The following is a 57671-nucleotide window of genomic DNA, read 5'->3' on the forward strand; positions in this document are numbered from 1 at the left end:
GCGGCGCACCGACCAGCACCGCCAATTGGTACAGCGCCATGTCACGTTGTTGACGTAGCGGCGGCATGGCGGCCTGAAAAGTTTGCAAGGTGTTGCGTTGCTGGGCGACTTCCAGCGTAGACACCGCCCCCTGACTGGCCTGGTACTCGACCAGGTCCAGCACTTGCTTCGCATCTTCGGCAATCGACTCGGCCAGCTTCAAACGGTCTTGCAGCGATAGCACCTGGAAATACGTGATGGCGATGTTGGCGCCCAACGTCATGCGCAACGTCTGCGCATCGAACACGCGGGCGTTGGCCAATACGTTGGATGAGTCTGCTGCCGCGCGGTTCTTGCCCCAGAAATCAACTTCATAGCTGGCGGCAGCGAAGGCATTGGCGGTCTTGGGCGTCGAGGTATGGTTCTCGCGCTGGTAATCCCCCCCCAGTGACAACAGTGGATACTGCGTGGCGCCCGTGACTTGAGCGATGGACCGCGCTTCTTCAATGCGGCTTAGCGCAGCCTTGAGGGTGTAATTCTGGTTAAACCCGCGAGCGATAAACTCGTTAAGTTCTGCGCTGTGAAACTCTTCCCACCAGGGGCCACCGCTGGCGGGTTTGATGGACGCGCCCTGCGCAGCATCCCAGGCAGGCGCCAGAGCTATTTCGGGTCGCTGATAGGCAGGCACCAAAGAACATCCGCCCACGGCCAGCCATAGGGCGACCGCCAGTGAGCGTGACGCGTACCGGGTCAAAAAATACCGCGAAATGAACGACGCTGTGTGTGCCGCAGCCATGTGCTGACGATCTCCGAAACCTGATGGAATACTCCACGAAGGGCTCGAAGATTAAGTAGCCGCGACTGTCAGCACGCTCCTCTGTGCTTAAACAATTTTTTAAGAAGCGTCTATTCCGCTGTCCTGAGCCTTCTCGGTGTCGAAAGGCCCGGGCTCTTCGTCGTTTTCCAGAAGGTAACCAGCACCCGGCACGGTGCGAATGACCGAACAGGGAAACCCCTCGTCGAGTTTGCGACGCAGGCGATAGATGTGCTTATCGATGACGTTGTCGTTAGGATCGAACGCATAATCCCAGGCGCTCTCCAGCAGCATGTCGCGGGTTACCACCTGTCCGCAGTGACGCATGAGTTTTTCAAGAATCAGCGACTCTCGCTGCTGCAGGACAATAGTCTTGCCCTGACGAACGACCGTGCGCGAGGTGCGGTTCAAGCGCAGCGGGCCGGCTTGCAAGGTCATGGTGTCACGGGGATGCGGGGCCGCCGAGCGCAGCAGCGCGTCTAGCCGCGCCAGGACTTCAACGAACGCGTAGGGTTTTGCCAGGTAGTCGTCACAACCGGCCTTCAGGCCTTCAACCCGATGCTGCGTCGAGGCCAGGGCACTGAGCATCAGGATGGGTGTACGCAGCCCGCGCTCACGCAGTTGCGTCACCAGTGCAATGCCATCCATCCCCGGCAAGCGGCGGTCAACGATCAGCGCGTCGTAGGCGCCCTCGATCGCCATCGACAGTCCATCACGGCCATCTTCGGTCGTATCGGCAATGTGCCCGCTTTCACTCAGACCGCGTACCAGATAGGCCGCCGCTCGCTGATCGTCTTCAACTACCAATATCCGCAAAACCGCCTCCGGGGTGGCCAGCTAAACTTTTTTTCATGTTGGCGCGACCTTTATGTTCACTACGCGTTGGCACACTATGCAACTGCTACGGGGTTCACACCAGTTCTCCGACTTCCATCAATTCCAGGGAGCACTTCGCGTCCATGCCCCATGTACTCGTGATTGAGGACGACGTCACCACTGCCAGCGAAATCGAAGCCGCCCTGCAGGATCATGGCTTTGTTGTGACCTGCGTCGACAACGGTCGAGAAGGATTGCTACAGGCCTTCAGTGACAACTTCGACCTGATCGTTCTGGATCGCATGCTGCCCGGATCGGTGGACGGCCTGGGCGTGCTCACCGCCCTGCGCGCCGCCAACATTGCCACCCCTGTGCTGATTCTCAGCGCGTTGAGCGCGCTCGATGAACGCGTCCGTGGCTTGCGTGCCGGCGGCGACGATTACTTGACCAAACCCTTCGAGTTCGTCGAGTTGACCGCTCGACTGGACGCTTTGAGCCGTCGTCACAGCGTCCCGGCCGGCACTGACCGTGAAAGCCGACTGAAAGTCGGCAAACTGGAAGTCGATCTGCTCAAACGTAGCGTGCGTCGCGGCGAACGCATCATCGAGTTGCTGCCCCGCGAATATGCGTTGCTCGAACATCTCATGCGCAATGCCGATCAGGTGGTGACTCGCACCATGCTGTTCGAAGCCGTGTGGAATTACAGCTTCGACGAACGCACCAACGTGATTGAAGTTCACATCGGCCGGCTGCGTCGCAAGATTGACGGCGAAGACGAAGAACCCATGATCCATACCGTCCGTGGGGCAGGCTATGTTCTCCGTTCACCTGAGTGAAATTCCCCGCACCATCAGCTTTCGCACCGGCTTGATGTTCTTGGCGCTGTTTAGTTGCTCCTTCCTGGCGCTATTTGGCTACATCTACTGGCAAACCGCGGTCTACTTGACGTCCGAAGCAGACGCGGCATTGCATCGCCAGGTGGACAACCGCAGCCGGCAAACGCCGGTGTTGCTGGAGGAAGAGATCCGCAGGCACAAGATCCAGGACGTCGAAGCACGCTTGCCTCACACCCTGTTCGATGAACAGGGCAAATTCATTGCCGGTGCAATACGTACACTGCCGCCCTTCCAGGCCTTCGACAAGCCAGAGGAGTTTCGCTGGGAGACGCCCAACGGCAGTAATCGGCCGATACGTTTCATGGTTCATCGACTCGACAACAATAGAATCCTGCTCGTCGCTCAGGACATGCACGACATTCGCGAATTCGACGAACTGTTGGTCAATGCCATGATTTCCGGCGGCAGCCTGCTGCTGTTGGTGGGGCTGGTCGGTGCAGTCCTCCTCGGCCACTCGGCGCGGCGTCGGCTGGACACGCTCAGTACTTCGATCAAAGGCATTATCGAGGGCGATCTCAGCGGTCGTCTGCCGACACGCGGCAACCACGATGACATCGACCGGATCGCACACGTGGTCAACGGCATGCTGGACGAACTTGAGCGCCTGATGAGCGAAGTCAAAGGTGTCTGTGACGATATCGCCCATGACCTGCGCACCCCGTTGACTCGACTGATTGCAGGACTTGAGCGCGCACAGCGCAGAGGCCTGCGGGAAGACGAGTACGCCGAAACCATCGACGCGGCGATTTCCGAAGCGCGCGGCCTGATGCAGACCTTTCGGGCTCTGCTGCGAATTTCGGAAATCGAGGGCAGCGCCCGACGCAGCAGTTTCTCGGAAGTAGACCTCAATCAAATAGGTGCTGACGCAGCGGAGTTTTTCGAACCGCTTGCCGAGGAACGCGGTATCACCCTCAGTTTCACACCTGCCAATACGCCAGCACTGCGCTCCGGAGACGCACAGTTATTGTTCGACGCTGCCTGCAACCTGCTGGATAACGCCGTCAAATTCGCCCCGGACAACGGATGCATTCAAGTGGCCGTCATTGTGGCGCCCGAGGGCCCCGGTCTGCGAGTCAGCGATAACGGCCCAGGCATTGAACCGGCCGAGCGCGAGGCGGTATTTCGACGGCTGTACCGCTCAGAATCGAGCCGCCACACTCCAGGCAATGGTTTGGGTCTGAGCATGGTTGCTGCAGTGGCACGCCTGCATGATATGACGCTCACCGTGTACGACGCCGAACCGGGCTGTCGGATGGATCTGATGAGCGTTCGCACGGTCTGAGATCGCCAGGCTCGCGGCCAACTTGGCTTAATCAAGCCAAGTTGGTCAGCGGATGATTTCTTAACATTGATGGGCGTGCGCACGATCAATTCGAACGGGCGGCATCGTCAGGTGATGCTTTCTGATTGGTGGCAACGGCAGTTGCAGACCCAGACTGTTGGGACGTTGTCATAGCGGATGCTCGTGCAGCCTCCATCCTGGCCATGACGGTGTCGCCTCCGCCTTCTGCCATCGCGGCTACAGAGGCACTCATCAACATCACGATCAAAAAAGCCTTTAGGGTGTTCATGGAAAATCTCCAGTATTGAGTTCAGCCAACACACTGTGTGCTGGCTTGAACTCATCCTGAAGCCATCGGCCTTTCACCCTGTTCCCCGCAAAATGAATTTTTTGACAGGTGTATTCTCCCGACAGTCCGGCAGAAGACAACCTTCAATTGATATCAAAACCGCATGAATTTGATGAGTAATCAGCGTTTGTCGCGCTGATTATCACGTCTTACCCTGACGCACAGAACCATGAAGGCGAGTGTCTCACGAGCCGTTCATCTGGCCCTGAATCTGGAGTTGATCATGCCTCTTACTGCCGATGCCAATGGCGTCTATCCCATCGCCCCAACGCCCTTTTTCGATAACGGCGACATCGATAAATCCTCGATAGACCGGATGGTCGATTTCTACCTGGAGTGCGGCTCGACCGGCATGACGGTATTGGGCCAATTGGGCGAAGCGCCGAAACTGGAATACTCCGAATCGCTGGATATCGCCAGCCAGGTTATCCACCGTGCCCAGAAGCTTCCCGTTATTGTCGGTGTGTCTGCTCCAGGATTTGCTTCGATGCGCGCGCTGACGCACGAAGTGATGGATCGCGGCGCTGCCGGGGTAATGATCGCGCCGCCAAACACGCTGCGGACCGATGACCAAATCGTCAACTATTACCATCAGGCTGTGGATGCCATTGGCGGTGACGTCCCTTTCGTATTGCAGGACTATCCACTGACCTTCTCGGTGCAGATGTCACCGACCGTCATTCGACGCATTGTTACGGAGCTGCCTTCATGCGTAATGCTCAAACATGAAGATTGGCCGGGGCTCGAAAAAATTTCCACTCTGCGCAACTTCGAAGCGCAAGGCACCCTGCGCCACATATCCATCATGGTGGGTAATAACGGCTTGTTTTTAGAGTACGAACTTGCCCGCGGCGCCGACGGTGCAAATACCGGATATGCCTTCCCCGATATGCTTTGCGATGTGGTGCGAATGACTAAAGCGGGCCAGATTGAAGAAGCCCATGATTTGTTCGATGCCCACCTCCCGTTGCTACGTTATGAGCAACAGCCAGGAGTCGGCTTGGCCGTTCGCAAGTACGTGATGATGAAACGTGGAATCTTGACGTCCGCTGCACAACGCAAACCTGCAGCACCCATGTCGGAGAAAGCACGCGTTGAAGTCGACAATTTGCTCAAACGTCTTGCCCGTTACGATCGTCGAGCTGACGTCTGAACATTGCCTGAGCCTGGCTGGCTAGCTCGGTGTTGGCCCGGTTTGGGCAAACCGCTTGATCAATGAGCCATCGTCAGGTCTGAGATGAGGCAAGCACAACTTGGCGGTTTCGATCAGGGCATTTATTTGCCCTGTGCGAACGGAAGCCTTGCTCGACAGCAACCCGACACGACGATTGAAGCCATCGAGAGGGAGCAAGTACTTGTTGAGGGATAACCCCTCAGGCCAGGGCCCTGTCCAATCAGGCACCAATGAAACACCCAGGCCTTCGTTAACGAACAGGCTGATGGCGCTGAGTGACTCAAGTTCATAACGCTCAACCGGCTGGATGCCCGCCTGACGGAGGTAGCTGTCGGCGTGCTTGCCCCCCCATAGATTTCGGTCATATCGAATAAGAGGTTCAACCGCGAGCGTTTCGTGAGGATGGTTTACTTCCATCGAAGAGGGTGTCAGCAGGATCAAGGGTTCCTCTACCCAAGTATGCCACTGGCACGTTTTAGGGATCTCGAATTGCGGCTCAATCATGACAGCGGCATCAAGATCACCATCACACACGCTGCGATACAGAGCCCCGGAAAACGCGGGCTGGATGAATATTTTGGCTTGAGGGTTGGAGTGGGTAAATCGAGCCAGGATAGGGGGTAACAAACCGGTGACCGCACTGAATGTAGCCCCCAATCGCAGCTGCCCCGTCATGGAAGGACTGGTGGCGAGTTCCCGCAGATCGTTGATCTCTCTAAGGACCGTATTGGCACGACTGAAAACCCTGTAGCCGGCTTCCGTCGCCACCACAGTGCGCCCCGCCCGGTGCAGCAAGGGTGTGCCGAATTCACTTTCGAGTGCGCGGATCCTGAGACCTATGGCGGCAGCGGTCAGATTCAAATGGCGGGCAGCTTCAGCGATTGAGCCGTGCTCGATCACCGCAACAAAGCTTTCGAGAAACTGAGATTCCATGATGGCCTCCTATGAGCGGCGCGCGAATTGTCGATTATTGTAAGTTGGCGCTCGGAGTATCCGTCATAGCAGCCCCTATAACGTTGAATATGACTCAACGTTTCGTGCAGTAAAGCTAAACGGAAGCTCATGTAGGTCGGTGTACCATTAAAACACTCAACGATTACCTGGACCGTATCGGCCGTTTTGGTCATACCCACCGCCATGCTTGCGGCCCGGCAACCAACCGAAGCTAGCCGCTTTGATTAGGAAGCTCTAATGAAAATGCAAGACCTCGCGGGAAAAATTGCTGTGATTACAGGTGCTTCCAGCGGTATAGGAGCGGCCACGGTGAAACTGCTGGTGGATGAGGGCGTGCATGTGATCATGGTCGCTCGTCGAGCAGAACGTCTTGCGGCATTGGCTCAACGCTTCGGCGACAAGGTTACGGTCATGCAAGCCGACGTGACCGATCAGGCCGAGGTCAAGGCCCTGTTTGCTGCGATTGGCGAGCGATTCGGCGGCCTTGATTTGCTTTTCAACAACGCCGGCCTCGGCGTCAGCGCAAAATTCGAACAGAGCACCGCCGCTGACTGGAAAAGCATGATCGACGTGAACATCCATGGCGTACTCAATTGCACTCAAGCAGCCATACCCCTTCTGCGAGGGCGGGCTGGGGCAATGATCTGTTCGGTTTCAAGCGTAGGGGGTCGATACGGCGTCGAGAACTGGTCGGTCTACAGCGCGACCAAATACGCCGTGATTGGGTTCCACGATGCCTTGCGTAAAGAACTGGGCCCGGATCGGATTCGGGTCACGGTCATCGAACCGGGAGCGGTGTGGACCGAGTTCGGTGAGAACGTGAGTGAGGCGTTACAAAATCGCCGCGAACAGTTGGACGCATTGAAGTCAGAAGACGTTGCCCAGGCGCTGGTCTACGCCTTTGCACAGCCAGCTAATGTGCTAATCGAGGAAATTCTGATGCGTCCGGTTTTGCAGGTAGCTCCCTGAATTCAATAAAGGGAATGGGCTGACGAGGTCTGCTGGAAAACGTCGAGCATGCCCTTCGCGATGAGCATACGAATGTAGCGGTCAACTAATCCCGGACACGACGTTGATGCTGTTCACTCAAGCGCAACACTGAACCTGTGGCGAGGGCGCTTGCTCCCTCGCCACAGGTTTTTTCGTTCGTCTCGAGATTTTCTTAAGTGAACAGCATTGCGGACACGAACGGCACTACCACCCACCGAACTGCTTCCCCCCTACGGATACTTCCTGGACCAGCACCGAGTCTTTTTACGTAAAAAAACAGGCGAAATAACAGCCCATGGTTGTGCGCACCAAGCTTTTTCGCACCACAAACGGGATTCCTGAGCAGTTGTTCATAAAAGCTCAACAAGCATTGAAAAAGCATGGTTTGCGACACTTTTAACCCGATGCTGAAATGACCCTCGATTCGAATCGCGCTCGTCTGGTTACCCACCTTGACTATAGGAAGAACTTGCTATGACCGCTCCCATCGTCTCCGCGAGGTTAAGTCCCGAGCTCTCTAGAAAGATTGTTTGGCGGTTGGCTCCAATGCTGATGTTGATGTACGTCATCAATCAGCTGGACAGAGCAAACGTCGGTTATGCGTCGCTGACGATGAACCAGGAAATCGGCATTACCATGGCCCAATACGGCCTCGGCACGAGCCTGTTCTTTCTGGGTTACATCCTCTTCGAAGTGCCCAGCAACCTTTGCCTGCATCGCTTTGGCGCCCGCATGTGGATGATGCGGATCATGGTGACCTGGGGATTGATCAGCGCCGCGTCTTGCCTGATTCAGAATGCAACCTGGCTCTACATCGCACGTTTCGCTTTAGGCGCCGCAGAAGCAGGCTTTTTCCCCGGTGTCGTTTATTTCCTGACCCTGTGGTTACCCACCCGTGACCGTGTTTGGTTGATGTCACTGTTCGTCATGGCAATCCCGATTACCGGCATGCTGGGTGCACCGATATCTACCTGGGTGATGCAGGAAGTGTCGCTGTTCGGCATGAGCGGCTGGCGTAGCATGATTCTGCTCGAAGCACTGCCAGCGATCATCATGGGAATTGTGGTCTTTGTACTGTTGCCAGACAGTCCCGAGAAAAGCACCTGGTTGTCTCCCGCCGAAAAGGATGAAGTCAAGCAGGCGCTGGAGTTGGAGCGCAAAGGGGTTCCTGTGGCTGGAGGCTCAACCCTCGCCGAGGTTCTGCGTAATCCAAAAGTCTGGGCTCTTGGCCTGGTCTACTTTGGCATCAATGCAACGATCATCAGCCTCCTGTACTTCCTCCCGCAAGTCGTCAAAGGGTTTGAGGCGAGCTTCAACGTCAAATACAGCATCTTTGAGGTGGGCCAGATCACGGCCATCCCCTTTACGGCGTCGATCATCGCGATGGCGTTCTATGGCCGCTACGTACGCAAACGCCCGTTCAGTGTCGCGTTCGTATCTGCACCCATGATCATTAGCGCCTTGGCACTTGCCAGCGCCTTGTACATGAGTTCCCCCATCCAGACGATGGTTGCCTTTTCGATCGGCGCCACCGGTTGCTTCTGCAGCATCAGTACGTTCTGGCAATTGCCGTCTCGCCTCCTGTCTGACCGGGGCGCCGCTGCTGGCATTGCTTTGGTCACGAGTGTGGGTGTTGCATCAGGGATGTTCGTGGGCTGGTTCATCGGCGCGGTGAAAGACGCTACCGGTTCCTACAACCTCGCGATGCTGGTCGTTGCAGGATTCATGACGCTCAGTGCCATCCTCGTGCTGTGCCTGGAAGCGCAGCGCCGCGTGAACCTCTCCCCCCTGAAAAGCTGATTTTCAATTAGAAACGCGGCGCGTTGCGCCGAAACTGCCCTTAGGTACCAAAATGACCAACCAAGCAGACATGTACATTCCCAAACCACTCGGGGGCGCCCTGCCAATCCCCGAAGCTTTTGCAAGTCATCAGCAGGAGCGAGAACACCGTAAGCGAACGCTTGCAGCGGCCTTCAGAGTGTTCGGGAAGCTGGGGCTTGCCGAGGGCATTGCCGGGCATATCACCGTCAGGGATCCAGAGTTTCACGATCATCTCTGGGTGAACCCCTACGCGGTTCACTTTTCTAAAGTCCGTCCGGAACATTTGATCCGCATTACGGAAGCTGGCGAGGTCGTGGAAGGCGACGGGCCAATCAACGCTGCGGCGGTGGCCATTCACTGTGGCATTCACAGTACATGCCCATCCGTCGTTGCCGCAGTACATACGCATTCGGTCTATGGCCGGGCGTTCTCGGCACTGCGTCAACCCCTGCTACCGCTAAACCAGGAGTCATGTGCGTATTTCGAGAATCAGGTGCTTTTTCAGGGTGATGTGGTCGTGCTCTCTGGAGATGAAGGTACACGCATCGGCCGCGCGCTGGGCACCAGCAAGAGTGCGATCTTGCTGAACCATGGCCTGTTAACCGTTGGAAGCTCTGTTGAAGCGGCAGCCTACCGATTCATTGCTATGGAGCGCTGCTGTCAGATCCAGCTCCTCGCCCAAGCTGCCGGAACGGTGCACGCGCTACCGGACGAAGAGGCTCGCCAGGTGAAGTCGCAACTTGGATCTGACTATGTGGCCTGGCTCGGCTTTCGAGGATTGATGGATGTGCACCTGGAGGATTAGCGGCGCAAGCGGTTCTGTGCTGCGTCCTGCTGATATTCAGCCACGGTGTCCAGTAACCAGGCCTCAAATAGCAGGAAGGCTTTGTTAAGTGCAGTGTGATCCGGATAGGCGCAATAAATGAAATCAGGACTTGGAAGGGTAACCGGATGAGCTTGAATCAATCGTCCCTGCTGAAGTTCTCTCCAAATGAGCGAGCGTGGAAGCAAGGCGACACCGAGCGACTCGAGTGCGGCGTTAATGGCCATGACGTACATCTCGAATCGATGGTCGGGAACGGTAGTTTCCTCCGTGTGAGCAAGCCCTACGGTCAGGCACCAGTCATGCCACGCGTCGGGGATGTCTCGCAGGCTGATTCTGGGCAATTGGTCAATTTCATCGAGCGAGAGTTCACCCTTCCCTCCCATCAATCCTGGGGCACATACCAGCAGCAAGTCATCGTCATTGAGCAAGCAACGCCCTTGCATGCCCGGCCACAGCGAGCGCCCGAAATAAAGGGCGGCATCAAAGTTGGAGTTGTTGAAAAAGTAGGGCTGATCGCGCCCCATCAGATGCAAGCGGATGTAAGGGTACAGCCGGTAGAAACCGCTAAGTTTGGGTATCAACCATTGGGCGCTGAAGCTGACCCCAATCGCAATATCAAGACTGATCTCCCGGCTTTGGCGCACCAGCTCCACGGTATCGCGCCGCAGATGCTCAAGATGAATGCGAACCCGTGCCGCATACCGTGCACCCGGGTCGGTAAGTATTACGCGCTGGCGTTCTCGTCGGAAGAGCGTTACCCCGAACAAGGTTTCCAGTTCGTGGATGCTTCGGCTGATGGCGCCGCTGCTAAGCGACAGTTCGTCCGCCGCTTGCGCAAAACTCTGGTGCCGTGCCGCAGCCTCAAACGCCTGAAGTGCACCCAGGCTCGGAATTCCGTTACGCACGTCTGCCCCCTATTGATTCACGGTACTTGTCATCTATACAGCCCAGCCGAGAACGCCTTTGAGACACGTTTTGTCTGGGTCAATGCTAACTAATATCGACGACCTTGAGAGGAACAACATGCCTTCATTTCGCGACCTGCCAACTTCATCGCTTATAGCCGAAGCCTCTGCCTGGAGACACGATTTTCACGCTCATCCAGAGCTTGCATATGCGGAACACCGTACCAGCGAAAGAGTCGCCCAGCTACTGGAAAGCTTTGGCCTCAGCGTGACCCGTGGGCTTGGCGGGACGGGACTCGTAGCGACACTCCAACGAGGATCAGGGCCTGCAATTGGTTTGCGTGCCGATATGGATGCCCTGCCCATGCAGGAAAAAAGTGATCATGCCTACGCATCTACCCATGAAGGCTGCATGCATGCTTGTGGCCACGACGGCCACACCTCCATGTTGCTCGCCACCGCCAAGCATCTCTGTGAATCCGATGATTTTACTGGCTGCGTTCACTTCATCTTCCAGCCCGCCGAGGAAACAGGTGGTGGTGCACGCAAGATGATTGAAGAGGGTCTTTTCGAGCGATTCCCTATGCTGGCGGTTTATGGGTTGCACAACTGGCCAGGTATCGCCCAAGGTTCGGTTAGCGTGAACCCGGGCGCGATGATGGCATCGCAGGACACCTTCGAAATTCTCATCCAGGGTTCCGGTGCACACGCGGCAATGCCGGAAAAAGGAATCGACCCGATCACCGTTGCCAGCCAGCTTGTGTCCTCTCTGCAAACCATTGTGTCGAGACGGATATCGCCGCTGGATTCGGCCGTACTCAGCGTCACCGTGATTGAAGCCGGCAGCGCCTACAACATCATTCCTCACACCGCGACCCTCAAAGGTACAGTGCGTTGTCTTGATCAAGTGGTGCGTAACCGTATCCAGAAAATGATCACGGCCATGGTCGAAACGTTACCGGTAGCTTTCGGCGCTTCGGGCACTGTTGAGTATCGCGAAGGTTATCCGGTGACCCAAAATGATCCGGCTTGTGCCCGGCGCGTGCGGGAGGTCGCAGTGCAGGTTCTAGGTGATGAGAATGTGCAGTGGGACGCAAAAGCCTCAATGGCCTCGGAGGACTTTGCTTACATGCTCCAATCGTGCCCTGGCGCCTATTTTTGGTTGGGCGCCGATGGTGCTCAACCTTCCCGCCCCTTGCATCACCCCACCTACGACTTCAACGATGAGCTTATTCCGACAGGGGTGCGCCTCTTCACCGCAATTGTGAGGTCTTATCAGGACGCTTAAACAGGTTCGGGCCAATTTCACAATTGGCCCAATAACCATTCTCTGAATGAAACCAGTGCAACATCTTGGGATTTACCAGCCGCAGCCAGCAGGTAGTAACTGGCACTGGACAGGGCAGGAACGTCCAGAGGGATTTTCAAAGACCCATTGGCCAACTCGTCCTCAATCAGAAATCTGGGGACCAACCCAACGCCTAAACCTGCACTGACAGCCTGCAACAGATGAGACGTAAGCTCGTACTGGGACCCCAGTTTGACTAGATCTGTGTCAGAGCCTTGAGCGCTCAACCAGTCCAGCCACAGCTCAGGACGGGCTGCACCTCGTAACAGGCGAGCTTCCTTGAAGTCATCGATCGAGCGTATTGGTTTGTCAGATACGACCGTACCACTGACAACCGGCACCAGAAACTCCGGAAAAAGAGGATAGGCATCTGCCTCATTCCATGGACCGTTCCCTACACAAATGGCGGCATCCATTTTGGAGTGCTCCAGATCGACTTCACCAATTCTGGCGTGGATATGGATCTGAATTGAGGGATGGCGACGGTAAAAGTCAGACAACCGTGGCAGCAGCCATTTGCTGCCGAAGGTGGGTAGTACTGCAAGGTGAAGCGCTGTTTCGGGTTGCCTGGATCTGACCAGACGGGTCGTCGCGCTTTTGATAGCACTGAGCGCGACTGATAAATCCTTCGCATAAGAGCGCCCGGCATCGGTCAACTCAACATGGCGTCCCACACGGTCAAACAGCGGAACGCAGAGCAATTGCTCAAGCGTCTGGATTTGTCGACTGACTGCGCTTTGCGAAAGGCTAAGCTCCTCTGCCGCCCGTGTGAAGCTACCCAGCCGGGCGCACGATTCCATAGCCAGCAGCGAGGACATCGACGGAGCAAGCGTTCTAGGGTTCATTTGCATGGTGGCAACCGATCTTCAATGGCAGGCAATGCAACCCGTTGAAAGTCGCATTACCTACTTGGGGCCTATTGCTGCGTTTTCGATTTTTCGTAACGCAGTCTGTTTTCTTCATTGGGCGGATAAAGGCCTGGCAAACTCGCCCCCTCGTTTACCTGCGACATAATCCAGGTCTCGAGACGCTCCTGCTCTACCGCCAGCTCAATGATCTCCATTAGCATCGCCTGGGGAATGACTACCGCACCATCAGAATCGGCGACGATGATGTCATTCGGAAATACAGCCACACCTCCGCAAGCGACCGGCTCCTGCCAATTCACAAAGGTCAGTCCGGCAACCGAGGCCGGGGCTGCAGTCCCCTTCCCCCAGACAGCGAGGCCTGTGGAGAGCACGCCATCCAAATCTCGTATGACTCCGTCTGTCACCAGCCCCGCGACCCCTCGGATTGCCATCCGTGCGCACAGGATGTCGCCAAAAATGCCGGCATCTGTCACACCCATTGCATCCACAACCGCAATGCAACCGGTAGGCATAGCCTCGATTGCAGCCCGAGTCGAACGCGGCGACGACCATGATTCAGGCGTCGCCAGATCTTCACGTGCGGGGACAAAACGCAATGTAAATGCCTCACCAACCGTACGTGGCTGCCCCGGCCGAATGGGCTGCGCTCCTCGCAGCCAAACGTTGCGTAGACCCTTTTTAAACAGGACCGTGGTCAGCGTCGCAGTCGATATACCTCTCAGCACGTCGACGGTTTGTTGATCGATCATCAAGCGCCCTCCTCGTACTATTTCTCGTTAGATATTGGCGAGAAGACCGCCATCAACCCGCTGAACTGTGCCTGTGACGTACGAAGCCCTGCCGCTGGCGAGGAATGCCACAACGTCGGCGTATTCCTGTGGAAGGCCATAGCGACCGACAGGAATCGAACCCGTACTTTCAGCAGAAACCTCTTCGACGGAGCGGTTCTCGCGCTTGGCTTTCGCTTCATCAAGAAAACGGATTCGGTCAGTGGAGATACGCCCCGGAAGAATGACGTTAACAGTCACACCATCACGGGCAACTTCGCGCGACAGAGTCTTCGACCAACCTACCAGCGACAGGCGCAGAGCGTTTGAAATACCCAAGTTAGGAATCGGTGCAACAACGCCCGAAGACGTGCTGGTGATAATCCGGCCCCATTTGCCTTCGCGCATCCCAGGCAGAACACGGTCGGTGATCGCGATGACGGAAAGCACCATCAATTGGAAGTTTTTCTGCCACAGCTCAACCGGCTGACCATAGGCAGGTGTTGGGGGTGGGCCACCGGTATTGTTGACCAGGATATCGACCTGACCGAAATGAGCTTCGATGGTCGAAACGTGCTTATCGATAACACTCAGGTCGCTCAGATCCCAAAGAATCGGCAGGACATCAGCACCCAACGCCTTCAGCGATGCTTGCGCAGCATCTAATGCTTCCTGATTGATGTCAGCAATGACAACCTTGCTGCCTTCTTGCGCGAAGGTCTTGGCGATGGCACTGCCTAAACCGCCGCCAGCGCCCATGATCAGGGCGACCTTGTTCTGCAAATGCAAATCCATACGGATCTCTCTCTGGTGAAGTAGGCGACCGTGTGACTGTCGCCAATAGCCTCTAATAGGCGTTGCTAGGGTGTCGACGCGGTCACCCGCGTCGAGCTTCAGGACATATCAGTGGTTAACAACTTTGGCGGGTACGAATTTGATCAACACAAAGGCCGTAATGATCAGCCAGCCACTGGACAAGAAGAGCCCTGCGGTCATGGAGCCTGTGGTGCTGATCAACCACCCCATGATTACAGGGCTGACAAAGTTGCCGAGGTTGCCGGTGCAGTTAATGATCGCGATACCCAATGCTGCGGCGCTACCACCCAGGAACGAAGTAGGAAGGCCCCAGAAATGGGCGATCGCGGTGATGACGCCGCCAGCTGCCATGCACAGACCCAGCATGGCGAGGATGATATTGGCCTTGAACAGGACGCACAGCGTGAATCCAACAGCGGCGATCAGAAGAGGAACGGCGACGTGCCACCGACGTTCTCTTCTGCGATCGGCACTGCGTCCAACAAACTGCATGGAGATCAATGCAACCATGTAGGGCAGCGATGACAGCAAGCCGATGAACATTGGGTTATCGATGCCGTAACCTTTGATGATGGTTGGCTGCCAGAACTGGAAAGTATTGGACCCCAGGCAGATGCCGAAGTAGATCAGGCACATCAACCAAACGCGGGAGCTACGCCACACAGACGCAAAGCTTGTAAGCGTTTTATTCTTCGCGTCTTCAGCCAGGGCATCGTTGAGCAGTGTCTTTTCTTCTTTACTCAACCACTTGGCTTTCGCGATCGAGTCGTCCAGGTAGAAGAACACCACAATGCCCAGCACGATCGCCGGTATGGCCTCGATAATGAACAGCCACTGCCAGGCGGATAGCCCCAACGCGCCGCCTGTGGTCGCCATGATGTAACCAGAAAGTGGCCCACCGATAATCCCCGACGCGGGATTCCCTGCGACGAACAATGCGGTCGCGTGTCCACGGCGTGACGACGGGAACCATTGGGTGAGGTACAGGAGGATGCCGGGATAAAATCCTGCTTCTGCAACACCAAGGAGAAAGCGCAGCACATAGAAGCCGGTTGAGGATTCCACGTAAGCCATAGCGGCCGATAGAATCCCCCACGTGATCATGATGCGTGCAATCCAGCGCCTCGCGCCCACCTTATGCAGGGCCATGTTGCTGGGTACTTCAAACAGGAAGTAACCAATGAAGAACACCCCTGCGCCCAGGCCGTACACCGCTTCGCTGAGGTGGAGGTCATTGAGCATTTGCAATTTGGCAAACGAGACGTTCACCCGATCCAGGTACGCGACCAGGTAGCAAAGAAACAACAAGGGTAGAAAGCGCATCGTTACCTTGCGGAAGGTAGCGCTGAGCGTCGTTGCGGGAGTCGCAGGAGCTGCGGGGTCAAGGGTGCCGTCTAGCGAATTAGTAGTCATGATGATCCTCCGGAGGATTATTTTTGTGATATCCCGGGACGGCTACGCACAAGCGCAGCCGCATGATTCCTGAACCGACAATTGATCAATCGCGTTGCTTGGGTACCTTGTCGGTAAAGTGCTCCGCTCGCAGAAAGTCGAAGTCGACGCCCTGGTCTGCTTGAGTGATGGTGTCGAGAAACAGCTTTTTATAACCACGTGGCGCGGTTGGGCGAGTCATCGGCTTTTGCAGTCGACGTTCAGCCAACTCTTCGTCTGAAACCAGGAGCATCAAGCTACGCTCTGCCAGACTCAGCCGAATTCGATCCCCACTCTGGACATAGGCCAAAGGCCCGCCGATCGCAGCTTCAGGGGTGATATGCAATACGATACTTCCGAACGCTGTGCCGCTCATGCGGCCATCGGACATCCGCAAAATATCTTTCACACCCAGCTTGCCGAGCTTTTTCGGAATGGGGATGTAGCCCGCTTCCGGCATCGCAGCTGCGGTGGGGCCAATGTTTTTCAATACCAGGATGTCATCGGCGGTAACGTCGAGATCCTCTGAGTCAATGCGTTCGGCCATATCCTCAAGGCCTTCGAATACAACTGCCCGGCCCTCATGCTCCATCAACCGGGCATCGGCCGCCGACTGTTTGATGATCGCGCCACCGGGAGCCAGATTACCGCGCAGTACGGCGATACCCCCTTGCGGATAAATGGGGTTGTTGATCGTGCGCACGACGTCCTGGGGGAAAGAAGGCGCAGCGTTTTCAATCTCTTCACCCAGTGTTCTGCCGGTTACCGTCATGGCATCGAGGTGAAGCAAAGGTTTGAGCTCGCGGAGCAAGGTCGCCATTCCGCCCGCGCGGTGAAAGTCTTCCATGTAATGCTGGCCCGAAGGCTTCAGGTCGAGCAATACCGGTGTGTCACGCCCCATGTCGTCGAGTCGCGCCAGGTCGATATCGATGCCCATACGGCCAGCCATGGCTGTGAGGTGAACAATACCGTTGGTTGAGCCGCCAATCGCCAGGAGCACTCGCAAAGCATTTTCGAAAGATTTGCCTGTGAGGATCTTGTCAGGCGTGAGGTTTTCCTTGGCCATTCGCACGGCGCAGGTGCCGGTCAACTCTGCGATCCGCATGCGGTCGGAAGTCACCGCGGGTGGTGAGGCAGACCCGGGCACAGAAATGCCCAATGCTTCCGTAATGCACGCCATGGTACTGGCCGTTCCCATCACAGCGCATGTGCCCACGCTGGCTACGAGGCGGTCATTGACTGCATCGATCTGCTCATCATTGATCTCCCCTGCGCGGTACTTGCCCCAGTAACGACGGCAGTCCGTGCAGGCCCCCACCCGCTCACCCTGGTGGGATCCGGTCAGCATGGCACCTGTGACCAGTTCGATTGCAGGGACGTTTGCCGAAGCCGCTCCCATGATCTGCGCAGGGACGGTTTTGTCGCATCCGCCGATAAGAATGACAGCGTCCATCGGTTGAGCGAGGATCATTTCCTCGGTGTCCATGGACATCAGATTTCGCAGGTACATGCTCGTCGGCTGGGAGAAGCTTTCCGCCACGGAAATGGTAGGAAACTCCATCGGCAAACCACCTGCCATGAAGATCCCGCGTTTGGCCGCTTCGATCAATTGGGTCATGTTGCCGTGGCAGGGGTTATAGGCGCTACCGGTGTTTACGATACCGATCACGGGACGGGAGAGCGCGTCGCTGGAGTACCCCCCGCCCTTGATGAAAGCGCTGCGCAGGAAGCGGGAAAAGCCAGCATCGCCGTAGTTGGCAAGCCCTTTGGAGAAGCCTTTATTTTTCATCAGCGTGATCCATTGTTCTTATAGGTTTGGCTCGTTCCAGACGAGTCCTGACTGAACTATGGAGGTGATCACTCGAGAGAAAAACGGGTTGATACTATTTTCAGAAGAAAGGTTTTCTTTCGAATCAGTACATTCATCGCAACTCCCCCTTGATTACCAGCTGACGCCAAAAGCCTTCTCAAGCTCGGCCAGTGCTGAAGCATCGAGTGCCGGCGGTTGGGGACTACTCATAAGCCACAATCGCGCTGTTTCCTCCAGCTCCTCAAGAGCGAAGCTCGCCTTCGATACCGAGCTTTCCCAGACGACTGGCCCCAATCGTTCCAGCATTACGCCCCGCACTCGATTGGCCAGTTCAGCGACACGCTCAGCCACCTCCGGTGAACCAGGTCGCCGGTATGGAATCAGAGGAATGCGTCCAACTTTCATCACTTGGTACGGCGTGATCGGGGGCAGGATACCTTCGAGGTTGAATACTCCCGCGAGCGTCAACGCTACCAAGTGAGTGGAGTGTGTATGGACGACACCGCCTACCCCCGGATTGCGATCATAGACCTGACGGTGCAGCGCAAGCGTCTTGGACGGCTTATCCCCAGATACCCATTCCCCATCGCTCGCAACCTTGGAGACTGCTGCTGGATCAAGCCGTCCCAGGCACGCATCGGTAGGTGTGATCAACCACCCATCCTCCAGCCGCGCGCTGATGTTGCCGGCACTGCCCACCGTATAGCCCCGCTCGTACAGGCTCTTGCCGACGGTGCAAATCTCTTCTCGCAACTTGCTTTCTTTGCTCATGACTACCTCAGAAAAATATAATCCGTGGACAAAAAGCCTGATTCACCATCGTCAATGATTTAGCGAATCTCAATTACAGCGTTATCGACATTGCTGATAGCGGGCAAATATGCACAATCATCACAACTAAACCCTGAGATACCTCCGTGCAGACCGATCACCTTCCAAAAGTCAGTCTGATTGATGTCGCTCGCCATGCGGGCGTATCGACAGCAACCGTATCGCGAGTGCTCAATGGCACTGCCATTGTCAGCGACGCCCGGCGCGAAGCCGTTGAGCGCGCATGCGACGAATTGGGGTTTGTCATAAACGGTGCAGCGCGCACGCTCATGACCAACCGCAGCATGACGATTGGCGCTGTTGTACCCAACCTCGCAGCCGAGACGTTTTCGCGCCCGCTCGCCGCTTTTCAGCGCCGGGTGCATGAAGCCGGTTACACACTGTTGCTCGCAGACTCCCAATTCGACATGGACATAGAGCTTCGCGAAGTGACCACTCTGCTGGAGCATGGCGTCGACGCCTTGATGGTGGTGGGTCACACCCACCATCCCAAAATGTGGGGCCGCATTGAAAGTCGCGGTATTCCCTGCGTACAAGGCTGGACCCTGGACCCGAATCGCCCGAGCGTTGGGTTCGACAATGCTGCGGTCGCACGCGAAATGACCAGCCATCTCGTCGAATTCGGCCATCGCAAAATTGCGCTCATCATTGGCATGCGCCCTTCGAACGACAGGTGGACGACACGCATCGAAGCCATCCACGCCAGGCTTGCAGAAGATGGATTGGAGCTGCCTGACCACTACATGATCCAGGACGCGTTTACCCTCGAGGATGGTCGCAGGGCAATGTTCGAGTTGCTCGACCTGCCAGAGCCGCCGACGGGCATCATCTGCGGTAACGATATCCTGGCCTTTGGTGCGCAAATCGCCGCTCACTCACGAGGGGTTCGCATTCCTGAGGACCTTTCGATCATCGGTTTGAACGACTTCCACTACGCCGCGTATCTCACCCCGCCATTAACAACGATGCGCATCAACCTTGAACAAATCGGTGAGCGTGCCGGCGATTATTTGCTGAGCCAATTAACGAATGAGCCACTGGGAACTCAGCCGTTGATCGAAACAAAACTGATGGTTCGAGCAAGCACCGGTCCGGCACCAGAAAACCGATAACCGCTGGCGGCCGGTCAGTTCCTGGCAAATGATGCTTAGCGTAGTTCCAGCCCTTTTTCACGGTAGGCGATCGCCGAGGCGTCACTGCGCAAGTGATCAAACAGCTCGGCCACGGCATCAGCGTTCTCACAGCCCACGAATGCCGCAGCTGAAAACGAAGTCGTGCTCTGCACGGCCTCAGGTAATGGACCGATGACCTCGACCCCCTCGACGACCAGCAACTCACTGATCTGTTGAATCGCCACGTCGGCGTTGCCCTCGGTGATCTGCCTGGCGGTGAAACCTTGTGGGATGGTGCTGGCCTTGGCATTGATCTGGTCAGCGATACCCAGCTGGGCGATAAGCTTCTGAAAGTAGATGCCGCTGGCACCGCCAAGCGAGTACGCGACTGAGCGGGCGTTAAGTAACGTCTGCACTAACGCTTCAACAGTAGAAATATCGTGATGCTCGACACCGGCTCGCACGGCGACTCCAATACGGGAGTCCACCAGTTCGACACGACTGGCAGCATCGACAATTCCGCGCTGAACCAGCTCATCCATTGCCGGTACGGTCACAATGATCGCGTCGCCGCGGGCGCCTTTTTCGATATTGTCCATCAGCACAGTGGTGGGCGCCCATTCGATGTCCACTGCTCCGCCTTTCGCCTCGAAGGCCGGCAAAATGGATGCATCAAATGGCGCGCGAACGACCAGCGCGCTCATCAGTCGTACACCTGGTACCGCTTCTTGCTCGTTCATTGTTTTTACCTGTTCAACGGTTGCTCGGGATAAATGGGGCAATCAAGAGACGCGGCGAAGTAAGTCGGGATGCAATTGGTGCAAGCGACGAACACCCACCAACGCCATATCACGATCAATTTCTTCTTTGAGGATGCGCATTGCGTGCAGCACACCCTGCTCTCCTCCGATCGCCGCGGCATAGAGGAAGGAGCGCCCGAGGAAAACAAAGTCCGCCCCCAGCGCCATCGCCTTGAGAACGTCAGTGCCCCGTCGTATACCGCTGTCGATCATCACTTTCATGGCGCCCTTGTGCTCGGCGATCTCAGCCAATACATCCAATGGGGCGACGGCATAATCGAGCTGGCGACCACCGTGATTCGAGACGATGATGCCGTCGACACCAAGATCACGCGCCACGCGCGCGTCCTCGGCACTCAAGATGCCTTTTAAAACCAGATTGCCTTTCCAGCGCTTGCGAATGGCTTCAATGTGCGTCCAGTCGAGTTGGTCACGAGCATTGGTGTTGCGCACGACGTTGTTGGACATCATGGCTGGACCGCGCAGGGCTTCGGTGTTCTCGAAATGAGGCATGCCATGTTGGATGACAGTGCGCAGCACTGTGCCGAACAACCAGTTCGGCTTCATTGCGCTTTGCCACATGACTTTGGGCGTGACCTTGATTGGCATGCTGAAACCGCTGCGTTGCACGTGCTCACGGTTGCCGAGAACCGGAAGGTCGCCGGTTATTACCAACGTTTTGTAGCCTGCGTTTTCAACCCGATCAATCAGCGGATCAATGCGTTTAGGGTCGCCTGGGAGATAAGCCTGAAACCAGCTTTGCGGGTTACGAGCAATGACGTCCTCCAGTGAAATCAGCGACGAGGCGCTGAGAATCATAGGCACATTCATCGCTTTGGCCGCACCCGTGAGTACCAGGTCTCCTCGATAGGCTACAAACGCCGCCCCCCCTAAGGGTCCAACTCCAAACGGATGCGAGAAGGTATGGCCAAACAGCGTGGTGTCCTGTTTGCGTCCAGACACATCGACGAACATCCGTGGGACGAAACGGTATTTCCGGTAGGCATCACGCGTTCCACGTAAGGCGGTTTCCGTTTCTACACCACCGCAAACATGGTGGAACACCATGGTAGGCAAATGTCGTTTTGCATGACGCTCGAAATCATCCAGCGCTAACAGATCGCGGAATCGGTGGGGAATCGTAGTCACAGGCCGCGGCACATTGACGGCGATTGGGGCATCGGATTGCACGCCTACGCCTTTTGTTGTTGTGTCTGAAGTCATACGAAATCTCGTTAAACGCGCTAGCCATGGATTGGAGCGCTAGCGTGTGCCGGCCCGTGAGTCGCATCAAAACCAACTCAAAATGAAAGCGCTTACATGCTAGGGCCGTTCCTTGATGGCCGTCAATCGCAAGACCGTCATTTTTCGTTTTTCCATCACCAACCAGTTATCTCAAAAGAACTCAGATGCTTCCTGTTGACGTTGCTGAAAAAATGGCGTGATAATTTGTAAACGCTTACATTACACGCTACCAGCTTGTTGAAAGACGTCCGACACAGGCTTGAAATCTCTGCATCCATGCGGATACCGCTGCGCAATCCAATAACAAAGGACCACCCGATGCCACCTCGAATTGTTTTACTTCATGCCACTTCGGTGGCCATGCAACCTATCCAGGAAGCTTTCGCTCGGGGTTGGCCAGAAGCGGAAATCGTCAACCTGCTGGATGATGGATTGACCATTGATCGCGCTAGAGAGACAGAGCTGTCTTCACAAATGATTCAGCGTTTCGTTGATTTCGGTCGGTACGGGTATGACACGGGTGCCGCAGGCGTTTTGGTCACCTGCTCCGCATTCGGTCCAGCTATTGATCGCATGGCCAAAGTGCTACCTGTGCCGGTTCTAAAACCAAACGAAGCGATGTTTCAAGCCGCGATCGCGCAAGGTAAAAAGATCGGCATGCTGGCCACCTTCGCTCCCGCGGTCAGCACAATGACTGCGGAATTCGACGAGTACGTTTCCCGCATCGGATCGGACGCGACACTGCATACCATCGTCGTTGAAAAGGCCATCGACTTGCTGCGCAAGGGCGACGTCGAAACCCATAACAGGCTTATTGCAGAGCGTGCGCCGGAATTGGCCGATTGCGACGCAATCATGCTCGCTCACTTCTCCACCTCACGCGCCGCAGAGGCGGTTCGAGCAGTGGTTAACGTCCCGGTGCTGACAGCGCCTGATGCAGCGGTTCAGCGCATGCGGGCACTGATCGAAGTCTCACAAGCGCAGGGGTAATCAGCGATGTTATTAGGCGTAATTGCAGACGACTTCACTGGCGCCAGTGACATTGCAGTCACCTTGGCAAAGGGCCTGCCGGGTCAGGGCGGCCTGAAAACCGCGCAGTTTCTTGGCGTGCCTGATCAACCGGCTCCGAAAGATATCGAAGCTGGTGTGGTGGCTTTAAAAAGCCGCTCTATCCCTGCGGCACAAGCCATTGAGCAATCCCTGGCGGCCTGCCGCTGGCTGAAGGAACAAGGCTGCCAGCAGATCCTTTTCAAATACTGTTCGACCTTCGACTCTACCCCGGCTGGCAACATCGGTCCGGTCGCGGAAGCCTTGGCGTTGGAGTTGGGTGCAGAAGCTGTTGTCGTCTGCCCATCGTTTCCTTCCATGGGCCGCACCCTGTACCAAGGTCATTTGTTCGTTAATGGCCAGTTGTTAAGCGAGTCGGGCATGCAAAATCATCCGGTAACGCCGATGACCGATCCGGATATTCGCAGGGTGCTTCAAGCTCAAAGTCAGGCGCCTACCGGTTTTATTGCCTGGCAGGTGGTACGCCAAGGAAGTGATGCGCTCGAAGCTGCGTTGGACGCCTCGCGCAAGAATGGAGAACGGCTGACGGTGGTCGATGCCATCGAAGACGAGGACTTGGTGGTTATCGGCAAGGCGTGTCGTTCTGCGCCCCTGCTCACTGGCGGATCAGGTATCGCCCGTGGACTCCCACGCAATTTCATCGATCAAGGCTTGGCTGCTGGCGTCGAGCTGGGTGATGTTCAGGTCAAAGGAGGCGAAGCTATTTTGGTCGGTAGTTGCTCCGGAGCGACACTCGGGCAGATCGCACAGCATGGGCTGGATCATCCAATGTTGATGATCACCGTAAAAGATGTACTGGAGGGCAGCATCAACCCTATTCATCTGGTCAGCTTCGTCCTCGAACACCTTGGGCAATCGCCGCTGGTTTATTCCTCCGGTGAGCCCGAAGAGGTCAAGGCCATCCAGCAGCAGTATGGCCAGGAAAGCGTTTCTGCAGCACTGGATGAGCTATTTGGAGAAGCCGCCCGGCTGCTCGTCCAGTACGGCGTGCGCCGAATTGTAGTCGGGGGCGGAGAAACGTCGGGCGCTGTCGTGAGTGCATTAAAACTAGGGGCTCTGACGATCGGGGGCGAGATCGATATCGGTGTGCCTGCCCTCCTCTCCAGCGGCAGCGATCCAGTAGCCCTGGCACTCAAATCCGGCAATTTCGGCTCGAAAGATTTCTTCGCCAAAGCGGTGAAACACCTAGGGGGAAATGCCTGACTTGCTCACAAGTCCTATCCGTCTCGTTCCACCTGAGGTACCGACATGACCCAGAATAGTAAGACGCGGTTTTGCGCAAATCTGAAGTGGCTGTTCACCGAGCAACCTTTTCTGGACCGGTTTGCAGCCGCTTCCAAGGCTGGTTTCGAGGCAGTGGAATACGCTTCGCCGTACGAGTATTCGGCAACTGAGCTGCGCTCACGTCTGAAAGACAATGGCCTGAAGCAGGTGTTGATCAATACCCCCGTGGGTGCTCCCGGTACCGCTACTGCTTCTGGCTCTGCCTGCCTGAAAGGATACGAAGAGCAAAGTCGAACCGGCCTCAAGCGCGCCTTCGAATACGCCAGCGCGCTGGATTGCCCACTGGTGCACCTGATGGCCGGCATCCTGCCTCAGGGGGAAGACCGTGACGATGCTTTCAAACGGTATGTAGATCACGTCGCCTGGGCCGCCGAATTGGCTCGTGACGCCAAGATCAAGCTGGTATTGGAAGCCCTCAATCAGCGCGATGTTCCAGGCTTCATCGTCCAGACTCAGGAGCAATCCGCATCCGTTGTGCAGACGGTGGGCAGCGAGCATGTCGGGCTGTTGTTCGACATCTACCACTGCCAGGTCAGTCAGGGTGACATTGCTACCCGCCTCAAGGCGCTGATGCCATTGATTGCCCACGTTCAGGTCGCGGACCCACCACTGCGCTCCGAACCCGGCTTGGGCGAGATCAACTGGGATTACGTCTTCAAACACTTGCTGGAACTTGGATATGACGGCTGGATCGGTTGCGAATACAGACCGTCCAATGGAACCGAAGCTGGCCTCGGCTGGCGTACGCGTTTCGTCTGACACCCCCCAGAAAAGGGTCGTTATCAATGTGAGGTGCAAAATGTGCGTAGCTAAGTCCAACTTTTCGTCAGTGCTCCTTGTCAGACTCAGACTTGCTCTCATACAGAGGAAGAGATGATGACCCAGTATGTATTTACCCCAGCCGAAACCCCTTCACTCGCTGTCCAGGGTGACGAATCCCGCTTTCCTGTCCGTCGCGTTTTTTGTGTGGGTCGCAACTACAGTGAACACGCCCGGGAAATGGGACACGACCCTGATCGTGAGCCTCCGTTTTTTTTCATGAAGCCCGCTGATGCTGTGGTTGCTGCTCAGGGAACCATCGCCTATCCGCCTTTGACTGCAGACTTGCATCATGAGGTTGAACTGGTAGTAGCCATCGGCAAGGATGGCGCAGACATTTCTCCTGAGGCTGCACTTGAGTACGTCTGGGGATATGGCGTTGGTGTCGATCTGACCCGTCGGGATATTCAAGCTCAGGCGAAAAAGATGGGGCGTCCTTGGGAATGGGCCAAGGCTTTCGATCAGTCGGCACCGTGCACCGCGTTACAACCTGTGAGCGCAGTTGGCCACCCTGCCAAAGGGCAGGTATGGCTCAAGGTAAATGGCGAGCAGCGACAAGTTGGCGATCTCGCGGATCAAATCTGGGCAGTCAGTGATGTGATCAGTTATGCGTCAAAATCCGTAGCGCTCAAGGCTGGCGATCTCATCTTCACCGGAACGCCGGCGGGCGTAGGAGCGTTGCAGCTGGGGGATGTTGTCAACGCAGGTATCGAAGGTATCGGTGAGCTGAGTTTCTCTATCGGTAAACGTTGATCTTGGCGTGCCGATTGTTGCCGATTAAAGTGCGGTATATGCATTGAGAGAAGCGCATATGCCTTTAAGCACACGCATACTGACGTACGGGATGCAGCAACGCAGCGATCGGCACGACTTTTACATCCGTGACAAGCGGGGGCGAGCCGCACTGACCAGCCCGCATCGGCACGAGTATTTCCAGATTCAGATCAATCTGGGTGGTGATACCGTGCAACATATCGGCGGAGCTGTACGTCCCTTTCCCAGGAAAGCGATGGCTTTCATCCTCCCGCATCGTCTTCACCTGATACCTCACCCTGACGACGGCGATTTCATTCTCATCAACTTCAGCCAGGAGTTTTTCCTGCCGCAGTTGAAGTGTGATCCTTTGGATTTGGAAGACATACCCATCGGGCAGGCTCCCGAGCTTTCGCCGTTTCGATTTCAGGAACATATAGACTTCATACTTGAGGACAGCGCATTCGATGAGGTGAGAACCTTGTTGGATCGCATGCGCGCATTAGACCAAAACAGAGAGTTTGGCGTACGAGAAAGACTCAAAGGTTATCTATTCCAGATCGTTGGCCTGGTGTGCCAACACTTTTCCGAGCCACTAAAAGCCCTAGGTGCCAGCAATGCTACCCATCAAGGTCGAAAGGACGCTCTTGCCCGAGTGCGCACTTACATCCGTAACCATATACACGATCCAACGCTTGGTTTGAAGGAGGCGGCGGCAGCGGCATTTCTATCTCCAAACTACCTCACACATTTATTGCGCAAGGAAACCGGAAAACCATTCTCACAACTCGTTCTCGACCGACGGATGCAGTTGGCTCGGACGCTGCTACTTAACAGCCAACTGCCGATAGGCCAAGTAGCGCACGGTTGTGGGTTCGTCGATGAAGCTTATTTTTCGCGTTGTTTCCGCAAGGAGCACGGTCTCCCACCCGGACAATTTCGCCGCGCTCATCAGACTCCAAACTGATCGCGGGCTGACAACCTATGCTGATTCAATCTAAAGTTGAATTTCTGATTATCAATAGAAGCACCTTTAATAAGCTACAGCTATATAACCAATCCCGAGAGATCCAGAAGCGTGCGTATCCTTGGTGCACTCTTCAGGATTCGCTTTTCTGTGGCCTTCGCGAATGTCTTGTGTACATTGACCGACCTCCTTGTCACTCGATCAAAAGGTACCAAAGTGGTGCAAGACGGAACACTTCGCACCACAAGTTCGCTTGAAAAAAATCGACAGAAAATCACATTTTTTCCTCTTGTCCGTTTATCGACATATGACGACCTCCTAGCGATAGACGCCAATTATCTTGCCGTGCAATTCTAGGATCATTAATAAATTATTTTATTAATCATATAGCCGGCTTCTATTTTTTCGAATAACTACGGAAAGAATAAGTTGCGCCTGCTTATAACTAAACACCGCAATCATTTAACAATTTTCTTACACGTCGTAATAAACCTTAATTTCTGGCACGCCGCTTGCTCTCTCTCATCGTGATATTAACGTAGTTGCGAGCATCCCCTTATGAGCAGAGAACAATATTTAATAGAAAGCGCCCAGGTTAAGTCATTGAGCGCACGCGGTTATCAACTCGTCATTGGCGTTATTTGTATGATGGCGATTTCCAGTCCGCAATATGTATGGACGCTTTTCACCGCCCCACTCACTGCGAAACTGGGTGTTTCGCTGGCACAGGTTCAAATAACCTTTTCATTATTGATTATCCTGCAAACCTTCTTTTCGCCTGTGCAAGGTTACTTGGTCGATCGTTTTGGCATTCGCACGCTAGTGGGCCTCGGCTGTGCGCTGTCCGGCCTCAGTTGGGTGCTGGCCAGCCAAGCCTCGTCACTGAGTATGCTTTACCTGAGCTACGGAGTGGTCGGCGGCCTGGGTACCGGGATCGTTTATGTCGGGATCGTCGGCCTGATGGTGCGCTGGTTCCCGGATCGCCGCGGCCTCGCCGCCGGCGCAGTGGCTGCCGGGTATGGCATGGGAGCGATGATCACCACCTTCCCTATCAGCAACAGTCTGCAAAATGTCGGTATGGAAACCACCATGCTGACCTTCGGCCTGGCGCTGGGCATTGTGGGGCTCGTGGCATCGCGCTTTCTGCGCCAGCCTCCGACATCGCAGAGCATGGACTCGCTGCCCGAAATGAAACAAACCGTGGTCGATGTGCCGCCTCGTAAAGTGCTGAAGACACCCGTGTTCTGGCTGATGTTCGCCATGTTCACCATGATGTCGACGTCAGGGCTGATGGTCACTTCGCAAATGGCCAGTTTCGCCAAGGACTTCGGAATGACCACCGTGATGGTGATGGGCATGGCCGCATTGCCACTCGCCTTGACCATCGACCGCGTCTGCAATGGCCTGACACGCCCGCTGTTCGGCTGGATCTCCGATCGCTATGGCCGCGAAAACACCATGGCTTTCGCGTTTCTTTTCGAAGGTACCGCCATGACCCTGTGGCTGCTGACCAGCGATAACCCGGTGCTGTTCGTCCTGCTCTCTGGCGTCGTATTCCTGGGCTGGGGTGAAATATTTTCGCTGTTCCCTTCGACGCTGACCGACACCTTCGGCACTCGTCACGCCACCACCAACTATGGGTTCCTGTACATGGCGCAAGGGATCGGTTCGATTTTTGGTGGCCCGGTCGCGGCGCTGCTGCACCAAAGTACCGATAGCTGGTACCCGGTGTTCGCCGTTGCCATCAGCTTCGACATCATTACCGCCCTACTCGCCTTTTTCGTGCTCAAACGCATGCGCGCCAACTGGATCGCCAAGCACTCGCTGAAGTCTTAATAACGAGGAAAAATCGTATGTTGAACACGACACTTGCTGCCCGCGGCATTGCAGTAGCCCCCCATAGTCTGGCGGCACAATCAGCCCTGGCAGTGCTGCGCGAAGGCGGCAACGCCATCGAAGCCATGGTCGCAGCGGCTGCCACGATCGCCGTGGTGTACCCGCACATGAACAGCCTGGGCGGCGACGGTTTCTGGCTGATCGTGCCAGCGCAAGGCGCGCCACTCGCAATCGACGCCAGCGGTCCGGCGGGTAGCCTGGCGACCCTCGCCCGCTACGACGGCATGAGCAAGATCCCGACACGCGGTGCCGACGCAGCACTCACCGTCGCGGGCACTGTTGGTGGCTGGCAGGAAGCGCTGGCCATAGCGGCTGAGTTGGGTGGACAAACCCCATTACCGCGCCTGCTGGAGGATGCCATCCACTACGCCAGCGCCGGGATCCCCACCACCCCGTCGCAGCACCTGGCCACTTCCAGCAAACAAGCCGAACTGCAAAGCATCCCGGGGTTCGCCGAAACGTTTCTACACAACGGTGCTGCGCCTGAAGCAGGCAGCCTGTTCAAACAGCCGCGCCTGGCAGTCACCTTGCGCACACTCGCCGAAACAGGCCTGGACAGCTTCTACCGAGGTACGCTGGGCGACTCCATCGCCCGTGACCTGAACGCAGTGGGTTCACCGGTCACCCGCGAGGATCTGGCCAACTACCGAGCCAAGCGAGTGCTCCCCCTGGAGTTGGCTCACAGCGCCGGCACCGTTTACAACCTGACACCACCCAGCCAAGGGCTGGTATCGCAATTGATCCTGGGCATTGCCGACCATGCTGGTCTGAATGACTTCTCTGCGGACGGGGCCGACCATATCCATACCCTGGTCGAAGCCACCAAATTGGCATTTGCTGTACGCGACGCCCATATCACCGACCCTGACCACATGACGATCAATCCGCAAAGCTGCCTCAGTCCAGCCTACCTGCAAGCATTCGCGGCACAAATCAACCCGCAGAAAGCCGCGCCCTGGGGCGAAGGCAAAGGCCCCGGCGATACCATCTGGATGGGTGTGATCGATAACGACGGGCTGGCGGTGTCGTTCATTCAAAGCATCTATCACGAGTTCGGCAGCGGTATCGTGCTGCCGGAGTCGGGCCTGAACTGGCAGAACCGCGGTGCCTCGTTCAGCCTGGATCCGGACCACCTCTTGAGCCTGAAACCGGGAAAGAAACCTTTCCATACCCTCAATCCTGCAGCGGCACGCCTGAAGGATGGACGCACCCTGGTTTACGGCACCATGGGCGGTGATGGCCAACCGCAGACGCAAGCTGCCGTGTTCAGTCGCTATGCCGTATTCGGTCAACCATTGCAGCAAGCCGTGACGGCGCCGCGCTGGTTGCTGGGGCGTACCTGGGGTGAAAGTTCCGACACGTTGAAAATGGAGGCACGCTTCGACGACAAGGTACTGAATGTACTCAGGGCTCGAGGGCACGAAATGGAAATATTGGCTCCGTTCTCCGAAACCATGGGCCACGCGGGTGCGGCGGTTCGGCTGGTTAACGGATCATTCGAAGGTGCATTTGACCCGAGGGGAAATGGAGCTGCTGCCGGGTACTGACGACTGGATGGCGGACTCGCTCAAGGCTGCGACTCATGCAATCACCTTCAGCCAGTCCGCCCTACCTTTTTGGGCATCGTCTTTCATCAACTCATTGATCGCCACATCGACCAGATCGCTGCGAAGCACAAAGGTACTTATTCGGAATCCAAACGTCTGGAAGCTTTCAAGCGACATCCCCTGATGCCCATCGTCGTCACACCCATCTTCCGCCATGCACCATTTTCGCGCCTGCCTGCCCGTTTTTGGTCTATGACGCCCTGATCATTGACGTTATTACTGCGTGAGACAGCGCCCTGTAGCCCATGCGCATGGGCTACACACGTTGGCACGCTTCATGCCTCGATTAATAATTAATTTTCAATAGTTGCAATTTGCAAATAAAAAGCATCATCGGATAGCGCAAGGCTCGAATCATTTTTTCTAACATTTTTACGAGGTGGAGCATGATGAAGCGATGGTTGAAAATGTGTGTAGCGGGAGCACTGGTGGCGAGCGCTGCAACGATGGTGTACGCGCAAGATGACTCCAAGGTGTTGCGCATCGTTCCCCAAGCGGACCTGAAGATCCTTGACCCGATTTGGACCACGTCGTTCATCACGCGCAACCACGGGTATATGGTCTATGACACATTGTTCGGCGTGGACGCAGAGGGCTCGGTGCAACCGGAGATGGTGGACAGTTACACCACCTCGCCGGACGCCAAGACCTGGACGTTCACGCTGCGCAAGGACCTGGCTTTCAGCGACGGCAAGCCGGTCACCTCGACCGACGTCATCGCGTCGATCACGCGCTGGGGCAAGCGCGACGTGTTCGGGCAGAAATTGCTCGCGGCAATGGCCTCCTTCGACGCAATCGATGCCAAGACTTTTCGCATCACCTTGAACCAAGCGTTCCCGATGATCCTCGAGGCGCTCGGCAAGCCGTCCGGCAGTGCCGCATTCATCATGCCCAAGCAAGTCGCCGATACCCCGCCGGACCAGCAGATTACCGACTACACCGGCTCCGGCCCCTTCATCCTCAAGCTTGACGAGTATCGCCCGGGCGCGAAGATCGTCTACCTCAAGAACCCAAACTATGTGCCGCGCAATGAACCGGCTTCGGGCACGGCCGGCGGCAAGCATGTCTATGTCGACCGGGTCGAATGGCTTGTCCTCAAGGACGCCCAGACTCAGGCCAATGCGATTGCGAACGGCGAAGTGGACATGATCGAATGGATGCCCGCCGAGCAGTACGCGGCGTTCAAAAACAATCCCAAGCTGGAGCTGGTGAAACCGACTCCCGCCGCACTCGTCGACTTACACCTGAACCATCTGGTGGCGCCATTCAACAACCCGAAGATCGCCCGGGCCGCCATCATGGCGATCAACCAGGAAGCGCTGATGCGGGCTCAGTTGGTCAACAAGGACCTGTACCGCGGCTGCACCTCGATTTACCCCTGCGATTCGGCGCTGGCGTCGAGCGAAACTGCCTACTTCACCGGAAAGCCGCAGTTTGCGGCAGCTCAGGCGTTGCTCAAGGAAGCAGGCTATGACGGCAAGCCGGTGGTGCTGCTGTATCCGGCCGACTTCGCCGTGCTCAACAAATTCCCGCCGGTCATGGCGCAACTGCTGAAGCAGGCCGGCTTCAATGTCGACATGCAGGCGATGGACTGGAACACCTTGGTAACACGCCGCACCAGCAAGGCGCCGGCCGACCAGGGTGGCTGGAACCTGTTCATGACCGGGTGGGTACCCGGCGACACGATGAACCCGATGTACTTTGCGCCGCTGACAGGCAATGGCGAGAAAGGCTGGTTCGGTTGGCCGACTGACAACAAGCTCGAGCGACTGAAGGGCGAATTCATGGTCGCCACCGATGCGGCGCAGCGCAAGACAATCGCTGCTGCGATCCAGTTGGAAACGTTCGAGAGCGCACTCTTCGCACCACTGGGTAACTTCGATTTGTATTCGGTGATCCGCAAGGGCGTGGTCAGCGGCGTCGTGAAGGCCCCAGTCAACGTGTTCTGGAACATCCAGAAAATTTAAGCACGACCGCGGGCGGCGGGCCGTCGCCGCCTTGCGGGTGACACCCCATTATTTGTCAATCGGCCTGGGAGCAAAACGAGATGCTTTTCTTTCTTTTCCGGCGCGTGCTGTCGACGCTGCCGGTCCTGGTCATTGTCGGTCTCATCGTGTTCATGATTCTGCGCCTGACGCCGGGCGATCCGGCGGCGGCCCTGGTCGGTGACAACGGCACCAGCGCGGACATCGCGCTGGTGCGCGCTAACCTCGGGCTGGACCGGCCATTGCCGGTGCAGTTTTTCAACTGGAGCAGCCAGATCCTGCAAGGCAATCTGGGCGAGTCGTACTACATGAAGCAGCCGGTGACCAGCCTGATCGCGCATCGCATCGAGCCAACTCTGGCCTTATCCGCACTGACGCTGGTGCTCACGCTGCTGCTCGCGGTACCGCTCGGCGTGATCGCAGCCTGGCGCCACGGCGGCTGGCTGGACCGAATGCTGATGGGGTTTTCCGTCATGGGGTTTTCGGTACCGTCGTTCGTGGTCGGCTACATCCTCATCTGGGCGGTCGCCTTGCATGCGCAACTGCTTCCGGTGCAGGGATATGCCTACTTGAGCGACGGCTTCGGTCCCTGGCTCGCACACCTTATCCTGCCTGCAATCACGCTATCGATCGTCTACCTCGCACTGATTGCCCGCGTCACGCGCGCAGCCGTCGCCGAAGCGCTGACAGAAGACTACATCCGCACCGCCCGCGCCAAAGGTATCTCCGAGATGCGTGTGCTGATCCGCCATGCCCTGGCCAATGCCGCCGTACCAATCGTCACAGTGATCGGCATTGGCGTCGGCTTGTTGATTGGTGGCGTGGTGGTCACTGAAACCGTGTACGCCATCCCGGGGCTCGGGCAATTGACGGTTGATGCCGTTCTGGCGCGCGATTTCCCGCTGATACAAGGCATCACGCTGCTCTTTTCCGTGGTGTACGTGCTGATCAACCTGCTGGTCGACCTGAGCTACTTGTTGCTCGACCCGCGCATCCGTTATTGAGCGGGGACCCTATGGACATGACCGAGAATCACGCCAAGCCTCACAACCTGATGGCCATTGCCGCGCCGAGTACTATCCTGGCCAACCTTGAGGCAGTGCCGACCACACGCTCGCGCACACCGCTGTGGCGCCTCGTCCTGCGCAACTGGTCGGTGCGGCTGGGAGGCAGCGCGCTGCTGCTGCTTGTGCTGGCGGCGCTCGCCGCGCCGTTGCTGGGCACGATCGACCCGACCGCAATGGACCCGTCGAGCGCCAACCTCCTGCCCGGCGTGCAAGCCGAATTCACCGACCTGTCCGGCGAGACATTGCAACACTTCTTCCTGATGGGTACCGACAGCCTGGGACGGGATACCTGGAGCCGGGTCGTCTACGGCGCACGCGTGTCACTGTCGGTTGGAATCTCGGTAGCGCTGCTGGCACTCGCCTGCGGCGGCCTGGTCGGTGTGGCGGCCGGGTATTTCCGTCGCCTCGACGACATCATCATGCGCACGATGGACAGCGTGATGGCGATTCCCAGCATCCTGTTCGCGATAACGCTGATGGCGCTATGGCGGCCGACCCTGATCACGGTGATCGTCGCCATTACCATTCCCGAAATTCCGCGCGTAGCGCGCCTGGTGCGCTCGATTGTGCTGACCATCCGCGAGGAGCCGTACGTCGAGGCCGCCATCTCGCTGGCCACGCCGACCCTGAAGATTCTGTGGCGTCACATCCTGCCAAATGCGATCGCACCGTTGATCGTACAGGGCACCTATGTATGCGCATCCGCAATCCTGGTGGAAGCGATCCTGTCGTTCCTGGGCGTGGGCCTGCCACCGGACATTCCGACCTGGGGCAATGTGATGGCCGATGGGCGCATGCAATTCAACCAGTATCCGCACACCGTGCTGTTCCCGGGTATCTTCCTGGCGCTGACGGTGCTGGCGGTCAACATCATGGGCGACGGATTGCGCGATACGCTCGATCCGAAATTCAACAAGCGAGGAAGCTGAAGCCATGCGCGATACGAATGTAAACACGCACATACCCGCCGCGACCATCCTCGCCGTCAAGCAGCTGACGATTACGCTGCCGGCCGGCGCCGACCGTTCGCATGCGGTGCACAATATTTCACTCGAAGTGCAACAGGGCGAGATCGTATGCCTGTTGGGCGAGTCCGGCTCGGGCAAATCGGTGATCGCGCAGGCAGTGATGGGGCTGTTACCGGCGACGCTGAAGACGCTGAACGGCGATATCGAACTGCTGGGCGAAAGCGTGCTGACGGCAAGCCCGATGCGTATCCGCCAGATGCGCGGAGAAATGATGGCCATGGTGTTTCAGGAGCCGATGACGGCCCTGAACCCGATCATGACGTGCGGCGCCCAAGTCGACGAAATGCTCGCCCAACACAGCCACAGTCGCGCCAGCGAGCGGCGCCGGCGCATCCTCGAAATCTTTGAACACGTTCAATTACCGGAACCGGAACGTATCTACGCGTCCTACCCGCATCAGTTGTCAGGCGGCCAGCGTCAACGCATCGTGATCGCGATGGCGCTGATCCTGAAGCCGGCGTTGCTGATCTGCGACGAGCCCACCACGGCGCTCGACGTCACGACTCAGGCCGAGATCCTCAAGCTGATCCGTGAATTGCAGACCGAAAGCGGCACCGCCGTGCTGTTCATCACCCACGATTTCGGCGTCGTCGCCGAAATCGCCGACCGGGTCGTCGTGCTGCGGCTGGGCGACATGATCGAGCAGGGTCCCAAGATGCAGGTACTGCAGCAGCCGCGTGAACCTTATACCCGCATGCTGCTGAGCGCCGTCCCCGGGCTGGTGCCGCGCGCCCGACCGCCAGTGCAGAAAGCCTATCCGCTGCTCGAAGCGCGCGCGATCGGCAAGACGTATTTGACGGGTTCCTGGCCAGGCCGCAAGCGTGAGGTAAAAGCGGCCAGCGACGTGTCACTGACAGTGTTGCCGGGCGAAACGGTGGGCATCGTGGGCGAGTCCGGTTCCGGAAAGTCGACGGTCGCGCGCTGCATTGCGCGGCTGATCGAGCCGACCACCGGCGATATCTTCGCCGATGGTCGATCAGTGGCCAACGCTCGCGGCCGTGACCTGTATCCGTTCCGGCGCAGCGTGCAAGTGGTCTTCCAGGACCCTTACCGCTCGCTCAATCCACGTCAGACGGTGGGCGACTCGATCATCGAAGGACCACTCAATTTCGGCGTGCCGTACGCCCAGGCGTGGCAACGCGCGGAAGAATTGATGACGCTGGTACGCCTGAAACCCGATGCGCTGCACCGCTACCCCAGCGAATTTTCGGGCGGTCAGCGGCAACGGATCTCGATCGCACGGGCGCTGGCGTGCGAGCCGCAAGTGTTGATCGCCGACGAGGCTGTGTCCGCCCTCGATGTCTCGGTCCAGGCGCAAATCCTCGAACTGCTTGACGACATCCAGCGCCGGTTGCGGATCGGCATCCTGTTCATCACGCACGATCTGCGGGTGGCCAGCCAGATCTGCGACCGGGTCATAGTGATGCGGCGTGGTGAGATCGTCGAGGAAGGCTTGATCGAGGATGTATTCCTGGCGCCGCGCCATGAATACACGCAGGCCTTGTTGGCGGCGGCACCGGGGCGTGGTTTTTCGTTCGGCACGGCGTAACAAAGTGGGGGCAGCGCATGCGCTGCCCCCTTACGCCGCATGTGCGATGCTAACCAGCGTCAGTCTTGAAGCAACCGGGTGATTGCCGTGGAAATAAACGCGGCGTCTTCCACATTGGCAGTCGGCAGGCCGGCGCGGTGGCCCCAGATCGATTGAATTGGCAGCAGTGTGGCATTGGGCATTTGTTCCACTTCGAGGCGATTGTCTTCCACCTGGAAATACAGGTCGGTTGTGCCCGGCATGATCAAAGCCTTTGCGGTAATCGCTTTCAGCGCCCCATGGAAATCGCCGTTGTACACAGAGTTGGCAGCAATGTTCGCGTGCTGCCACGCCCACAGCTGCGACAGCAGGTTGTTGGCGTCGCGTCTCAGGAAATTCGCTTCCCACGACATCACCAGAAAATCTTCGAGCGAGGAGAAACCGGCCTGGCGCCACACTTCCTCGCGATAAAACGTTTGCGACATCGCCATGGCGGCATAATTGCGGCCCATGGCACGCAGACCGCGCTCGGGACGCTGGACGAAAGTGCCGTTTTGGAAAGCCGGATCGGTCGTCAGGGTGGCGCGCACCCCTTCGATGAAGACTTGATTATGCGGCGAGGCTTTTGCCGCGCCGCACAGCACGACGAGCCGCTGGACCATGGCTGGATACAGCGCTGCCCAGTGATAAGCCTGCACGCCGCCCATCGACCAGCCGCACGCCATGTGCAAGACCTCGATGCCAAAGTGTTGCGTCAGCATCTGGTGTTGAACTCTGACGCTGTCGGTGATCGTAAAATTCGGCCAGCGGCTTCCGTTAAAGGGCTCACTGGCATTGCTGGGCGAGGACGACAGCCCATTACCAAACAGGTTCGGGATAATCACAAAGTACTTGTCGGTATCCAGCGCCTTGCCGGGACCAACCATCCACTCGATGTCATAGTGATGCGCGGCAAAAGAGGTCATGTACAGAATGACGTTCGATTTTGCGGCATTCAGTTTGCCGTAAGTCTGATAGGCGAGCTTGGCATCCCTGAATGTGATGCCGGACTGTAAAACGACATTCCCTGCATTGAAGACAAAATGGTCATTCATAACGGGCTCTCGGTGGAAAGTGATATGTGCGGTGTAAAGACTTGGCGCTACATTCAATTCGTGCGCGCGGTCGGCGGACGCGTCCATTCGCCCCCCTCCTCGACATGTTCGGTCAGCTTGCGGATGCAGCGAAACAGCACTTCCTTCTCGTCCGGCGACAGCACCGACATCAACTGCTGGTCGAATTCCCTGCCGATCCTGTCGCTCTTCCGGACGATGGCCTGGCCTTCTTTTGTCACGTGCAGGTGGGTGACGCGCGCATCTACGGTGCCGGTCGAGCGCGTCAACAAGCCACGCTTGGCCAGCGCGGTGACCAGCTTCGAGACCAACGTCTGTTCAAGATACGTCAGCGCGATCAGTGGACCGAGGGAGATGCCCGGCTGCAGGTCGACAAAACGCAGCACGCGAAGCTCGCGCAGGGTGACGCCGCATTCGGCTTCATAGAGGTCGGACGCGACGCCCTTGGCCATTTCGCTCAAGACATCAAGGTGAAAGTTCAGGTGTTCCAGCCTTGGATATAGCGCCTTTGGCATGCTGCTCTCCCATTCAAACATTTGAGTTATCTGTAAATTTCAATCATTGAAATTCCGCCCGATCAGGCTCTTATTCTGCCTTGCCGAGCCAGGCGTCGACCAGACGAACCCAATAGGTCGCCCCTATCGGCAGCAGCTCGTCATTGAAGTCGTAACTGGGATTATGCAGATTGCAGGTCCCCAACCCATGTCCCGCATCGCGATGCGTGCCGTCACCATTGCCGATGAAGACATAGCAGCCCGGCTTGGCCTGCAGCATGAATGCGAAGTCTTCCGAGCCCATGGTGGGCTCAGCTTGGGGGTCGACGTTGTCCATGCCCACGATGGACTGCATCACTTCGACCGCCAGCGCCGTTTCTTTCGGGTGGTTCACCAGTGCCGGATAATTGCGCGTGAACCTGAATTCGATCTGCGCGTCGAATGCGGCGGCCGTATGCTCGGCGATCTCTTTCATGCGCCGCTCAATCAAGTCCAGCACCTCGACGGTGAAGGTACGCACCGTCCCAAGCAGGCTCGCCTCGTCGGGAATCACATTGGTCGCGCTGCCGGCGTGGATTTGCGTGACCGACAACACGGCGGAATCGATCGGGCTGACATTGCGCGAAACGATAGTCTGCCAGCTCTGTGCTATTTGCACGGCGACCATGACCGGGTCGATGCTCTTGTGCGGTTGCGCGGCATGCGCGCCCTTCCCTTTGACAATCACTTCAAAATGATTGCCTGAGGCCATGGTCGGCCCGATCCTCACGCCAAAGGTGCCGGTCGGATGTCCGGGCCAATTGTGCATACCGAATACCGCGTCCATCGGGCACAGGGTAAACAACCCATCGTCCATCATCCGCTTGGCGCCGGCACCGACCTCTTCCGCCGGCTGGAAAATGACATACACCGTGCCGTCAAAATTGCGGTGCTGCGACAGGTAATGCGCGGCGCCCAGCAGCATCGTTGTGTGTCCGTCATGACCGCATGAATGCATCTTGCCTTCATGCCGGGATGCGTGGGCAAACGTATTGAGCTCCTGCATCGGCAGTGCATCCATGTCGGCGCGCAAGCCAATTGCACGGGGGCTGTCGCCGTTCTTGATGACACCGACCACGCCGGTTCCGCCCATGCCGCGCAATACTGGAATGCCCCATTGCGTCAGCTTCTGCGCCACCAGATCAGAGGTGCGCTGCTCTTCATAGCCGAGTTCGGGATGGGCATGGATGTCACGGCGGATTTGCCGGAGTTCGCCATGGAACTGAGTAATCGAATCAATCAACTTCAAGATAGTTTCCTCATTGTCCGAAAAAGGCCTCGCTTCAGTGCGAGGCCTCTTATTGCGCACGCTTGAGAATGTTGCGACCGCTACGCGGTCGAGCGCGGCCTACGGCAACACCGAGGTCCGCTGGACCTCCAACAATTTCGGGGTTTATTACAGGAAGCTGTAGGTGTAGTTGAAGATCAAACGGGTCTGGTCTTGCGCAGGAATGTTGGTGTCGCCACGGTAAGTACCGTGACGCAGCGTCGTACCGAACCCTTTGAGCGCGCCAGTTTGAATCACGTAATCCACACGCAAGTCGCGTTCCCACTCGGTCTGGTCTGGACCTACGCCGTTGGTAGCCTTGATGTCCTGACCACGCAAGTATGAGACCGACGCTTTCAGGCCAGGGGCGCCGAGCGAAGCGAAGTCATAGGTGTATTGACCAAACGTAGTGTTCTCGCCGGCACGAACGAAACTGTTGACCACGCTATCGGTGAACAGATAGAAGCTAGGGCCACCGTTGCCTTCGTTACTACCATTGCCATCGACAACGTTGCCTTGGTTCAGGTACACAAAACCGCCGTCGTCACTGACACGCTGATGGCCAACCAGGAAGGCGTTGCCACCCAGGGTATAGGTGAACATCGCGCTCCAGGTGGTGTTGTCGACTTCACCCGGAGTTTTGGCGTAGCCGCCGTTGTTATTGAACAGGTAGCCCGTCGTGCCATTCTTGCCGTCGGAGCTGCTGTCGAAATAACGCAGGTCAGTCTTGAAGGACTGGTCGTTGGCGATCGGCAACACATGAATCAGACCGAAGAAGTTCTGTTTGTAGTAGTCCTGCAATTCGGAGTGATAAGCCTGCAACGTCAGGTCTTTGGTGGCCTTCCAGTCAACGCCGCCGAAACGGAACTGATTGCTGTCCTGGGTGCCGCCGGCGACGCTCAAACCAGTACTGTTGCTCGTTGCGCGACCTGCAGAGTGCTCGAGTTGACCGGCAACCAGTGTGAAGTTATCGATGTCCTTGGAAGTGATGATGCCACCGTCGTAGGTCGCTGGCAGGAGGCGGCTGTCGTTCGCCAACAGAATCGGCAGTTGCGGCGCCAAGGCACTACCCAAATGCATTTCAGTCTTGGAGATACGAGCCTTCACGTTCGCACCTGCACGACTCCACTCATCTACCGCCGAACCGTCGCTGTCGCTTGGGAAAAAGCTGTTGTTGTCTGGATGGTGGCCTTTGCCGCCGTCCAGGTGAATGCCGACTAACGCCTGAGCGTCGATACCAAAACCGACGAGACCCTCTGTGAAACCGGAGGTGTAATCGAATTTCAGACCTTCGGCGGTTTCTTTTTGATCGTTTGCAGTGCCTTCGCGGGTATCAGCGTTGTAGTAAAAGGTACGTGAACTCACGGAAGCCTTGCTGTCTTCGATGAAACCGGCAGCACCGGCTTGCTGGGCCAACACCCCAACGGCCACGGCAAGCGCCAAGCTGGATTTGTACATGTTCTGCTCCTCGGGCTTTCTAGTCTTGTGTTCAGATGCTTTTTATTTGCAATTCGCAACTATTGAAAATTACCTGATAATCGAGGCATGAAGCGTGCCAACGCATGAAGCCCGCGTACATGAGCAACTGCACACGCTGGCTCAAACAGGGATGACCTCAATGAACAGGGCGCGATAGGCCAAAAAGGGGCCGGCGAGCGCGAAGATTTCCCTTGGGCATCCTGCGCACCACCCGAGTGCGCGCTCATTAAAATTGCACCAAATTGCCGCTTATTCACCTCTGAAATCCCAGGATTCCTGTCCTCTAGGGCCCGATTGCATTCATGGCATCCTTGTTGCTTCCTGCGAAAAACCATCATGTATACAAGATGGTATTTTCTTATCATGGCCGACATTCGCCGGCAGGATCGTCTTAGGAGACGTCATGAGTAACAAGATCAAAGTGGTTGTGCTGCCCGCTCTCTTTTCTGCCTGCCTGCTCGCCGCGCCATTCGCGTTGGCCAAGGATGTGGTGAAAATTGCTTTCGTCGGCCCCTTGACCGGCGGCACCTCGCCCATCGGTCTGGGTGGTCGCAATTCCAGCGACCTGGCGGTTAAGGAACACAACGCCAAGGCCGACAGCCCGTATGAGTACGAACTGGTATCGCTGGACGATGAGTGCAAGCCCAACGTCGGCGTGCAGATCGCAACCAAGATCGCGTCGGACAAGGAAATCATCGGTGGCATCACCCACTACTGCTCGGCCGTGGCCATGAGTGCCGTCGACGTCTATCACAAGTTCAGCCTGCCAGTGGTGGTCTGGGGTGCGGTGCTGCCGGACATCACCTACGCCAACGACTTCAAGGAAGTGCATCGGGTCAACGGCACGATGATCAACCAGAACCAGGAAGCCGCTAAGTTCATGGTCGACCACGGCTACAAGACCTTCGCGGTGATTCACGACACCACCGATTACGGTAAAGGCCATAACCAGTACTTCAGCCAGGCGCTGGAAAAAGCCGGCGGCAAGATTGTCGGTACGTTCGGAGTCACCGCCGATCAGCAGGACTTCACCGCCGAACTTACCCAGATCAAACAACTCAAGCCGCAGGTCATCTACTTCGGTGGCCTGACCCCGATCGGCATCCGCATCCGTTCACAGATGGAAAAGCTTGGGATCGATGCCCAGCTCGAAGGCACGTCGGGGATCAAGTCCGATTCCTACATCGAAGGTGTCGGCGCCCCCATTGCCGAAGGTTCGCTGTCGTTCATCGAAGGCGCTCCGTGGGAGAAACTGGCGGCCGGCCCTGCGTTCTTCGCAGCCTATGGCGAGCAGAAATACGCACAGCCCGCCGAAGCCTATGGCCCGTTCGCCTACGTGGCGACCAACTTGTTGATGGACGCCATCGACAAGGTCGGCCCGAACCGACGCAAGGTTCGTGAGGAGCTGAACCACACCAAGGACGCCAGCACCATGATCGGCCCGGTGACCTTCGATGACCACCGGCAGAACATCGTGCCGCTGATCACTTCCTATGTGGTGCAGGACGGCAAATGGGTGCCGTGGCAGGACAGCGAATACGCCAGCGGCAAACGCACCCTGAAAGATCTGTAACCGGCGCCTTGCATGATCCGGCTCCGACCCCGTGTCGGAGCCATGACCCTTTACGATCCGGACCTTCCAATGAATCTGGAAATACTCAGTCAATACCTGATCAACGGGCTGATGCTCGGAATGATCTACGCGATGGTCGCGGTGGGCTTCACCCTGTTTTTCGGGGTGCTCGATGTGATCAAGTTTTCCCATGGCGATGTGTTGATGGTCGGCGGGTTCGCCGGACTCAGTGCGTTCGCCGCGGCACAGTCGGTCGGCATCGCAAACCCCTGGCTACAACTGTTGATCATGCTGGTGGCCGCCTTGGCAGTGACGGCTGCATTGGGCGCGCTGGTCGCACGTTTTCTGATCCTGCCGCTGCGTGACGCCCCTCCGATCAACTTGTTGCTGATCACCCTGATGCTCGGTCTGGTGCTGCGTGAGTGCATCCGTCTGTTCTATCCGGACGGCTCCAATTCCAAGCCCTTTCCGCAATTGCTGCCGTCCGACACTTGGCATCTTGGCAACCTGGCAGTGCGCGCCGATAGCGCGATTCTGTTGTTGGCCGGTGCCTTGACTATCTTTGGCGTCCATCAGTTGATCAACCGCAGCAAGCTGGGTCTGGCTATCAGAGCCGTGGCTCAGGATGGCGAAACGGCACGGGTCATGGGTATCAACTTCGAACGCATCGTGCTGGTGACCTTTGCTCTGGGCTCGGCCCTGGCAGCCATGGCAGGGATGATGAACGGCCTGTATTACAACGAAATCAACTTCAACGTGGGCCTGCTGCTGGGCGTGATCGGCTTCTGCGCGGCGATCCTGGGCGGCCTAGGCAACTTCTACGGTGCGATCCTCGGTGGTTTTCTGTTCGCCGCCCTGCAGACCTTCGGCGCCGTCGCCCTGCCGCACTTCATTCCTGGTTTCCAGGGTGCCTACAAGGATGTGTTCGCCTTTTTAGTGGTGATCATCCTGTTGGCCTGGAAGCCTACCGGCCTGATCGCCGAACGCAGCAGTGAGCGAGTCTGAGCATGATCAAATTTCTGTCCAATACTTCACGACCGTTGCTCATCACGGCCTTGGCCCTGAGCTTTCTCGCAGGCTGGGCCTTGCTGCATGCCGAAAGCCAGATTGAGATTCTTGTACTGGGAATCGTCATCGCGGTACTGCTCGGTGTCTCCCGACACCTGGGCATCGCCCGCCCGTTGGGCCTCAGCGCCGGGCGCTATCCGCAACTGCTGGGCATGGGTTGTATCGTTGGTGTGCTGGTCTTGCTCGCGGTGTTTCATGAAGATCACTTCGCGTTGCTGCTGCTTGCCACGGTATTGATCTATAGCGTGGCCTGCCTGGGTCTCAACGTGCAGTTCGGTTACGCAGGGATCGTCAACTTCGCCGGCGCGGCGTTCTTCGGCATCGGCAGCTACACCGCCGCCATGCTGGCCCTGCACAGTGGCATGCCGGACCTGCTGGCGATACTGATCGCCGGGCTGCTCGCGGCGGCGCTGGGCTCGCTGCTGATCCTTCCTGTATTGCGCACCCGCGGTCACTATGCAGCGTTGGTGACCATCGCGTTCGGCATCCTGTTTCGCACCTTCATGGAGGTCAATGACACCTTCGGCGGCCCGCAGGGTGTGCGCATTCCCAGCATGACCCTGTTCGGCCGGGATCTGGGCGAGAGCATGGAGTGGGGTGACAGCGAGATTTCGTTCTACGCCAACTTCGTGATCCTGGCGCTCATCCTGTGCAGCCTGGCCTTTTGGCTGGTGCGTCGCCTGGAACGCTCGTGGCTGGGCGTGTCCATGGACATGGTGCGCACCGATGAAGTCTCGGCCTCGGCATTCGGCATCCGCATCGCCCGCACCAAGGTCATGGCCTTTGTGTTCGGTAATTTTCTGATCGGTGTCGCAGGTGCCAGCTACGGTCTGATGACCGGATACGTGGCGCCCAACAACTTCACTTTCGGCGACTCGCTGATCCTGGTGTCGATTGTGATCCTCGGTGGCATCGGCAATCCGTGGGGGATCATTCCAGCAGTGGCCATCGTGATGATCCTGCCGGAGAAACTGCAGTCGATTCAGGAGTATCGCTTCCTGCTGTACGGCCTGCTGGTGATCGCCATTCTGCTATTTCGTCCTCAGGGGCTGCTGCCTCGTCAGGTACGCAAATTCTTTCCCGGACGTGAATCATGAAACCACTGTTGCAGACACGCGGCCTGACCATGCGCTTCGGCGGCCTGACCGCCCTGGACGGCCTGGACCTGGATATCGCGCCACAAGAAATCCTCGCGTTGCTGGGCCCCAACGGCTCCGGCAAGACCACCTGTTTCAACGTGATCACCGGCCTGTACAAGGCCAGCGCGGGCAGCGTCAGCTTCGGCGGCGAGGACCTCAGCGGCCGCTCGCCACAGACCGTCTACGGCCATGGCATTACCCGTACCTTTCAGCGCCTGCGCCTGTCGTTGCCGCTGACGGTGTTCGACAACGTGGTCATTGGCAACACCCGCAACCTCGATGAAAGCCTCTGGTTCAACCTGTTCCGCCGGCAGGCCTTCAAGCGCCAGCACGGCGAAATGGTCGAGCGTGTGCATCACCTGCTGAAGACCTTCAACGCTGCGCTGGCCGACAAGCTTTGGCAGCCTGCGGTCAACCTGAGCATGCTGGACCGGCGTCGGGTAGAAATCTGCCGGGCACTGATCAGCGAGCCGCGCCTGCTGTTGCTCGATGAGCCGTCGGCGGGCATGACCCATGAGGAAACCAACGAGTTGATGGACGACATCCTCAAGGTCCGGCAGAGCGTCGCCCCGTTCGCCATCGCCTTGATCGAGCATGAAATGAATCTGATCCAGCGTATTTCCGAACGCTGCGTGGTGCTCAACTACGGCAAGAAAATCGCTGAAGGCACCTACGCCGACATCATCGACGACCCAGAGGTCCAGGTCGCTTACCTGGGCAAGGAGTGAGTCAATGCCCCTATTGAGCGTTCAACGCATTGCCACGGCCTATGACCGCATCGACGTCATCCATGACCTGTCCCTGGAGCTGGAAGAAAGCCGTATCACGTGCATTCTCGGCGCCAATGGCGCGGGCAAGAGCACGCTGATCCGATCAATTCTCGGCCTTACACCACCCAATCGCGGCGACATCACCTTCGATGGCGCATCGCTGCTGGGCCTGCCGACACACCGCATCATCGCCAAGGGCATCGCCTGCATTCCCGAGGGGCGCAAGATCTTCCCGAAGATGAGCGTGGCGCAAAACCTGCGCGTGGGCGCCTATCAGGTGAGCGATGCGGCGGAAATCGCCAGGCGTGCCGACGAAGTGTACGAGCTGTTTCCGCGCCTGAAAGAGCGTCGCGAGCAATTGGCAGGCACCATGTCCGGTGGCGAACAGGCCATGGTTTCCATAGGTCGTGGGCTGATGGCCAAACCCCGCCTGCTGATCATCGACGAACCCTCCCTGGGTCTGTCCCCGCTGTATGTCAAAGAGAACTTCCGGATCATCGCCGACATCTGCCAATTGGGCATCAGCGTTCTGCTGGTCGAGCAGAACGTGCACCAGACCCTGGCGATTTCCCACTACGGCTTCGTGCTTTCCCAGGGACGCATGGTGGCCCAGGGCGACGCCCGCAGCCTCAGCGAAGACAAAGAAGTCCAGGCCGCCTACTTCGGCTGATCCTTATTTGGAGCATCACTCATGACCTTGCAATTTAACGCTGTAGAAATGACCCAGGCGCTGGTGCGGATGAACACCATCAACACGCCGGGCGATGAATCGAGCTGCACCCGATACCTGGCCGAATTGCTGGAGCCCCATGGCTTCACCTGTACCCTGATAGAACTGTCACCCGGTCGGGCCAGCCTGATCGCCAGCCTCGGCGACCCGAGCAAGGGACTGCCCTTGGCGTTCACCGGCCATGTGGACGTGGTGCCCTTGGGCGATGCGCCCTGGACTCAGGCCCCGTTCGGCGGCGATATCGTCAATGGCAAACTCTACGGACGCGGCAGCAGCGACATGAAGGCCGGAGTCGCCGCGTTCGTCTGCGCCGCCCTTGACTGCAGCGAACAGATCTCGGGTACTGCCGGCGTCACCCTGATCATTACTGCCGGTGAAGAGACCGGCTGTGAAGGCGCATTTCACATGGCTGCCCAGCCAGGCCTGCTCAAACCTGCGGGTGCGTTGCTGGTGGCTGAGCCGAGCTACAATAATCCGCTGGCCGGCCACAAGGGCGCGCTGTGGTTGAAAGCCAAGGCCAAGGGCATCACCGCCCATGGCTCGATGCCTCAACACGGCGACAACGCGGTGTACAAAATCGCCCGTGCCGCGCTGTCCCTGCAAGCCTTCGATTTCCATTGCCCGGCACACCCGGAAATGGGCAGCCCGACCCTGAACGTCGGCTTGATCAGCGGCGGGCTCAACGTCAATTCGGTGCCGGATGCCGCCGAGCTGACCATCGATATCCGCAGCGTCGCCGGGCAATCCCATGCCGCCGTGCAGCAGGCAATACAGAAAGCTGTCGGCGACGACATCGCGCTGGAGATCATGATCGACCTGCCGCCGGTCTACACCTCGCCCGAATCAACCTGGGTGCAGCGAGTCATGCAACTGTGCGACAGTACCCAGACACCGGGGACGGTCACCTACTTCACCGATGCCGCCGCCCTCCTCGCGCCGCTGGGCAATCCGCCGACGCTGATTCTCGGCCCCGGCGAAACCCATCTGGCGCACCAGACCGATGAATATTGCGAGGTCAGCCGCATCGAAGAGGCTCACGACCTGTATCGCCGGATGATCCTCGATTGGTGCCAGGCATGAACATGAACCGTATGGATGACCCGACGCAACTGACCGCCAGCGAAGCAGCGACACTGCTGCAACAGCGCACCTTGAGTGCCGAGCACTTGATGATGGCCTTCCTCGAACGCATCGCCGAGCGCGAGCCAGAGGTGCTTGCCTGGCGCAGCTACAATGACGACGCCGCGCTGGCGCAGGCCCGAGCCCTGGATCGTGGTCCGTTGCGCGGGCCGCTGCACGGCCTGCCACTCGGGGTCAAAGACCTGTTCGACACCCGGGATTTCCCTTCCGGCTATGGCTCGCCGATCTACCAACACCATCAGCCCATCAACGATGCCGCTGCCGTCGCTCTGTGTCGAGAAGCCGGAGCGATCGTGCTGGGCAAGACCGTCACTACGGAATTCGCCACCTTTACTCCGGGACCGACGCGCAATCCGCATAATCCGCTGCACACACCCGGCGGATCGTCCAGCGGTTCGGCTGCCGCCGTGGCCGCGCGAATGGTGCCGCTGGCGCTGGGCACGCAAACCGCCGCCTCGATTATTCGCCCTGCTGCCTACTGCGGCGTCGTCGGTTTCAAGCCCGGTTTCGGTCTGATTCCCCGCGCCGGGGTCAAAAGCCTCAGCGAGTCCCTGGACACAGTCGGTGGCTTCGGGCGCAGCGTGGCGGATGTCGCGCTGCTCACTTCTGTGATGGCGGATGCTGCGCAATGGCGACAGTTGCGCCTGGACAGCAAACCCCGTATCGGCCTGTGCCGCACAGCGTATTGGGACTCGGCGAGCCCGGCGGCACGCCAGGCACTCGAAGACACTCGGCAACGCCTGATCAAGGCCGGTGTGCAGGTCGTTGACGTGCGCCTGCCGGACACCTTCGACCAGCTCGCCAAGGTGCACGACGACATCATGTGCGCCGAGGCATTCAAGGCGCTGGCCGACGAGCGTGTGAATCATCCTGAGCTGCTCAGTGAAAGTCTGCGGCAGATGCTGGTGCGTGGCGAAGAGGTCGGCTACCCGCAAAACCGTTACAATCACGCCCTTGTCGCGTCTGCCCGCGCGCAACTTTGCCAAGTGTTCGCCGACTGTGATCTATTAATGACGCCCAGCGCCTGTGGCGAAGCCGACGTCGGGTTGCAGCGTACCGGTGACCCGCTGTTTTCACGAACCTGGAGCGTGCTAGGCCTGCCCAGCCTGCATTTGCCTACTGGCTTCGGTCCCATGGGGCTGCCCGTGGGCGTGCAGTTCATCGGGCCTGCATCCAGTGATACCCAAACCCTGGTCTTTTGCCATTGGGTGGAACACCAATTGAATCGTCAATAGGACTGAACATGCAACTTGCTTCCCAAGCCCCCGGCAAAGAACGCCGGGAAGGTCTCGCCGAACGGATCTATGCCCAGCTCAAGCAGGACATCTTCGAGTTTCGCCTGTTGCCCGGGGACCGTTTCAGCGAAGGGGAAATAGCCACACGCATGAACGCCAGCCGCACACCCGTGCGGCAGGCGTTGTTTCGTCTGGAGCAGGAGAATTATCTGGAGGTGCACTTTCGGGCTGGCTGGCAGGTCCGGCCATTCGACTTCACCTATTTCGAAGAACTCTATGACGTGCGCATCGTCCTGGAGCAGACGGCGGTCAAGCGCCTGTGTGAAAGCATCGCTCCCGGCCAGCAGGAGGCGCTCCAGGAGTTGTTGGCCATCTGGAGCATTGAACCTGACCAGCGTTGCTATGACGCCCATCAACTGATCCAGATGGACGAGCACTTCCACCAGCGGCTGCTGACTTTGGCAGGCAATGCACAGATGACCCGGATTCATGAAGAGATTGGCGACAAGATCCGTGTGATCCGCCGTCTGGATTTCACCCAGCCAGCGCGCATCGACACCACCTACGCGGAACATACGCAGATCCTCAACGCCACCCTGCACCGCCGCTCTGAAGAGGCGCAACGCCTGCTCAAGGCGCATATCGAGGTCAGCAAGGCCGAGGTCCGCAAAATCACTCTGCACATGGTGCATAGCGCGCGTAATTGACGATGCGTTCCATATAAAAAACGCTCGATCCAGACTATGTGAAAACACGCTGAAGGTGGTTTGAGATAAACGCCCCGAATTATTCGGGGCGTTTGCTTTTGTGCAGATAGCAGATGAAAAAAGCCTTTGAGCCTATCAACCCCACCAATCGGCCGCACACCGGTTCGGCAACACTCTGCCGAGCCGGTGCTTACCGTGGATCAACCTGGCAAAAGCCTTGCGTTACTCAACGCATTGCCAGTGGCGGCGTCGATGTCGGAAGTTTGCGGGCCTTGGCGGCTTGCTCGAAGCTGTAGGCGTAGCCGATGAGTTGACCCTCGCTCCAGGGGCGCCCGATCAGCTCCATGCCGACTGGCACGCCCATCGGCGCATCGGCCGTAGGCGTAGAAAATCCGGCAGGAACCGCGATTGACGGAAACCCGGTGAGCGCGGTCAGGATGCCGTTGCGATCGGTCTGGTTAAATTCACCGATCGGCACCGGCAAGCGTTTCTGGTGTGGGTAGACCATCGCATCGAGATGATTTTCCGCCATCAGATTGGCAAGGCTGACCTTCAGAGCGTCCATCTTGACCATCCGATCCTTGTAATCCGGATCCGCCAGCCCGTTTTCATAACTCTGAGCCGACAGCAGGAACTTATTCAGGGATTGATGCGGTTTGCCGGAAGCAATGATGTCGTCCAGCGAATGCGCAGGTGTGGCCGTGCCGAGCGCCTTCAGGTAAGTATTGATGACGCCTTTGTATTCATACTTCTGCACGTCCAGCTCGGCATTCAGTTTGTCGCTGTCCATCTCTGGGGCGCTCACCGGAACGATGACCGCACCTTGCTTTTTCAGGACCTCGATGGCGTTGGCCATGACGCGGTTGACTTCCTGATCCTCCGGCTTGGTGCCGAACATGGTTTGCAGCACACCGATCCGCGCGCCTTTGAGCGCCTTATTATTGAGCGATGCCGTGTAGGTTTTCGGGGTCTTGCCGACACCGAGCGCTGTCAGCGGATCGGCCGGATCGTAGCCCGCCATCGAGTCCAGCATCACGGCGGCGTCGGCCACGGAGCGGGTCAACGGGCCTGCGTCGTCCATGGTGAATGAGACCGGCAGGATGCCAGCCCGGCTGATCAGGCCATGGGTCGGCCGGATCCCGACCAGGCTATTGGCGGAAGCGGGCGAGCGAATCGAATTGACGGTATCCGATCCGGTTCCAACCGTAGCGAAGTTGGCAGCCAGCGCAACGCCAGTGCCGCCGGACGAGCCGCCCGGTGTCAACAGGAGGTTATAGGGATTCTTTACCTGGCCGCCAAGCGAACTGATCGATACCCCGCCAAGGGCGAACTCTTGCATATTGGCTTTAGCGAGAACCAAGGCGCCGCTTTTACGCAAGCGGCTCAGCGCGAAGGCATCTTGCTTGGGTTGGGCGCCGGCCAGGGAAGCCGAACCGCCCGTGGTCGGCATATCGGCTGTGTTGTAGTTGTCTTTCAGCACCGTCGGAATGCAATGCAGCGGCGCCATTTCGCCGGTCTGCTTGAATTGCTTATCCAGGGCATCGGCTTGTTCCAGCGCATTGGGGTTCAGATAAAGAATCGCATTCAGCGCGGGGCCCTGTTTGTCATAGGCCTTGATGCGATCAAGGTACTGCTGCACCAATCCGCGGCAGGTGAGACTACCTGCCTGCATCGCCTTGTGAATGTCCCCAATCGAGGCGTCCATGACATTGAACTGCGCGCCTGCAGCATTGGCCGACAATGGAAGTAGTCCTGCCAGCAATACCGGCAATACCTTGTTTGTGTGATCCCGCATTTTTTGAATGACCCTATCAGGTTGTGAACGACATTATTTTTGAATGAACGTTAATTTTTGCATTTTGAATTTTGCATACAACGTGCCAGACCGGGCCAGAATGCAGTGTTTGCCGAATGGACGGTCAGGTCCGCGAGGGAGGCAGGCGGCGGGAAAACTCAGCGTCCCTGCGACGCCGGCGAAATGCACCAGCCTTGGGCGCCCGATGCATTTTCAATCTCCAAAATGGTGCGGATTTCGAAGGATGCTTCCGATCGTTACGAGAGAAGCTGCTACCTGTAAATCTCTCTCCGGTTGTGAAACCAGAGCACTGGCTGCCGCTGCCCGGTGCTGTCATGCAGAGATGATCAGGCGCGATCGAGAGGATCCGGTCCCACGCGCAGTCCGGTGTCCAGCTTGGCGATCGCAGCCATATCCTCGGCATCCAGATTGAAGTCGAAGACCCTGTAGTTCTCGCCAATCCGCGCCGGGGTGATCGACTTTGGAATTGCAATCAGGCCAAGATCCAAATGCCAGCGAATGATTACCTGCGCGGCGGTGCGACCGTGCTTGGCAGCAATCTCGCAAATCACTGGATTGGTGAGCACCAGGCCTTGACCCAGCGGACTCCAGGACTGCGTGCGGATGTTGAGCTCGTCGTGATAACGGCGCAGATCACTCTGCTGGAAGAAAGGATGCAGTTCGATCTGGTTCAGGACGGGCACGACGCCTGTTTCATCGATCAGCCGCTGCAGGTGGTCGGGATTGAAGTTCGAGACACCAATGGAGCGCACCTTGCCCTGCTCCTTGGCCTGGATGAGTGCTTTCCAGGTATCCACGAACAGGTCCCGCGAAGGAGCCGGCCAGTGGATGAGCAACAGATCCACATAATCCAGCCTCAAGCGCTCCAGGCTCTCGTCGAATGCCTTGGCCGCCGCATCGAAACCCTGGGCGGCGTTCCAGATCTTGGTGGTGACGAACACCTCGGCGCGGTCCACCCCTGAATCGCGAATCCCTGCGCCCACACCTTCCTCGTTTTCGTACACGGCAGCCGTGTCAACGTGGCGGTATCCAACCTCCAGCGCATGACTCACCGCAGCGCGAGCCTCCTCCGGGCTGGCCAGCCAGACACCCAACCCGAGCTGAGGAATCTGGTTTCCATCGGAGAGTTTGATCATCGGTTGTTCGTGACTCATAGACACCTCATGTACAGGAAACATCTTCTAGAAAGACTGAGTGGGCGAACCCGCCCGAAGAGTGAATTGGGTGATTTCCCCTGGCACACCCAGGCGAATCGGAAAGCCGTTCCACAGCCCCGTGCCATTGCTGGTGTAAAGCAGCATCTCCCCGACCGTGTATGCCCCGGAAACGAAGTCCTCATTGGCGTATCGAGCTACCTGATCGAGACCTCGAATCATTCCTCCATGCGTATGCCCGGAGAGTTGTAGCCCAACGCCAGCGTTAGCCGAGCGCAAGGCGCCGGAGGGGCGGTGTTTCAGGAGAATCACAGGAGCGTTTACGGGAGCATTCACCAGCGCCGCGTCCAGGTCCGGGCCGGGCATGCCAAATGCCGGAGCGGCCTCATCCGTAACGCCGGCGACGACAAGCTCTTCATCGCCCGATCCAATGACTACGTGCTCGTTCTCCAGCATGCGCATGCCCAGCTTTTCGAACTCGGAGTGCCACTGAGCTTCGTTGAAGTAGTACTCGTGGTTTCCGGGAATAGCGACGACGCCCAGAGCGGCCTTCAGCCCACCAAGCGCCGCCACGTCCTGGCGTCGGGCAGCTGTCGTGCCATCGATGAGGTCGCCTGTGATCAGGATCAAGTCCGGGTTCAGAGCGTTGGTTCGAGCCACCACCTGCGACACCCAGGGCGCGTGAAAAAGCCGGCTGATATGCAGGTCAGTCAGTTGAACGACCCGAAGCCCATCCAGGGAGTGCGGCAGGTTCTTGATCCTGACTTCCACGTTGCGCACATCAGGAACCTGTACGGCCTGATAAACCCCCAACGCTGACAGCAGCGAAGCGACCAACGCAATCACATACCGGCTGTGCGCACTTACCAGCTTTCTGGCAGTACGCAGTCGGAGTATCGACAGCAGTACTTTTGCAAGATCCGCGATGGCAACAAACACGAACAGCAGAACAAATGAGCAGAACGCCCAACTTGCCACCAGAACAGCCCAACGGGGAATCTCTGGGGAGAACATTGTCCCGAACACCCAGATCTGGATCAGGTGGTACTTGGAGACAACTAGAACCACGAGGGCGAGGAGGATCCGCCAGCCTGTCGAGACAGGTAGCGGGATAACGAAGCGCCACAGGACATACAGATAGGCCAGGCCCAGATAGAGGTGAAACACAGAAAGCTCACTCAGCAAACCATCAATCGTTGAATTTTTTTTAATGGTACACGGCGCTACATGAGTTTCCGTTTAGCTTTACTGCACGAAACGTTGAGCCATATTCAACGCTCGTTTGCGGATTTAAAGAAAATGAGAAAAGGATAGGTGCGCCGGCACAACACAGGCGCCTTTATGCCGAACAGGCATTTGGTGGGCTCACGCGAGGCGAATCGGGCAACGAGCAACGAGCAACCGCCGATGCGAGTGCTTCAGGCTAGTGCTGAAAGAAATCCCCCGGCGTCACGCCGAAGTGCTGCCGGAATGCCGCTATGAAGGCAGAGGTGGAGTCATAACCGCAGCCAAGGGCGACCTGGGTCACGCGCTGTCCCTGTTCCAGGGCTTCCAATGACCCGAGCAGACGCAGGCGTTGACGCCAAGCGCGAAACGTCAGGCCAGTTTCGCGCAGAAACAGCCGCCTCAGCGTCTTCTCCGAGGCGCCCAGGTCCTGACTCCATTCCAGAAGGGTACGGGAATCATCGGGTGCTTCTTGCAAGCCCCGGCACAAGCGGAGAAGTCGCGGGTCACTGGGAAGGGGCAACGACAGGCTGACCTCACGGGCCACCTGCAACTGGTCGAACAGCACTTGGGCCAGGCGACCGTCCGCACCTTTCTCGTCATATTCCACTGGCAGCTCGCAGAAGCGCCGAATCAGCTCCCGCGTGAGAGTATCAATCTCGATGACCCGACAACCGCACAGTCCACAACTCGAGGTGACGTCATTCAGGTAAAGGCTGCGCATCTCGGTATGAGGGGAACTGAACACCTCGTGTTCCGTCCCTGCCGATATCCAGATCGCGCGCTGCGGGGGCGCCACGAAATTGCCTTCAGCGGTGTGCACATGCAACACGCCCCGGATGGCATATGAAAGCTGCACCCAGGCATGGGTGTGGCGCGGTGTACCCACCGCGCCAACCAGCGACTCATTGCGGGCAAACAAGGGGCGGGGTAATTGTTGCAGTTGGGGAATCTGGCGCTCGCGCCATTGATTTTGACCGTTTGTAGGCATTTTTTGCCCCTATTGCGTTAATCGGCATCCCGTAGCCAGGGTTAGGGTAGCCGGAGCCTCAATGACAACTATTGGATAAACCCATGGCCCGCTCACGCTTGCTCCCGGATAACTTCACCCTGACGCTGATCGCCGTCGTCGCTACCGCCACCTTGTTACCCGCACAGGGGCAGGTGGCTGTCGCCTTCAGTTGGATCACCAACATTGCCATCTCCCTGCTGTTTTTCCTGCACGGCGCTAAACTATCTCGCAGCGCTGTGATTGCAGGCGCCGGCCATTGGCGCTTGCACCTGCTTATATTCATCTGCACCTTTGGACTGTTCCCGCTGCTCGGACTTGCCCTGAAACCGGTACTGTTGCCGATGGTCGGACCTGAACTCTATGCTGGCTTCCTATACGTCTGCGTCCTGCCCGCCACCGTGCAGTCGGCCATCGCCTTCGCCTCCCTGGCCCGGGGCAACATCCCTGCGGCGATATGCAGTGCCGCCTCCAGCCTGGTGGGCATATTTATCACCCCAGTACTGGTCGCCCTGCTGATGGGCGTGCACAGCGACGGGAGTTCAACGATCGAGGCCATACGCAAGATCAGCATCCAACTGCTTCTGCCCTTCATCGCTGGTCAGATTGCCCGTCGCTGGATCGGTGACTGGGTGAACCGTAACAAGGGTTGGCTGAAGAACGTCGACCAGGGAAGCATCCTTCTTGTAGTTTATACCGCGTTCAGCTCAGCCGTGATCGGTGGACTCTGGCAGCAGGTCCCGCCCCTGAAACTGCTGGGCGTAATGTTCGGTTGCGGCCTGCTTCTGGCTCTAGCACTGCTGGTCGCCCATCAGTTGGGTAAATGGCTGGGCTTCAACCTGGAAGACCGTATCACCATCCTTTTTTGCGGCTCGAAGAAAAGCCTGGCCACCGGAGTTCCCATGGCACAGGTTCTATTCGCCGGCAGCAGCATCGGCGTGCTTATTCTTCCGCTGATGCTGTTTCATCAAATACAACTTATGGTCTGTGCCGTCTTGGCACAGCGCTATGCAAAGAGGCCAGAGTTACCACACCTCACATCTCCAGGTGAGGCGTCAGCCCGCTCTTGACGATAGTCTGAACACCCCATCGGCTTTGTCCAACCTTTGGGGTGCAGTCCAAACTGCATGAGAACCGATCAGCGGCTCACAGGCGAAATCGCCCAACCATATTGTTCAGATCAAGCGCCAACCGCGACAGCTCGTTGCTGGCCGCACTGGTCTGGTTAGCCCCGGTCGCCGACTGCACTGACAGGTCACGAATGTTCACCAGATTACGGTCCACTTCGCGGGCCACTAGCGCCTGCTCTTCGGCGGCGCTGGCGATCACCAGGTTGCGTTCGTTGATTTCGACAATGGCACTGTTGATGGTGTCCAGGGACATGCCGGCGCCGCGGGCGATGCTCAACGTCGACTCGGCGCGCTTGGTGCTGTTACGCATCGAATCCACTGCGTGCTCGGTGCCGGTCTGGATACTACCGATCATGCCTTCGATCTCGCTGGTCGATTGCTGGGTGCGATGCGCCAGGGCACGCACCTCGTCCGCGACCACCGCGAAACCACGACCGGCTTCACCGGCACGAGCGGCTTCAATGGCGGCGTTCAACGCCAATAGATTGGTCTGGTCAGCCAGGCCACGGATTACGTCCAACACCTTGCCGATGTCGCGAGATTCGATAGCCAGGTCGCCGATCAGGGTGGCGGTGCTTTGCACATCGGCGCTCAAGCGCTCGATGGCGATGACGGTTTCCTGTACCAGACCACGACCATCGCCAGTGGAGGTGGTGGCATTCTTCGAGGCTTCGGATGTGCTGACGGCGTTGCGCGCGACTTCTTCCACGGCGCTGGTCATTTCGTTGACCGCGGTGGCGGCCTGTTCGATTTCGTTGTTCTGCTGGGTCAGGCCGCGGGCGCTTACGTCGGTGACGCTGTTGAGCTCTTCAGCGGCGCACGCCAGTTGTGTGGCAGAACCGGAAATCCGCTGCAGGGTGTCGCGCAGCTTGTCCTGCATTTTGGACATCGCCAGCAGCAGACGGCCAGCTTCGTCTTCGCCATCGACCGTGATCGGCCGCGTCAGGTTGCCTTCGGCAATGGCTTCGGCGGCGCTCAGGGCATTGGCGATTGGCTTGGTGATGCTGTGGGTCAGCAGCCAGGCGAATAGCAACGTCAGGCCGGTGGCGATAACCAACAGAGTGATCACCAGGTTAAAGGCCGAAGCGTACTGGTCGGCAGCTTGCTGATTGGTAACGAGAGTCTGCTGCGTATTCATGTCCAGCAGGCGGCTCAGAACGCTGTTGATAGCATCGGAGTTGGTCGCCATATCGGTATTGAGCAGGTTACTTATCTCGTCCACCTGATTGTTGTTCGACAGGGTCTGCATCCGACCTACAATCTGGTAGAACTGCTCTAGCAACTGCAGGTACTCATCGTAGACCGAACGTTCCTCGGGGCTGGCAATCAGTTTTTCGTAAATCGCCTGAACGTCTTGAATCTGTTGGCTGCGCGTTTTGTACTGGTCCATGGTGTTCTGCAGGGCATCCGCATCACGGTTCACCAACAAACGGTAGGACAGCACGCGCAGGCGCACGGTGAGTTGGCCGAGCTCGCCGAGGCTTTTGATACTCGGCAAACTGTTCGAGGTGATGACCTCGGAGGCGCCACGAATCCTGCTCATTTGAGTCAAGGCAAATACACCCAGGATCAGCATCAAGCCGCCAATCAGGGCAAAGCCGAGGGACGCCCGAAGGGCAATATTCATATTACGAAGGGACATGCTGTTCACCTAAAAGAGCGCATCCGCCCCAGACTTAGAATGAGTTGAAAAATGACCTGTTGGACATTTCGTGAGAACCGCCGCTCGACCCGGAAGCAGTCATCGGGTGATGGATCATTGGGTGCCTGAAATAGCAAGAAAGGTGGTTAATACTTCGCGCACTCTCGCTCTTCATACCATCGCGTGAAGGCTTCGGCGCTTATCGGTCGGCAGAGGTGAAAGCCCTGGGCGATGTCGCAGTTGTATCTACCCAAGGCATTGAGTACGTGGGCTGTTTCTACGCCTTCGGCGATGACCTCCATACCAAGGTTGTGTCCAAGGTCGACAACACTTCGTACGATCAGCTCGTTGGCTTTATTACTTTGCATGGCCAGTACAAAAGATTTGTCGATCTTGAGTTCGCTGATGGGCAGATCTTTCAACTGAGCCAGGCTGGTATAGCCCGCACCAAAATCATCGATGGCGATACGGATGCCCATGGTATGGAGCCGCATCAGAATCGTACGAGCAGCCTGGGAATCGAGCATGATGGCCGACTCGGTCACTTCGAGCACGAGCATGTTCGGGGACAGTTGGTGGCATTCAAGCAGCTCGACAATCTGAAAGACCAATTTGTCGTCCAGCAGGTTGCGCGCAGAAATGTTGACGGCAACCGGTATGTTTATTCCGGCGTCAGCCCAGGCCCGCACCTGGGAGAGAGCGAGGTTCAGCACGTAGTAGGTCAACGAGCCGATAATCCCGGTGAGCTCGGCGCAGGGGATGAACTCATCCGGACGTACCAGGCCGCGTACCGGGTGCTGCCAGCGCACCAGCGCCTCGACACCGGTGACTTTCCCTGTGTTCAGACTCACTTTGGGTTGGTAGTCCAGGAACAACTCGCCGCGATCCAGACCTCGACGCAACTCTCCGAGAATTGTCAGGTGTTCTGGAGATCGACGATCCGATTCCGGGTCGTAGGTGAGTATGCCCATGCCCTGCTTCTTGGCTGCATACATGGCGATGTCCGCGCGTTGCATTAGCGTCGAAGAATCGTCACCGTGCAGGCCGGAAACGACCACCCCGAAACTGGCTTCGACATCGAGCTCGACGCCGTCGATCTCAAACGT

The 57671-nt window shown here is 57.6% G+C and carries 52 protein-coding genes and 1 pseudogene (2 of these 53 cut by a window edge); 28 read left to right on the forward strand and 25 right to left on the reverse strand.

All coding sequences use genetic code 11. The features are described from left to right. Both JFU47_RS32555 and JFU47_RS32560 read right to left on the reverse strand, forming a co-directional pair. Nucleotides 1-685: the 5' portion of an efflux transporter outer membrane subunit gene (locus JFU47_RS32555; protein ID WP_342215407.1), read on the reverse strand. It extends 692 nt beyond the left edge of the window; only the first 685 of its 1377 coding nucleotides appear in the window; its start codon is at nt 683-685; the stop codon falls past the left edge of the window. 189 nt (nt 686-874) lie between these two features. After that, entirely contained in the window at nt 875-1609 is a 735-nt protein-coding gene (locus JFU47_RS32560; protein WP_201188454.1) for a response regulator transcription factor, read from the reverse strand. A 143-nt stretch (nt 1610-1752) separates the two neighbouring features. On the opposite strand from JFU47_RS32560, the gene JFU47_RS32565 reads away from it, so the two are divergent. Both JFU47_RS32565 and JFU47_RS32570 read left to right on the forward strand, forming a co-directional pair. Then, nucleotides 1753-2445: a response regulator transcription factor gene (locus JFU47_RS32565; RefSeq protein WP_201188455.1), complete on the forward strand. Its 693-nt coding sequence runs from the start codon at nt 1753-1755 to the stop codon at nt 2443-2445. Beyond that, nucleotides 2423-3787, forward strand: coding sequence for a sensor histidine kinase (locus tag JFU47_RS32570; RefSeq protein ID WP_201188456.1), 1365 nt, complete (start codon nt 2423-2425; stop codon nt 3785-3787). Before JFU47_RS32565 ends, JFU47_RS32570 begins: the two co-directional genes overlap by 23 nt. A gap of 85 nt (nt 3788-3872) precedes the next feature. Here the strand turns inward: JFU47_RS32570 and JFU47_RS32575 are convergent, their stop codons facing one another. Beyond that, nucleotides 3873-4076 (reverse strand): co-regulatory protein PtrA N-terminal domain-containing protein, encoded by a 204-nt coding sequence (locus JFU47_RS32575; RefSeq protein WP_201188457.1) that lies wholly within the window; start codon nt 4074-4076, stop codon nt 3873-3875. Between the two features lie 283 nt (nt 4077-4359). On the opposite strand from JFU47_RS32575, the gene JFU47_RS32580 reads away from it, so the two are divergent. Then, complete coding sequence (locus tag JFU47_RS32580) at nt 4360-5289, forward strand: dihydrodipicolinate synthase family protein (protein ID WP_201188458.1); 930 nt, start codon at nt 4360-4362, stop codon at nt 5287-5289. 21 nt (nt 5290-5310) lie between these two features. Here JFU47_RS32580 and JFU47_RS32585 read toward each other — a convergent pair whose 3' ends face one another. Next, entirely contained in the window at nt 5311-6243 is a 933-nt protein-coding gene (locus JFU47_RS32585) for a LysR family transcriptional regulator (RefSeq protein ID WP_201188459.1), read from the reverse strand. Between the two features lie 258 nt (nt 6244-6501). Here JFU47_RS32585 and JFU47_RS32590 point away from each other — a divergent pair, with 258 nt between their 5' ends. The 3 genes from JFU47_RS32590 to JFU47_RS32600 all read left to right on the forward strand — a co-directional run bounded on the left by JFU47_RS32590 (nt 6502) and on the right by JFU47_RS32600 (nt 9880). Continuing rightward, complete coding sequence (locus JFU47_RS32590; protein ID WP_201188460.1) at nt 6502-7233, forward strand: SDR family oxidoreductase; 732 nt, start codon at nt 6502-6504, stop codon at nt 7231-7233. Between the two features lie 495 nt (nt 7234-7728). Beyond that, the gene (locus JFU47_RS32595; RefSeq protein ID WP_201188461.1) at nt 7729-9054 is read left to right on the forward strand and encodes an MFS transporter; all 1326 of its coding nucleotides are present in this window, start codon (nt 7729-7731) and stop codon (nt 9052-9054) included. Between the two features lie 52 nt (nt 9055-9106). Beyond that, a complete protein-coding gene (locus JFU47_RS32600; RefSeq protein WP_201188462.1) occupies nt 9107-9880 on the forward strand; it encodes a class II aldolase/adducin family protein in 774 nt (257 codons plus the stop codon). On the opposite strand, the gene JFU47_RS32605 is transcribed toward JFU47_RS32600, so the two are convergent. Continuing rightward, on the reverse strand, nt 9877-10806 hold the full coding sequence (locus JFU47_RS32605) for a LysR substrate-binding domain-containing protein (RefSeq protein ID WP_201188463.1): 930 nt from the start codon (nt 10804-10806) through the stop codon (nt 9877-9879). The genes JFU47_RS32600 and JFU47_RS32605 overlap by 4 nt on opposite strands. Nucleotides 10807-10924: 118 nt before the next feature. On the opposite strand from JFU47_RS32605, the gene JFU47_RS32610 reads away from it, so the two are divergent. Beyond that, nucleotides 10925-12094, forward strand: coding sequence for a M20 aminoacylase family protein (locus JFU47_RS32610; RefSeq protein WP_201188464.1), 1170 nt, complete (start codon nt 10925-10927; stop codon nt 12092-12094). A gap of 17 nt (nt 12095-12111) precedes the next feature. Here the strand turns inward: JFU47_RS32610 and JFU47_RS32615 are convergent, their stop codons facing one another. The 6 genes from JFU47_RS32615 to otnC form a co-directional block, all read right to left on the reverse strand. Further along, the gene (locus tag JFU47_RS32615; RefSeq protein WP_242485195.1) at nt 12112-13005 is read right to left on the reverse strand and encodes a LysR substrate-binding domain-containing protein; all 894 of its coding nucleotides are present in this window, start codon (nt 13003-13005) and stop codon (nt 12112-12114) included. Between the two features lie 65 nt (nt 13006-13070). After that, a complete protein-coding gene (locus JFU47_RS32620) occupies nt 13071-13772 on the reverse strand; it encodes a ribonuclease activity regulator RraA (RefSeq protein WP_201188465.1) in 702 nt (233 codons plus the stop codon). A 27-nt stretch (nt 13773-13799) separates the two neighbouring features. After that, entirely contained in the window at nt 13800-14585 is a 786-nt protein-coding gene (locus tag JFU47_RS32625) for an SDR family oxidoreductase (RefSeq protein ID WP_201119943.1), read from the reverse strand. Between the two features lie 108 nt (nt 14586-14693). Beyond that, entirely contained in the window at nt 14694-16019 is a 1326-nt protein-coding gene (locus JFU47_RS32630; protein WP_201188466.1) for an MFS transporter, read from the reverse strand. Between the two features lie 85 nt (nt 16020-16104). Further along, entirely contained in the window at nt 16105-17826 is a 1722-nt protein-coding gene (locus JFU47_RS32635; RefSeq protein WP_201188467.1) for an IlvD/Edd family dehydratase, read from the reverse strand. A gap of 153 nt (nt 17827-17979) precedes the next feature. Beyond that, a complete protein-coding gene (gene otnC / locus JFU47_RS32640; protein ID WP_201188468.1) occupies nt 17980-18618 on the reverse strand; it encodes a 3-oxo-tetronate 4-phosphate decarboxylase in 639 nt (212 codons plus the stop codon). Between the two features lie 146 nt (nt 18619-18764). Between otnC and JFU47_RS32645 the strand changes: the two genes are divergently transcribed. Further along, nucleotides 18765-19790: a substrate-binding domain-containing protein gene (locus tag JFU47_RS32645; RefSeq protein WP_201188469.1), complete on the forward strand. Its 1026-nt coding sequence runs from the start codon at nt 18765-18767 to the stop codon at nt 19788-19790. Between the two features lie 35 nt (nt 19791-19825). Here the strand turns inward: JFU47_RS32645 and JFU47_RS32650 are convergent, their stop codons facing one another. Together JFU47_RS32650 and JFU47_RS32655 are read right to left on the reverse strand one after the other, a co-directional pair. Beyond that, nucleotides 19826-20530 carry a molybdate ABC transporter substrate-binding protein gene (locus JFU47_RS32650; protein ID WP_201188470.1) on the reverse strand — a complete coding sequence of 235 codons (705 nt, stop codon included), beginning with the start codon at nt 20528-20530 and terminating at the stop codon, nt 19826-19828. A gap of 42 nt (nt 20531-20572) precedes the next feature. Beyond that, complete coding sequence (locus JFU47_RS32655; RefSeq protein ID WP_201188471.1) at nt 20573-21814, reverse strand: alpha-hydroxy acid oxidase; 1242 nt, start codon at nt 21812-21814, stop codon at nt 20573-20575. Nucleotides 21815-22153: 339 nt separating this feature from the next. Here JFU47_RS32655 and JFU47_RS32660 point away from each other — a divergent pair, with 339 nt between their 5' ends. From JFU47_RS32660 to JFU47_RS32690, 7 genes are all read left to right on the forward strand, one after another. Then, on the forward strand, nt 22154-22825 hold the full coding sequence (locus JFU47_RS32660; protein ID WP_201188472.1) for an aspartate/glutamate racemase family protein: 672 nt from the start codon (nt 22154-22156) through the stop codon (nt 22823-22825). 6 nt (nt 22826-22831) lie between these two features. Continuing rightward, complete coding sequence (otnK, locus tag JFU47_RS32665) at nt 22832-24106, forward strand: 3-oxo-tetronate kinase (RefSeq protein ID WP_201188473.1); 1275 nt, start codon at nt 22832-22834, stop codon at nt 24104-24106. A gap of 45 nt (nt 24107-24151) precedes the next feature. Continuing rightward, complete coding sequence (locus JFU47_RS32670; protein ID WP_201188474.1) at nt 24152-24946, forward strand: hydroxypyruvate isomerase family protein; 795 nt, start codon at nt 24152-24154, stop codon at nt 24944-24946. A gap of 117 nt (nt 24947-25063) precedes the next feature. Then, a complete protein-coding gene (locus JFU47_RS32675) occupies nt 25064-25759 on the forward strand; it encodes a fumarylacetoacetate hydrolase family protein (protein ID WP_201188475.1) in 696 nt (231 codons plus the stop codon). A 91-nt stretch (nt 25760-25850) separates the two neighbouring features. Then, nucleotides 25851-26726, forward strand: a complete 876-nt coding sequence (locus tag JFU47_RS32680; protein WP_446739653.1) for a helix-turn-helix transcriptional regulator — start codon at nt 25851-25853, stop codon at nt 26724-26726. 558 nt (nt 26727-27284) lie between these two features. After that, on the forward strand, nt 27285-28562 hold the full coding sequence (oxlT, locus tag JFU47_RS32685; protein ID WP_201188477.1) for an oxalate/formate MFS antiporter: 1278 nt from the start codon (nt 27285-27287) through the stop codon (nt 28560-28562). A 17-nt stretch (nt 28563-28579) separates the two neighbouring features. Beyond that, entirely contained in the window at nt 28580-30169 is a 1590-nt protein-coding gene (locus JFU47_RS32690) for a gamma-glutamyltransferase family protein (protein ID WP_201188478.1), read from the forward strand. A 33-nt stretch (nt 30170-30202) separates the two neighbouring features. On the opposite strand, the gene JFU47_RS32695 is transcribed toward JFU47_RS32690, so the two are convergent. After that, entirely contained in the window at nt 30203-30385 is a 183-nt protein-coding gene (locus tag JFU47_RS32695; RefSeq protein WP_201188479.1) for a hypothetical protein, read from the reverse strand. A gap of 272 nt (nt 30386-30657) precedes the next feature. Between JFU47_RS32695 and JFU47_RS32700 the strand changes: the two genes are divergently transcribed. The 4 genes from JFU47_RS32700 to JFU47_RS32715 all read left to right on the forward strand — a co-directional run bounded on the left by JFU47_RS32700 (nt 30658) and on the right by JFU47_RS32715 (nt 35858). Continuing rightward, nucleotides 30658-32196 carry an ABC transporter substrate-binding protein gene (locus JFU47_RS32700; RefSeq protein WP_201188480.1) on the forward strand — a complete coding sequence of 513 codons (1539 nt, stop codon included), beginning with the start codon at nt 30658-30660 and terminating at the stop codon, nt 32194-32196. A gap of 80 nt (nt 32197-32276) precedes the next feature. Then, the gene (locus JFU47_RS32705; RefSeq protein WP_201188481.1) at nt 32277-33218 is read left to right on the forward strand and encodes an ABC transporter permease; all 942 of its coding nucleotides are present in this window, start codon (nt 32277-32279) and stop codon (nt 33216-33218) included. 17 nt (nt 33219-33235) lie between these two features. After that, on the forward strand, nt 33236-34210 hold the full coding sequence (locus tag JFU47_RS32710; RefSeq protein WP_201188482.1) for an ABC transporter permease: 975 nt from the start codon (nt 33236-33238) through the stop codon (nt 34208-34210). Nucleotides 34211-34214: 4 nt separating this feature from the next. Beyond that, a complete protein-coding gene (locus JFU47_RS32715; RefSeq protein ID WP_201188483.1) occupies nt 34215-35858 on the forward strand; it encodes a dipeptide ABC transporter ATP-binding protein in 1644 nt (547 codons plus the stop codon). A 59-nt stretch (nt 35859-35917) separates the two neighbouring features. Here the strand turns inward: JFU47_RS32715 and JFU47_RS32720 are convergent, their stop codons facing one another. From JFU47_RS32720 to JFU47_RS32735, 4 genes are all read right to left on the reverse strand, one after another. Beyond that, nucleotides 35918-37018, reverse strand: coding sequence for an alpha/beta fold hydrolase (locus JFU47_RS32720; RefSeq protein WP_201188484.1), 1101 nt, complete (start codon nt 37016-37018; stop codon nt 35918-35920). Beyond that, nucleotides 36985-37464: a MarR family winged helix-turn-helix transcriptional regulator gene (locus tag JFU47_RS32725; protein WP_201188485.1), complete on the reverse strand. Its 480-nt coding sequence runs from the start codon at nt 37462-37464 to the stop codon at nt 36985-36987. Before JFU47_RS32725 ends, JFU47_RS32720 begins: the two co-directional genes overlap by 34 nt. A 70-nt stretch (nt 37465-37534) precedes the next feature. Beyond that, on the reverse strand, nt 37535-38731 hold the full coding sequence (locus JFU47_RS32730; RefSeq protein ID WP_201188486.1) for a M20 aminoacylase family protein: 1197 nt from the start codon (nt 38729-38731) through the stop codon (nt 37535-37537). A 147-nt stretch (nt 38732-38878) separates the two neighbouring features. Continuing rightward, the gene (locus JFU47_RS32735) at nt 38879-40207 is read right to left on the reverse strand and encodes an OprD family outer membrane porin (protein WP_201188487.1); all 1329 of its coding nucleotides are present in this window, start codon (nt 40205-40207) and stop codon (nt 38879-38881) included. Nucleotides 40208-40631: 424 nt separating this feature from the next. On the opposite strand from JFU47_RS32735, the gene JFU47_RS32740 reads away from it, so the two are divergent. The 8 genes from JFU47_RS32740 to JFU47_RS32775 are packed head-to-tail and all read left to right on the forward strand — an operon-like array spanning nt 40632 to nt 48590. Beyond that, entirely contained in the window at nt 40632-41801 is a 1170-nt protein-coding gene (locus tag JFU47_RS32740) for a branched-chain amino acid ABC transporter substrate-binding protein (RefSeq protein ID WP_201188488.1), read from the forward strand. 42 nt (nt 41802-41843) lie between these two features. Beyond that, on the forward strand, nt 41844-42806 hold the full coding sequence (locus JFU47_RS32745; protein WP_201188489.1) for a branched-chain amino acid ABC transporter permease: 963 nt from the start codon (nt 41844-41846) through the stop codon (nt 42804-42806). Nucleotides 42807-42808: 2 nt separating this feature from the next. Then, the gene (locus tag JFU47_RS32750; protein WP_201188490.1) at nt 42809-43966 is read left to right on the forward strand and encodes a branched-chain amino acid ABC transporter permease; all 1158 of its coding nucleotides are present in this window, start codon (nt 42809-42811) and stop codon (nt 43964-43966) included. Beyond that, nucleotides 43963-44736, forward strand: a complete 774-nt coding sequence (locus JFU47_RS32755) for an ABC transporter ATP-binding protein (protein ID WP_201188543.1) — start codon at nt 43963-43965, stop codon at nt 44734-44736. The genes JFU47_RS32750 and JFU47_RS32755 overlap by 4 nt, the downstream gene beginning before the upstream one ends. Before the next feature lie 4 nt (nt 44737-44740). After that, nucleotides 44741-45448 (forward strand): ABC transporter ATP-binding protein, encoded by a 708-nt coding sequence (locus JFU47_RS32760; RefSeq protein WP_201188491.1) that lies wholly within the window; start codon nt 44741-44743, stop codon nt 45446-45448. A 21-nt stretch (nt 45449-45469) separates the two neighbouring features. Then, nucleotides 45470-46588, forward strand: coding sequence for a M20 family metallopeptidase (locus tag JFU47_RS32765; RefSeq protein ID WP_201188492.1), 1119 nt, complete (start codon nt 45470-45472; stop codon nt 46586-46588). Beyond that, nucleotides 46585-47883 carry an amidase gene (locus JFU47_RS32770; RefSeq protein ID WP_201188493.1) on the forward strand — a complete coding sequence of 433 codons (1299 nt, stop codon included), beginning with the start codon at nt 46585-46587 and terminating at the stop codon, nt 47881-47883. The genes JFU47_RS32765 and JFU47_RS32770 overlap by 4 nt, the downstream gene beginning before the upstream one ends. Before the next feature lie 8 nt (nt 47884-47891). Then, entirely contained in the window at nt 47892-48590 is a 699-nt protein-coding gene (locus tag JFU47_RS32775) for a GntR family transcriptional regulator (RefSeq protein ID WP_201188494.1), read from the forward strand. 226 nt (nt 48591-48816) lie between these two features. Here JFU47_RS32775 and JFU47_RS32780 read toward each other — a convergent pair whose 3' ends face one another. The 4 genes from JFU47_RS32780 to JFU47_RS32795 form a co-directional block, all read right to left on the reverse strand. Beyond that, nucleotides 48817-50361, reverse strand: coding sequence for an amidase family protein (locus JFU47_RS32780; protein WP_201188495.1), 1545 nt, complete (start codon nt 50359-50361; stop codon nt 48817-48819). A gap of 371 nt (nt 50362-50732) precedes the next feature. After that, nucleotides 50733-51542 (reverse strand): aldo/keto reductase, encoded by an 810-nt coding sequence (locus tag JFU47_RS32785; protein ID WP_446739654.1) that lies wholly within the window; start codon nt 51540-51542, stop codon nt 50733-50735. Between the two features lie 45 nt (nt 51543-51587). Next, nucleotides 51588-52727, reverse strand: coding sequence for a metallophosphoesterase (locus JFU47_RS32790; protein ID WP_201188497.1), 1140 nt, complete (start codon nt 52725-52727; stop codon nt 51588-51590). Between the two features lie 256 nt (nt 52728-52983). Then, complete coding sequence (locus tag JFU47_RS32795) at nt 52984-53775, reverse strand: AraC family transcriptional regulator (protein WP_201188498.1); 792 nt, start codon at nt 53773-53775, stop codon at nt 52984-52986. Nucleotides 53776-53858: 83 nt separating this feature from the next. On the opposite strand from JFU47_RS32795, the gene JFU47_RS32800 reads away from it, so the two are divergent. Continuing rightward, on the forward strand, nt 53859-54863 hold the full coding sequence (locus tag JFU47_RS32800; RefSeq protein ID WP_201188499.1) for a bile acid:sodium symporter family protein: 1005 nt from the start codon (nt 53859-53861) through the stop codon (nt 54861-54863). Nucleotides 54864-54939: 76 nt separating this feature from the next. On the opposite strand, the gene JFU47_RS33700 is transcribed toward JFU47_RS32800, so the two are convergent. The 3 genes and pseudogenes from JFU47_RS33700 to JFU47_RS32810 form a co-directional block, all read right to left on the reverse strand. After that, complete coding sequence (locus JFU47_RS33700; RefSeq protein ID WP_446739655.1) at nt 54940-55812, reverse strand: methyl-accepting chemotaxis protein; 873 nt, start codon at nt 55810-55812, stop codon at nt 54940-54942. A gap of 30 nt (nt 55813-55842) precedes the next feature. Next, a pseudogene (locus JFU47_RS33705) lies at nt 55843-56565 on the reverse strand (MCP four helix bundle domain-containing protein); the annotation flags it as partial. Between the two features lie 146 nt (nt 56566-56711). Beyond that, nucleotides 56712-57671, reverse strand: partial view of an EAL domain-containing protein gene (locus JFU47_RS32810; RefSeq protein WP_201188501.1) — the 3' portion only. Its footprint extends 903 nt past the window's final position; 960 of the gene's 1863 nt are visible here — the last part of the coding sequence; the start codon falls outside the window, past its right edge — the gene reads right to left on this strand; its stop codon occupies nt 56712-56714.

The sequence above is a fragment of the Pseudomonas sp. TH39(2020) genome (assembly GCF_016650715.1).
GTDB lineage: Bacteria > Pseudomonadota > Gammaproteobacteria > Pseudomonadales > Pseudomonadaceae > Aquipseudomonas > Aquipseudomonas mandelii_C.

Coding starts and splice junctions, on each gene's coding strand:
- otnK (WP_201188473.1), top strand. CDS start 22,832: ATGTTATTAGGCGTAATTGCAGACGACTTCACTGGCGCCAGTGACATT.
- JFU47_RS32735 (WP_201188487.1), bottom strand. CDS start 40,207: ATGTACAAATCCAGCTTGGCGCTTGCCGTGGCCGTTGGGGTGTTGGCC.
- JFU47_RS32725 (WP_201188485.1), bottom strand. CDS start 37,464: ATGCCAAAGGCGCTATATCCAAGGCTGGAACACCTGAACTTTCACCTT.
- JFU47_RS32595 (WP_201188461.1), top strand. CDS start 7,729: ATGACCGCTCCCATCGTCTCCGCGAGGTTAAGTCCCGAGCTCTCTAGA.
- JFU47_RS32565 (WP_201188455.1), top strand. CDS start 1,753: ATGCCCCATGTACTCGTGATTGAGGACGACGTCACCACTGCCAGCGAA.
- JFU47_RS32650 (WP_201188470.1), bottom strand. CDS start 20,530: ATGAACGAGCAAGAAGCGGTACCAGGTGTACGACTGATGAGCGCGCTG.
- JFU47_RS32710 (WP_201188482.1), top strand. CDS start 33,236: ATGACCGAGAATCACGCCAAGCCTCACAACCTGATGGCCATTGCCGCG.
- JFU47_RS32745 (WP_201188489.1), top strand. CDS start 41,844: ATGACCCTTTACGATCCGGACCTTCCAATGAATCTGGAAATACTCAGT.
- JFU47_RS32695 (WP_201188479.1), bottom strand. CDS start 30,385: ATGGCGGAAGATGGGTGTGACGACGATGGGCATCAGGGGATGTCGCTT.
- JFU47_RS32630 (WP_201188466.1), bottom strand. CDS start 16,019: ATGACTACTAATTCGCTAGACGGCACCCTTGACCCCGCAGCTCCTGCG.
- JFU47_RS32580 (WP_201188458.1), top strand. CDS start 4,360: ATGCCTCTTACTGCCGATGCCAATGGCGTCTATCCCATCGCCCCAACG.
- JFU47_RS32660 (WP_201188472.1), top strand. CDS start 22,154: ATGCCACCTCGAATTGTTTTACTTCATGCCACTTCGGTGGCCATGCAA.
- JFU47_RS32740 (WP_201188488.1), top strand. CDS start 40,632: ATGAGTAACAAGATCAAAGTGGTTGTGCTGCCCGCTCTCTTTTCTGCC.
- JFU47_RS32655 (WP_201188471.1), bottom strand. CDS start 21,814: ATGACTTCAGACACAACAACAAAAGGCGTAGGCGTGCAATCCGATGCC.
- JFU47_RS32720 (WP_201188484.1), bottom strand. CDS start 37,018: ATGGACGCGTCCGCCGACCGCGCGCACGAATTGAATGTAGCGCCAAGT.
- JFU47_RS32620 (WP_201188465.1), bottom strand. CDS start 13,772: ATGATCGATCAACAAACCGTCGACGTGCTGAGAGGTATATCGACTGCG.
- JFU47_RS32795 (WP_201188498.1), bottom strand. CDS start 53,775: ATGCCTACAAACGGTCAAAATCAATGGCGCGAGCGCCAGATTCCCCAA.
- JFU47_RS32755 (WP_201188543.1), top strand. CDS start 43,963: ATGAAACCACTGTTGCAGACACGCGGCCTGACCATGCGCTTCGGCGGC.
- JFU47_RS32610 (WP_201188464.1), top strand. CDS start 10,925: ATGCCTTCATTTCGCGACCTGCCAACTTCATCGCTTATAGCCGAAGCC.
- otnC (WP_201188468.1), bottom strand. CDS start 18,618: ATGAGCAAAGAAAGCAAGTTGCGAGAAGAGATTTGCACCGTCGGCAAG.
- JFU47_RS32590 (WP_201188460.1), top strand. CDS start 6,502: ATGAAAATGCAAGACCTCGCGGGAAAAATTGCTGTGATTACAGGTGCT.
- JFU47_RS32600 (WP_201188462.1), top strand. CDS start 9,107: ATGACCAACCAAGCAGACATGTACATTCCCAAACCACTCGGGGGCGCC.
- JFU47_RS32585 (WP_201188459.1), bottom strand. CDS start 6,243: ATGGAATCTCAGTTTCTCGAAAGCTTTGTTGCGGTGATCGAGCACGGC.
- JFU47_RS32570 (WP_201188456.1), top strand. CDS start 2,423: ATGTTCTCCGTTCACCTGAGTGAAATTCCCCGCACCATCAGCTTTCGC.
- JFU47_RS32670 (WP_201188474.1), top strand. CDS start 24,152: ATGACCCAGAATAGTAAGACGCGGTTTTGCGCAAATCTGAAGTGGCTG.
- JFU47_RS32750 (WP_201188490.1), top strand. CDS start 42,809: ATGATCAAATTTCTGTCCAATACTTCACGACCGTTGCTCATCACGGCC.
- JFU47_RS32690 (WP_201188478.1), top strand. CDS start 28,580: ATGTTGAACACGACACTTGCTGCCCGCGGCATTGCAGTAGCCCCCCAT.
- JFU47_RS32715 (WP_201188483.1), top strand. CDS start 34,215: ATGCGCGATACGAATGTAAACACGCACATACCCGCCGCGACCATCCTC.
- JFU47_RS32765 (WP_201188492.1), top strand. CDS start 45,470: ATGACCTTGCAATTTAACGCTGTAGAAATGACCCAGGCGCTGGTGCGG.
- JFU47_RS32785 (WP_446739654.1), bottom strand. CDS start 51,542: ATGATCAAACTCTCCGATGGAAACCAGATTCCTCAGCTCGGGTTGGGT.
- JFU47_RS32775 (WP_201188494.1), top strand. CDS start 47,892: ATGCAACTTGCTTCCCAAGCCCCCGGCAAAGAACGCCGGGAAGGTCTC.
- JFU47_RS33700 (WP_446739655.1), bottom strand. CDS start 55,812: ATGTCCAAAATGCAGGACAAGCTGCGCGACACCCTGCAGCGGATTTCC.
- JFU47_RS32675 (WP_201188475.1), top strand. CDS start 25,064: ATGACCCAGTATGTATTTACCCCAGCCGAAACCCCTTCACTCGCTGTC.
- JFU47_RS32770 (WP_201188493.1), top strand. CDS start 46,585: ATGAACATGAACCGTATGGATGACCCGACGCAACTGACCGCCAGCGAA.
- oxlT (WP_201188477.1), top strand. CDS start 27,285: ATGAGCAGAGAACAATATTTAATAGAAAGCGCCCAGGTTAAGTCATTG.
- JFU47_RS32800 (WP_201188499.1), top strand. CDS start 53,859: ATGGCCCGCTCACGCTTGCTCCCGGATAACTTCACCCTGACGCTGATC.
- JFU47_RS32625 (WP_201119943.1), bottom strand. CDS start 14,585: ATGGATTTGCATTTGCAGAACAAGGTCGCCCTGATCATGGGCGCTGGC.
- JFU47_RS32705 (WP_201188481.1), top strand. CDS start 32,277: ATGCTTTTCTTTCTTTTCCGGCGCGTGCTGTCGACGCTGCCGGTCCTG.
- JFU47_RS32575 (WP_201188457.1), bottom strand. CDS start 4,076: ATGAACACCCTAAAGGCTTTTTTGATCGTGATGTTGATGAGTGCCTCT.
- JFU47_RS32615 (WP_242485195.1), bottom strand. CDS start 13,005: ATGCAAATGAACCCTAGAACGCTTGCTCCGTCGATGTCCTCGCTGCTG.
- JFU47_RS32680 (WP_446739653.1), top strand. CDS start 25,851: ATGCAGCAACGCAGCGATCGGCACGACTTTTACATCCGTGACAAGCGG.
- JFU47_RS32635 (WP_201188467.1), bottom strand. CDS start 17,826: ATGAAAAATAAAGGCTTCTCCAAAGGGCTTGCCAACTACGGCGATGCT.
- JFU47_RS32760 (WP_201188491.1), top strand. CDS start 44,741: ATGCCCCTATTGAGCGTTCAACGCATTGCCACGGCCTATGACCGCATC.